At 72.0% G+C, this 55,330-nt stretch carries 50 protein-coding genes and 2 pseudogenes (2 of these 52 running past the window's edge); 27 read left to right on the top strand and 25 right to left on the bottom strand.

Translation table 11 applies throughout. The annotated features are described in order from the left end of the window. The 3 genes from ACIQK6_RS03395 to ACIQK6_RS03385 all read right to left on the bottom strand — a co-directional run. Positions 1-538, bottom strand: the 5' portion of a protein-coding gene (locus tag ACIQK6_RS03395; RefSeq protein ID WP_329105417.1) for a phosphatase PAP2 family protein. Its footprint begins 164 nt before the window's first position; 538 of the gene's 702 nt are visible here — the first part of the coding sequence; the start codon lies at positions 536-538; its stop codon lies beyond the left edge, outside the window. A 101-nt stretch (positions 539-639) separates the two neighbouring features. Further along, positions 640-1,227, bottom strand: a complete 588-nt coding sequence (locus ACIQK6_RS03390) for a helix-turn-helix domain-containing protein (RefSeq protein ID WP_329105419.1) — start codon at positions 1,225-1,227, stop codon at positions 640-642. Positions 1,228-1,354: 127 nt separating this feature from the next. After that, positions 1,355-2,023 (bottom strand): DedA family protein, encoded by a 669-nt coding sequence (locus ACIQK6_RS03385; protein ID WP_329108180.1) that lies wholly within the window; start codon positions 2,021-2,023, stop codon positions 1,355-1,357. 111 nt (positions 2,024-2,134) lie between these two features. On the opposite strand from ACIQK6_RS03385, the gene ACIQK6_RS03380 reads away from it, so the two are divergent. The 5 genes from ACIQK6_RS03380 (at position 2,135) to ACIQK6_RS03360 (ending at position 5,225) form a co-directional block, all read left to right on the top strand. Next, a complete protein-coding gene (locus tag ACIQK6_RS03380) occupies positions 2,135-2,518 on the top strand; it encodes a BlaI/MecI/CopY family transcriptional regulator (protein ID WP_329105421.1) in 384 nt (127 codons plus the stop codon). Continuing rightward, the gene (locus ACIQK6_RS03375; protein ID WP_329105423.1) at positions 2,515-3,072 is read left to right on the top strand and encodes a hypothetical protein; all 558 of its coding nucleotides are present in this window, start codon (positions 2,515-2,517) and stop codon (positions 3,070-3,072) included. Before ACIQK6_RS03380 ends, ACIQK6_RS03375 begins: the two co-directional genes overlap by 4 nt. Before the next feature lie 139 nt (positions 3,073-3,211). After that, on the top strand, positions 3,212-3,592 hold the full coding sequence (locus ACIQK6_RS03370) for a BlaI/MecI/CopY family transcriptional regulator (protein WP_329105425.1): 381 nt from the start codon (positions 3,212-3,214) through the stop codon (positions 3,590-3,592). Then, positions 3,589-4,548 carry a M56 family metallopeptidase gene (locus tag ACIQK6_RS03365; RefSeq protein WP_329105427.1) on the top strand — a complete coding sequence of 320 codons (960 nt, stop codon included), beginning with the start codon at positions 3,589-3,591 and terminating at the stop codon, positions 4,546-4,548. Before ACIQK6_RS03370 ends, ACIQK6_RS03365 begins: the two co-directional genes overlap by 4 nt. Positions 4,549-4,751: 203 nt before the next feature. Then, positions 4,752-5,225, top strand: coding sequence for a MarR family winged helix-turn-helix transcriptional regulator (locus tag ACIQK6_RS03360; protein WP_329105430.1), 474 nt, complete (start codon positions 4,752-4,754; stop codon positions 5,223-5,225). Here ACIQK6_RS03360 and ACIQK6_RS03355 read toward each other — a convergent pair. Beyond that, positions 5,222-5,893 (bottom strand): dipeptide/oligopeptide/nickel ABC transporter ATP-binding protein, encoded by a 672-nt coding sequence (locus ACIQK6_RS03355; protein WP_329105432.1) that lies wholly within the window; start codon positions 5,891-5,893, stop codon positions 5,222-5,224. The genes ACIQK6_RS03360 and ACIQK6_RS03355 overlap by 4 nt on opposite strands. On the opposite strand from ACIQK6_RS03355, the pseudogene ACIQK6_RS03350 reads away from it, so the two are divergent. Continuing rightward, positions 5,853-6,719: pseudogene (locus ACIQK6_RS03350) on the top strand (MATE family efflux transporter); the annotation flags it as partial. The gene ACIQK6_RS03355 and the pseudogene ACIQK6_RS03350 overlap by 41 nt on opposite strands. A gap of 123 nt (positions 6,720-6,842) precedes the next feature. Here the strand turns inward: ACIQK6_RS03350 and ACIQK6_RS03345 are convergent. From ACIQK6_RS03345 to ACIQK6_RS03330, 4 genes are all read right to left on the bottom strand, one after another. Continuing rightward, positions 6,843-8,057: an MFS transporter gene (locus ACIQK6_RS03345; protein WP_402694200.1), complete on the bottom strand. Its 1,215-nt coding sequence runs from the start codon at positions 8,055-8,057 to the stop codon at positions 6,843-6,845. 110 nt (positions 8,058-8,167) lie between these two features. Further along, on the bottom strand, positions 8,168-8,761 hold the full coding sequence (locus tag ACIQK6_RS03340; protein WP_329105436.1) for a helix-turn-helix domain-containing protein: 594 nt from the start codon (positions 8,759-8,761) through the stop codon (positions 8,168-8,170). A 177-nt stretch (positions 8,762-8,938) separates the two neighbouring features. Beyond that, positions 8,939-9,598 (bottom strand): MSMEG_1061 family FMN-dependent PPOX-type flavoprotein, encoded by a 660-nt coding sequence (locus tag ACIQK6_RS03335; RefSeq protein ID WP_402694199.1) that lies wholly within the window; start codon positions 9,596-9,598, stop codon positions 8,939-8,941. Positions 9,599-9,752: 154 nt separating this feature from the next. After that, positions 9,753-10,415, bottom strand: coding sequence for a CBS domain-containing protein (locus ACIQK6_RS03330; protein WP_402694198.1), 663 nt, complete (start codon positions 10,413-10,415; stop codon positions 9,753-9,755). 280 nt (positions 10,416-10,695) lie between these two features. Here ACIQK6_RS03330 and ACIQK6_RS03325 point away from each other — a divergent pair, with 280 nt between their 5' ends. The 4 genes from ACIQK6_RS03325 to ACIQK6_RS03310 all read left to right on the top strand — a co-directional run bounded on the left by ACIQK6_RS03325 (position 10,696) and on the right by ACIQK6_RS03310 (position 14,204). Then, positions 10,696-11,772 (top strand): alcohol dehydrogenase catalytic domain-containing protein, encoded by a 1,077-nt coding sequence (locus ACIQK6_RS03325; protein ID WP_402694197.1) that lies wholly within the window; start codon positions 10,696-10,698, stop codon positions 11,770-11,772. Beyond that, positions 11,773-12,585, top strand: a complete 813-nt coding sequence (locus tag ACIQK6_RS03320) for an HAD-IA family hydrolase (protein WP_402694196.1) — start codon at positions 11,773-11,775, stop codon at positions 12,583-12,585. A gap of 471 nt (positions 12,586-13,056) precedes the next feature. Next, entirely contained in the window at positions 13,057-13,656 is a 600-nt protein-coding gene (locus ACIQK6_RS03315) for a hypothetical protein (protein WP_329105445.1), read from the top strand. An 8-nt stretch (positions 13,657-13,664) separates the two neighbouring features. After that, the gene (locus tag ACIQK6_RS03310) at positions 13,665-14,204 is read left to right on the top strand and encodes a hypothetical protein (protein ID WP_402694195.1); all 540 of its coding nucleotides are present in this window, start codon (positions 13,665-13,667) and stop codon (positions 14,202-14,204) included. A 520-nt stretch (positions 14,205-14,724) separates the two neighbouring features. On the opposite strand, the gene ACIQK6_RS03305 is transcribed toward ACIQK6_RS03310, so the two are convergent. From ACIQK6_RS03305 to ACIQK6_RS03295, 3 genes are all read right to left on the bottom strand, one after another. Continuing rightward, positions 14,725-15,717: an Acg family FMN-binding oxidoreductase gene (locus tag ACIQK6_RS03305; RefSeq protein WP_329105450.1), complete on the bottom strand. Its 993-nt coding sequence runs from the start codon at positions 15,715-15,717 to the stop codon at positions 14,725-14,727. Positions 15,718-15,830: 113 nt separating this feature from the next. Next, complete coding sequence (locus ACIQK6_RS03300; RefSeq protein WP_402694194.1) at positions 15,831-16,058, bottom strand: CBS domain-containing protein; 228 nt, start codon at positions 16,056-16,058, stop codon at positions 15,831-15,833. A 33-nt stretch (positions 16,059-16,091) separates the two neighbouring features. Then, positions 16,092-16,772, bottom strand: a complete 681-nt coding sequence (locus ACIQK6_RS03295) for a CBS domain-containing protein (protein WP_402694193.1) — start codon at positions 16,770-16,772, stop codon at positions 16,092-16,094. Between the two features lie 251 nt (positions 16,773-17,023). Here ACIQK6_RS03295 and ACIQK6_RS03290 point away from each other — a divergent pair, with 251 nt between their 5' ends. From ACIQK6_RS03290 to ACIQK6_RS03280, 3 genes and pseudogenes are all read left to right on the top strand, one after another. Beyond that, positions 17,024-17,932 carry a universal stress protein gene (locus ACIQK6_RS03290; protein WP_329105456.1) on the top strand — a complete coding sequence of 303 codons (909 nt, stop codon included), beginning with the start codon at positions 17,024-17,026 and terminating at the stop codon, positions 17,930-17,932. Continuing rightward, complete coding sequence (locus ACIQK6_RS03285; RefSeq protein WP_402694192.1) at positions 17,929-18,192, top strand: hypothetical protein; 264 nt, start codon at positions 17,929-17,931, stop codon at positions 18,190-18,192. Before ACIQK6_RS03290 ends, ACIQK6_RS03285 begins: the two co-directional genes overlap by 4 nt. 114 nt (positions 18,193-18,306) lie before the next feature. After that, positions 18,307-20,033 (top strand): annotated as a pseudogene (locus ACIQK6_RS03280) (GAF domain-containing protein). Positions 20,034-20,064: 31 nt separating this feature from the next. On the opposite strand, the gene ACIQK6_RS03275 reads toward ACIQK6_RS03280, so the two are convergent. From ACIQK6_RS03275 to ACIQK6_RS03265, 3 genes are all read right to left on the bottom strand, one after another. Continuing rightward, positions 20,065-20,760, bottom strand: a complete 696-nt coding sequence (locus ACIQK6_RS03275; protein ID WP_402694191.1) for a response regulator — start codon at positions 20,758-20,760, stop codon at positions 20,065-20,067. A 91-nt stretch (positions 20,761-20,851) separates the two neighbouring features. Then, positions 20,852-21,526, bottom strand: a complete 675-nt coding sequence (locus tag ACIQK6_RS03270) for a CBS domain-containing protein (protein ID WP_329105460.1) — start codon at positions 21,524-21,526, stop codon at positions 20,852-20,854. Between the two features lie 42 nt (positions 21,527-21,568). After that, a complete protein-coding gene (locus tag ACIQK6_RS03265) occupies positions 21,569-21,832 on the bottom strand; it encodes a hypothetical protein (protein WP_329105462.1) in 264 nt (87 codons plus the stop codon). On the opposite strand from ACIQK6_RS03265, the gene ACIQK6_RS03260 reads away from it, so the two are divergent. Continuing rightward, the gene (locus tag ACIQK6_RS03260; RefSeq protein ID WP_402694190.1) at positions 21,831-23,765 is read left to right on the top strand and encodes a SulP family inorganic anion transporter; all 1,935 of its coding nucleotides are present in this window, start codon (positions 21,831-21,833) and stop codon (positions 23,763-23,765) included. The two genes, ACIQK6_RS03265 and ACIQK6_RS03260, sit on opposite strands and share 2 nt — an antisense overlap. A 6-nt stretch (positions 23,766-23,771) precedes the next feature. Here the strand turns inward: ACIQK6_RS03260 and ACIQK6_RS03255 are convergent, their stop codons facing one another. Both ACIQK6_RS03255 and ACIQK6_RS03250 read right to left on the bottom strand, forming a co-directional pair. Next, the gene (locus tag ACIQK6_RS03255) at positions 23,772-24,185 is read right to left on the bottom strand and encodes a VOC family protein (protein WP_329105467.1); all 414 of its coding nucleotides are present in this window, start codon (positions 24,183-24,185) and stop codon (positions 23,772-23,774) included. Then, positions 24,182-24,742, bottom strand: a complete 561-nt coding sequence (locus ACIQK6_RS03250) for a MepB family protein (protein WP_329105469.1) — start codon at positions 24,740-24,742, stop codon at positions 24,182-24,184. Before ACIQK6_RS03250 ends, ACIQK6_RS03255 begins: the two co-directional genes overlap by 4 nt. A gap of 242 nt (positions 24,743-24,984) precedes the next feature. On the opposite strand from ACIQK6_RS03250, the gene ACIQK6_RS03245 reads away from it, so the two are divergent. After that, positions 24,985-27,621 (top strand): M4 family metallopeptidase, encoded by a 2,637-nt coding sequence (locus ACIQK6_RS03245; protein ID WP_329105471.1) that lies wholly within the window; start codon positions 24,985-24,987, stop codon positions 27,619-27,621. Beyond that, positions 27,618-31,217, top strand: a complete 3,600-nt coding sequence (locus tag ACIQK6_RS03240; protein WP_402694189.1) for a S8 family serine peptidase — start codon at positions 27,618-27,620, stop codon at positions 31,215-31,217. The genes ACIQK6_RS03245 and ACIQK6_RS03240 overlap by 4 nt, the downstream gene beginning before the upstream one ends. Before the next feature lie 116 nt (positions 31,218-31,333). On the opposite strand, the gene ACIQK6_RS03235 is transcribed toward ACIQK6_RS03240, so the two are convergent. Then, the gene (locus ACIQK6_RS03235) at positions 31,334-31,726 is read right to left on the bottom strand and encodes a TOBE domain-containing protein (protein ID WP_329105475.1); all 393 of its coding nucleotides are present in this window, start codon (positions 31,724-31,726) and stop codon (positions 31,334-31,336) included. Positions 31,727-31,818: 92 nt separating this feature from the next. On the opposite strand from ACIQK6_RS03235, the gene ACIQK6_RS03230 reads away from it, so the two are divergent. The 4 genes from ACIQK6_RS03230 (at position 31,819) to ACIQK6_RS03215 (ending at position 37,100) form a co-directional block, all read left to right on the top strand. Next, positions 31,819-32,748 carry an oxygenase MpaB family protein gene (locus ACIQK6_RS03230; protein WP_402694188.1) on the top strand — a complete coding sequence of 310 codons (930 nt, stop codon included), beginning with the start codon at positions 31,819-31,821 and terminating at the stop codon, positions 32,746-32,748. Positions 32,749-32,774: 26 nt separating this feature from the next. Beyond that, positions 32,775-34,886, top strand: a complete 2,112-nt coding sequence (locus ACIQK6_RS03225; protein WP_402694187.1) for a tetratricopeptide repeat protein — start codon at positions 32,775-32,777, stop codon at positions 34,884-34,886. Then, positions 34,883-36,451: an NAD(P)/FAD-dependent oxidoreductase gene (locus ACIQK6_RS03220; RefSeq protein WP_329105482.1), complete on the top strand. Its 1,569-nt coding sequence runs from the start codon at positions 34,883-34,885 to the stop codon at positions 36,449-36,451. The genes ACIQK6_RS03225 and ACIQK6_RS03220 overlap by 4 nt, the downstream gene beginning before the upstream one ends. Before the next feature lie 241 nt (positions 36,452-36,692). After that, positions 36,693-37,100, top strand: a complete 408-nt coding sequence (locus ACIQK6_RS03215) for a PPOX class F420-dependent oxidoreductase (protein WP_329105484.1) — start codon at positions 36,693-36,695, stop codon at positions 37,098-37,100. Between the two features lie 47 nt (positions 37,101-37,147). Here ACIQK6_RS03215 and ACIQK6_RS03210 read toward each other — a convergent pair whose 3' ends face one another. Then, positions 37,148-37,597: a nitroreductase family deazaflavin-dependent oxidoreductase gene (locus ACIQK6_RS03210; RefSeq protein WP_329105487.1), complete on the bottom strand. Its 450-nt coding sequence runs from the start codon at positions 37,595-37,597 to the stop codon at positions 37,148-37,150. A gap of 613 nt (positions 37,598-38,210) precedes the next feature. On the opposite strand from ACIQK6_RS03210, the gene ACIQK6_RS03205 reads away from it, so the two are divergent. After that, positions 38,211-39,629: an alpha/beta hydrolase gene (locus ACIQK6_RS03205; protein ID WP_329105489.1), complete on the top strand. Its 1,419-nt coding sequence runs from the start codon at positions 38,211-38,213 to the stop codon at positions 39,627-39,629. 80 nt (positions 39,630-39,709) lie between these two features. Here ACIQK6_RS03205 and ACIQK6_RS03200 read toward each other — a convergent pair whose 3' ends face one another. Then, entirely contained in the window at positions 39,710-41,026 is a 1,317-nt protein-coding gene (locus ACIQK6_RS03200; RefSeq protein WP_329105491.1) for a GNAT family N-acetyltransferase, read from the bottom strand. 161 nt (positions 41,027-41,187) lie between these two features. Between ACIQK6_RS03200 and ACIQK6_RS03195 the strand changes: the two genes are divergently transcribed. Together ACIQK6_RS03195 and ACIQK6_RS03190 are read left to right on the top strand one after the other, a co-directional pair. Beyond that, complete coding sequence (locus ACIQK6_RS03195) at positions 41,188-41,712, top strand: hypothetical protein (protein WP_402694186.1); 525 nt, start codon at positions 41,188-41,190, stop codon at positions 41,710-41,712. A 14-nt stretch (positions 41,713-41,726) separates the two neighbouring features. Beyond that, positions 41,727-42,101, top strand: a complete 375-nt coding sequence (locus ACIQK6_RS03190; RefSeq protein ID WP_329105495.1) for a VOC family protein — start codon at positions 41,727-41,729, stop codon at positions 42,099-42,101. 22 nt (positions 42,102-42,123) lie between these two features. Here ACIQK6_RS03190 and ACIQK6_RS03185 read toward each other — a convergent pair whose 3' ends face one another. After that, positions 42,124-44,211, bottom strand: coding sequence for a serine hydrolase (locus ACIQK6_RS03185; RefSeq protein WP_402694185.1), 2,088 nt, complete (start codon positions 44,209-44,211; stop codon positions 42,124-42,126). Positions 44,212-44,548: 337 nt separating this feature from the next. Here ACIQK6_RS03185 and ACIQK6_RS03180 point away from each other — a divergent pair, with 337 nt between their 5' ends. From ACIQK6_RS03180 to ACIQK6_RS03170, 3 genes are all read left to right on the top strand, one after another. Beyond that, complete coding sequence (locus ACIQK6_RS03180) at positions 44,549-45,664, top strand: nitronate monooxygenase family protein (RefSeq protein WP_329105499.1); 1,116 nt, start codon at positions 44,549-44,551, stop codon at positions 45,662-45,664. A gap of 5 nt (positions 45,665-45,669) precedes the next feature. Beyond that, a complete protein-coding gene (locus tag ACIQK6_RS03175) occupies positions 45,670-47,253 on the top strand; it encodes an acyl-CoA synthetase (protein ID WP_402694184.1) in 1,584 nt (527 codons plus the stop codon). 619 nt (positions 47,254-47,872) lie between these two features. Further along, the gene (locus tag ACIQK6_RS03170; protein ID WP_329105503.1) at positions 47,873-48,976 is read left to right on the top strand and encodes an ionic transporter y4hA; all 1,104 of its coding nucleotides are present in this window, start codon (positions 47,873-47,875) and stop codon (positions 48,974-48,976) included. 48 nt (positions 48,977-49,024) lie between these two features. Here ACIQK6_RS03170 and ACIQK6_RS03165 read toward each other — a convergent pair whose 3' ends face one another. Beyond that, positions 49,025-49,597 carry a penicillin acylase family protein gene (locus ACIQK6_RS03165; protein WP_402694183.1) on the bottom strand — a complete coding sequence of 191 codons (573 nt, stop codon included), beginning with the start codon at positions 49,595-49,597 and terminating at the stop codon, positions 49,025-49,027. Between the two features lie 243 nt (positions 49,598-49,840). Next, positions 49,841-52,339 (bottom strand): NACHT domain-containing protein, encoded by a 2,499-nt coding sequence (locus ACIQK6_RS03160; RefSeq protein ID WP_402694182.1) that lies wholly within the window; start codon positions 52,337-52,339, stop codon positions 49,841-49,843. Between the two features lie 173 nt (positions 52,340-52,512). Here ACIQK6_RS03160 and ACIQK6_RS03155 point away from each other — a divergent pair, with 173 nt between their 5' ends. Continuing rightward, positions 52,513-52,776: a hypothetical protein gene (locus ACIQK6_RS03155; RefSeq protein ID WP_329105507.1), complete on the top strand. Its 264-nt coding sequence runs from the start codon at positions 52,513-52,515 to the stop codon at positions 52,774-52,776. A gap of 469 nt (positions 52,777-53,245) precedes the next feature. Here the strand turns inward: ACIQK6_RS03155 and ACIQK6_RS03150 are convergent, their stop codons facing one another. The 3 genes from ACIQK6_RS03150 to fxlM form a co-directional block, all read right to left on the bottom strand. Continuing rightward, positions 53,246-54,124 (bottom strand): hypothetical protein, encoded by an 879-nt coding sequence (locus ACIQK6_RS03150; RefSeq protein ID WP_402694181.1) that lies wholly within the window; start codon positions 54,122-54,124, stop codon positions 53,246-53,248. A gap of 80 nt (positions 54,125-54,204) precedes the next feature. Next, positions 54,205-54,684, bottom strand: coding sequence for a hypothetical protein (locus ACIQK6_RS03145; protein WP_329105511.1), 480 nt, complete (start codon positions 54,682-54,684; stop codon positions 54,205-54,207). Next, positions 54,681-55,330, bottom strand: partial view of a methyltransferase, FxLD system gene (gene fxlM, locus ACIQK6_RS03140; RefSeq protein ID WP_329105513.1) — the 3' portion only. It continues 1,687 nt past the right edge of the window; only the last 650 of its 2,337 coding nucleotides appear in the window; its start codon lies beyond the right edge, outside the window; the stop codon is at positions 54,681-54,683. The genes ACIQK6_RS03145 and fxlM overlap by 4 nt, the downstream gene beginning before the upstream one ends.

The following is a 55,330-nucleotide window of genomic DNA, read 5'->3' as shown; positions in this document are numbered from 1 at the left end:
CCGCCGCCCACAGCGCCGGTATCACGAGGAGCGTCCGGCGCGCCGGGCCCCGCACCACTCGGTGCACCCCGGCGGTGAGGAGGACCGCCACGGCAACGGAGGTGGTGGTGTGACCCGAGGGCATGGCGTAACCGTCGGCCGACCACGCCCACTCGGCGACCGGCGGTCGGGGCCTGGCGAGCCATGACGCCAAGGCGATGCGCGGCAGTTGCACCGACCCCAGAGCAAGTGCCCCCACCAGCGCCCCGCGCCAACGGTGGGCTCTGACGGTCATGGCCCCGGCGAGCATCGCCAGCAGGTAGGCGGGCACGCCGCTCCCCGTCACGGTGACCGCCACGGCCCATTCGACCGCCCGGCGCGGGCGGTGTTCCAGCACCCAGCGGTGCAGGGCTTCGTCCACTCCGAACGGAGCGCCGTGGGCCGCGCCGGCGGACGCGACCAGCGCCGCCAGCAGCATCGAGCACACCAGCACCGGTACGGCGGGCCACTGCCACGGCTTGCCGGCGGGGCGGGGTGCGGCCGCGGGTAGAGGGAGCATCTGCCGTCCTGTCTGAACAGACCGCCACGGCGGCGCGGCGGCACGGCGGCACGGCGGCACGGTGGGGAGGGCGTGGGGCGGGGAAGGCGCACTGCCTTCGGTCAGGGCGGGGCGAGGGCGCCCCACAGGAGCAGCGACACCAGCTCTTCGGTCGGCAGGGTTTCCGCAAGGCCGGGCGGAGCGTCGGACAAGACCATCGACTGGAACACCCGGGCCAGATGCTCCGGGGGCGTTCTGAGGAGCTCGCGCTCCGGTTCGAACAGAGCCGTCAGCGCTTCTCGGAGGGACGCGAGCTCTCCTTCGTATCGGGCGTGCCCGTCGAAGTTCTCCGTGGGCCCGGCGGGCCGGGTGGGCCGGGTGGGCCGGGGCCGGTCCAGGAGCATGGAATCGGCGAGTAGGAGCAGGCGGGTTGCGTACCTGCGCAGATGTACGGCGGCCGAGGCCAGTCGGGCTTCGAGCGGCACGGTCAGGTTGATCGCGTTGATGGCCGTCACCACTTCGTCCGCCCTGAGGGCTTCGGCCGCACAGGCGTCGAGCAGGGCGGTCTTGTCGGGGAACGCGGTGAAGACGGCCGCTGTCGGAACTCCCGCGGCCCGGGCGACCATCGAGGTGGTGACCGAGGTGCCGTGCCTCACGACCAGGGGCAGCGCTGCGGCGACGATCGCCGCGTGACCGGGGTGCTGGGTCATCTCCCGTCCTGAGGAGTCGGGGGCCAGGGCGAGCCGGCCGGCGAGTGGGGGTGGCGGGTTCCGGTGAACGCCGCCGCCGGCAGGAGCCGCGGCGCCTCTTCGGCCGGCCCGTCCAGGGCGAACGGGCTCACCGCGCACCACCGTCCGGAGTGCGGGGGCCCTGCCTGCGGACCATTTCGACAACCACCGGCGTGAGGGAGACGAGGACGACGAGGGCCACGATCGGCAGGAGGTAACGGTCGACGTCGGGCACGGAGGAGCCGAGGGCGTATCCGGCGAGGACGAGGCCCACGGTCCAGAGGAGCCCGCCCACGACCTGCCACAGGGAGAAGACGCGGGCGGGCACGCCGAGGGCTCCGGCCAGGGGGTTGAGCACGGTGCGCACCACCGGTACGAAGCGGGCCAGCACCACGGCCTTGGCATGCCCGTAGCGGTGGAGGAGTTCCTCGGCGCGCTCGGCTCCGTCGTGGAGCTTTCGGCTCCGGCTACGGGCGAGCAGAGCGCGGCCCCCGCGTCGGCCGATCAGGTAGCCCGCGTGCGCTCCCAGGAGCGCGCCGATGATGGCGAAGGCCAGTACCTGGGGCAGCGAGAGGTGGACGGGGCGGTCCCCGCCCGGCACGCAGAGCAGGCCCGCGGTGAACAGGAGGGAATCGCCGGGCAGGAAGAAGCCGATCAGGAGGCCGGTCTCGGCGAAGAGGACGACGGCGATGCCGAGCGCGCCGAATGCGGACAACAGGGATCCGGCGTCGAGCAGGTTCACGGCCTGTGGCACTGCCGTGAGGGCGGATGGGGCCATGGCGGACGGCTCTCCCTGAGGTGAGTGGACCGGGGCGGTGACGACATCGTCGACTACAGTCACGTAGACGGTCTACGTCACTGTAGACGATTGTTGTGTGAGGAGATTCCCGTGGGGGATGCGCATGCGGAGCGGCGGCCCGCCGGTGAGCTGGGGGCGAGCGTCCTGGCGGTGCTGTGGGCGGCCGGAACCCCGCTGACGCCGGGGCAGGTTCAGGAGGCGCTCGGCTCCTCCCGTGCCCGTACGACGGTGACGACGATCCTGTCCCGTCTGTACGAGAAGGGCGTGGTCAGTCGTACCCGGTCCGGCCGCGGGTTCGCCTACGTGCCGACCGAGGACGCGTCTGGGCTGACCGCACGCCGCATGCACGCGGAGCTGGCCGGGACCGAGGACCGCGGGACGGTGCTGAGCCGCTTCGTCTCGCAACTGAGCGACGAGGACGAGGCGCTGCTGCGCGCCCTGCTGGATGGCGACGGCGCCGGGGGCACCGCGTGAGCCGGCTGGTGTCGTTGCCGCTCCTCCTGCCACTCCTGCTGCCCTTCCTCGCCGGTCCGGTGTGCCGCGTGCTGGTCGTGGGCCTCCCGCCGAGGCGGGCCGTCCGGCTGCTGGTCTGTTCGGCAGTCGGGCTCGCGACGGGCAGGATCGCCACCCTTGCCCTGCTGGCCGCCCACTGCCATCCGGGGCTGCGCGCCGTGCGCGAGCTCCTCCGCTACGCACTGGAGCGCACCGCGGACGAATGCGCCGCGCAGACGGTGGGCGACCGCCGCCTCACGGCCCGGGCCATCGGCAGGGCCGCTCTGGCCGCCCGTACGTCCCCCGCTCGGTGCCGGCCCGGCTTCGCGCTGGCCGCCACAACGGGCCCGGTGCCCCTGCGGGTGGCGGCCCTGCTCGTGCATCCGGCACGGACGCGTGTCCCTGGAGCCCCGCCCCGCCTGGCGGCGCTGGTGCTGCTGGCCTGTCTGGCCGTGTCGACCGGCGCGTCCTTCCAGGCGGTCGACGACCTGCACGCCGGCATCGAGATCGCACAGGGCGAGACCGGCGAGGAGTGACGCGGTCCGATCCGGGCGGGCGGCGTCCGCCGGCGTATGTATGCGGGGCTCGATTCAGGCCCCGTACAGTGAGATAAGGCAAACCTATTCTTCGATGACCGGGCATGCGAGTCCGGGGCGGCAGCGGGGCGGGAGCAGGATGGTGGAGGACGGCGGGGACGCGAGGCGCCCGCACGGTGAACTCGTCGCGGACGTGCTGGCGGTCCTGTGGGCGGCCGAGGGACCGTTGACCCCGCAGCAGATCAACGCCGCGCTCGGTCGGGACCTGGCCAGGACGACGGTGACGACGATCCTCACCCGCCTCTACGAGAAGGGGACGGTCGTGCGCACCCGCGAGGGCAGGGGCTTCACCTACGCCGCGGCTGATGACGCCGCCGGGCTGGCGGCCGGGCGCATGCGCCGCGAGCTGGAGCGCGAGCCGCAACGCGACCTGGTACTGAAGCGGTTCGTTTTTTCGCTGTCCGGGGACGACGAGGAAGTGCTGAGGCGTCTGCTCCTGGATTCCGGGGAAGGCGAATGACCCTGGTTCTGGCCGTGGTCGCGCTGACTCTGCTGCTTCCCTGGGCAGCGGTGCCGGCCACGCGCCGGCTGGCCGGTCTCATGCCGCCGAGGGAAGCGTGCGCGGCGCTGACCGGAGCCGCCCTTCTGCTGGCCGGCGGCACCGTGGCAGCGCTCATCGGCCTGTTCCACGTGCCGTTCCTCGCCGCTTTGGAGCAGATTCCGCTGTCGCAGGCGGCTGCTGAGTGGCCGGCCACCGTACCGGTGGCCGCGGTCGCCGGTGGGGTGCTGGCCTTCCAGGCGGTGCTGCTGGTCCGCCGTTGGTACGAGCGCCGCTCGCTGCTCGCCCGCAGTTGGGCGTCCACCAGCGGCGCAGTGCCTGATGGCGATCTCCTGGTCGTACCGGATGCCGAGCCGCAGGCGTTCGCGCTGCCCGGGTGGCGCGGGCGCGGCGGCCGGGTCGTGGTGACGACGGGCATGCTCAAGACCCTCGGTCCGGCGGAGCGCGAGGTGCTGCTCGGACACGAGCGGGCCCATCTGACGGGCCGCCACCACCTGTGGTCGGTCACCGCCTACCTGGCGGCCGCGGTGCACCCCGCCCTACGGTCCCTGCGCCCGGCGCTGGACTTCCACCTGGAGCGGTGGGCGGACGAGTCGGCGGCCTCGTCGGTGGGCGACCGGCGGCTGGCCGCGACCGCGATCGCACGCGCGGCGCTGGCCGTCGCGTCCGCCGAGAAGGCGGGCAAGGGCCGCGGCCCCTTGCTGTCGGTGAGCACCGGGCCGGTTCCGCAGCGGGTCGAAGCCCTGCTGCGGCCGGTACCGGTCCGGCCACAGGCGCGCAGGACGCAGGCGGCCGCGGCCGGACTGGTGACAGCGGTGACGGCCTCCGCCCTGCTGGGTCTGGTTCTGGCGTACGGACTCCACGAGTACGTGGAATTCGTGGCCCGGGACCTTCTGGATGACCGGGCCGCCGAGTGACGACGTCGATGTAGACCAATCGGCCGGGTGTAAGTAAGCTGAGCCTGGGTTTACTCCACCAGTCCCTCCAGGCCCGGCGTGCCGGGTGATTCCGGAGCCGACGTGCTCCGTGCCCAGCGCCCGGCGCCCGGCGCGTCGTGGGCGATATCGTCCGCGTGTCCTGGGTGGAGGTGACATCCCCCTCCCCGGCGATTGGATGCGACGTGTACGACAGGGGGAGCGGGTCGTCGAGTCCCTCCGAGCAGACCGTGCACCTCCTGGCTGCGGCGGGCAGGGCCGCGGACGCGCTGATGACCGAGCGCGTGAGCGCGGGCGGGCCGAGTCCCTTGCACCGGTCGGTCCTCAGGACACTGGCCGAACTGGGGCCACACGCTCGGCGCGATCTCGCCGAGCAGATGGGCGTTCCACCGGTAGACGTCACGCGGGCGATCCGTGACCTCCTCGCGCAGGGCCTGGTACAGGACATGGTCGTCAACATCGGCGGTCGCCACGAGGTGGTGACCCTCACCCCGACCGGTGCGACGGCACTGACGACCGTGCAGGACGACATGAACGCGGTGCAGGACGTCCTGCTGGCGTCCCTCACGAAGGGTGAGCGCACCCAGCTCCACTACCTGCTCCGGCGGGTGTGCGCCACGGCCGCCCGTGCCGGCGCGGTGCGCTCGGCTTCGACCTAGGTCGAAGCCGCCTGGTGTTCGGCCGGTACGGCGGTGTCCTGCCCGCCGAGGGTGAGTACCTCGTCGGCGTGGCGCAGCACCAGGGGAAGGTCGTGGCTGACGAGCACGACGGCCAGGCCCCGGCGCGTGCGCAGGTCGTGGAGGAGCGCCATGACGTCGGATGCGGTATCCGCGTCGAGGGCGGACGTGACCTCGTCGCACAGCAGGACGTCCGGTTCGGCGGCCAGAGCGCGTGCGATGGACACCCGTTGGCGCTGCCCGCCTGACAGTTCGTGGGGGTAGCGGGAGGCGAAGTCCTCCGGTAGGCCGACGGCCGTCAGGAGTTCCGCGACCCGGGTCTCTCGCTGGTCGGAGGGCAGCGCGAGGTGGAGCTTGAGGGGGCGGACGAGGGTGGCGCCGACCGTACGGGCGGGGTTCAGGGCGCCGAGCGGGTTCTGAGGGACGAGCTGGATCCGGCGCAACTGGTCACGGCTGCGCCGGCGATGGGTGCCTGCGAGCGGTGTGCCGTGGAGGGCGAGTGCGCCGCCTCCGGCCGGGTGCAGCCCCGCGAGGGTGCGCACCAAGGTGGTCTTGCCGCAACCGGACGGGCCGACGACCGCGGTCAGGGCACCGGGGCGTACGTCGAGGTCGAGCCTGAACTGGGTCCTCGTCCACGGCACCTTCGGCATGCCCCGACTCGGTCTCACCGGCGTCGGCGTCGCCACCTCCACCGTCTACCTGCTGTCCTTCCTCGCCCTCTACCTCTCCGCGAAGAAGGACGAGGAGCTGGCACCGCTCCTCACCCCGGACATCACCAAGGCCGACGCGGCCACCGTCAAGCGCCTCGTCGGCCTCGGTGTCCCGATCGCCGCGACCTACGGCTCCGAGGCCGGTTTCTTCTCGATCACCGCCCTGATGGCGGGCTCCTTCGGGCCTGACGCGCTCGCCGCACACACGGCCGTCAACCAGCTGGTCTACATCGTCTTCCAGGTCGCCGTCGGCCTCTCCCACGCCGCCTCCATCAACGTCAGCCGCGAACTCGCCCTCGGCAACCACGACGACGCCCGCCGCCTCAAGAACACCGCCCTGGCCTGCGCCGCCGCCGTCATGGCCGTCGTCGGACTGCTCTACCTCACGATCCCCGAGCTGATCCTCGCGCCCTTCCTGAACTCCGGCTCCGCCCAGGCGCTCACCATCGCCACCCATCTCCTGATCGTGACCACCTTCCTCCAGTTCTTCGACTGCGCCCAGAACATCGGCGTCGGACTCCTGCGCGGCCTCGACGACACCAAGAGCGGCTTCCACATCACCCTCATCGGCTACTGGGCCGTCGGCCTCCCCGCCTCCTGGCTCCTCGCCTATGCCCTGGACCTCGATGCCCTCGGCATCTGGCTCGGCCTCCTCACCGGCCTCGCCACCACTGCCGTCCTCCTCCTGCGCCGCTACTCCCACTCCCTCACCCGCCACGAGCAGGCTCACGCCACCCCCGCCGTCGCGCAGCCGCTCCCCGAGTGAATTGGCTTTCAGCCCGGGGCACTACGGGCCGCCCCCACACCGACGCACCCTGCTCGACCCGTCGTCCGCCGTCGGTCCTGCCCGGGGTGATGTGAGGCGAGGGCAGTCGTGGACTCCGGCGGCTCAGTTGGGTAGTTCGGCGTGGCGGACGTCTGTCGAGAAGAGACAGGTCACTGCGCCGAGGCCGGCGATTGCCCCGAACACGGTGAAGGCCGCGGCCGTTCCGAAGCCTGCCGCCGCAGCGCCGAAGACCGGTAGGGCCAGGGGCCCGACACCAAAGCTCGCAAGGCTCAACAAGGACATCACCCGGCCCAGATAGCCGGGATGGCAAGCGGATTGCACGAGGGCGTAGGAGATGCCGCCGTTCAGTCCGAGGGCCAGGCCCCCGACGGCTCCGAGGGCAGCCGCGATCAGGGGGCTCGGGGCCAGGGCGAGCGAGGCGATCGAGGCCGAACCGGCAGCGAGCGACGCGATGTAGAAGGCACCGGGGCGCGGCAGCCGGCCCCAGGTCGTGAGCAGCAGCGCGCTCACAGCGGCTCCGATGCTGAACGTGCCGAGGGTCCAGCCGGCACCGGACGCACCCCAGTCCCGGTCACGCGCCAGCAGCACCACTCCGATGCTCAAGGGGGCGACGCAGCCGAGTTCGACGACGACCAGGGCAAGGACGAGCATGCGGACGAGTGGCTGTCTGCGCACGTACTGCAGCCCACTGGTCATCTCCTGCCACATTCCGGCAGCTTTGCCCCCTCGTGCCCCCTCCGCCTCCCCCTCTGCCGCCGTTTCCGGGTCGGGCTTCTGTACGGGCAGAGCGCGTATGCGCACGGTGAAGAGCAAGGTCAACGACAGTGCGAAGAGACCGCCGGCGACGGCGAACGCGGCGGCGGGTCCGCTCAGGGCCATCACCAGGCCGGCGAGCGGCGCCCCCAGACTGTTGCCCAACCTGACCGCCAGGGACCGCATGCCCTGGACTCGCAGGACCTGTTCGGCGTCGGCGAGCCGGGCCGGCAGCGCGCCCACCGCGGGAAGGAACAGGGCGTCGGCCACCCCGAAGACAAGAGCGACCGCGACGAGCAGCCAAAGACCCGGAGACGCCAGGGCGAGCGCTGCCGCTGCGGCGAGGATCACCGCGCAGCGCACCATGTCGCTGCCGATGATCACATAGTGGGGGCTGAAACGGTCCGCGATCACTCCGCCGCCCAGCATGAGCACGGCACGGGGAACGGCGCCGACCGCCATGACGACACTGACTTCCGCTGGTGCGGCAGTCCGGCTCGCCGCCCAGCCGAGAGCCAGGAAGAAGCAGCCGTTGCCCACGACCGAGGCGGTATAGGCAACCACCCAACGCCATACGTTGGGATCGCGGTGCGCCGGCTTCGCTAACTCGCCCCGCGCCGGGGTTTTGGTCGCTGGCATGCGGTCACTCCGGGTTCAGCGAGTTCATGCGACTGTCATGTGGTCGTCCTGCGGTTGCGGAACGCGATGCGCAGCACGGTCACCGGTGCCGCGTCGTCCGGTCGCAGGCAGGGGTCGTCGAGCCGCTCACCGTAGGAGCCGAGGATCTCCGAGAAGCGCTCGCCCACTTCGGTGAGTTCGGCGGCAGTCAGGTAGACGACGTCGTCGCCGAACCACTCCGCCCGGCGCCACTCGCCCGGTAGTTGGTGCCGGGTGTCGATCGCGTGCGTCATGTGCTCGAAGTAGCGCTGGGCCATGGCCGTGCTGAGTGCCTCGGCCGCCTCGCCTTCGGCGTTCTGCCAGTTGGTGTAGTGGGCCGTGGCGCGCCAGGGCTTCTCCCGGCCCTGACCGCCCTCGGCGTGTTCGACCAGACCGTACTTCGCGAGCGTCCGCAGGTGATAGGAGCAGCTCGCGACGGACTCGCCGGTGAGCTGCGCGGCGCGGGTCGCCGTGAAGGGCCCTTCGACCCGCAGCAGTGCGACCAGCTTCATGCGGGTCGGGTGGGCGTAGGCGCGCAGAGCGCGGGGGTCCGTGAGATGGACGGACCGCCGCAACCCCCCGGCTTCGTCGCCGGGCGTGATCTCAGCCATGCTTCTAAACATATCTTGCTAAAGAACCCTTTACAAGCGCCGCGGAGCCCCCCGAAAGGCCGCTGAGGTACGCCCGGTCCGGGCCGGTCCGGGCCGGGATGGCGTGGCGTCGCCGATCAGCCGGTGCCCGCTGATCCGGGGCGCCGCGCACCCGCAGAACGGCCCGCACGTCGGCCGTTACTCGTACCGGTGCTTCAGTGAATCCGCCTCCGCCTCCTCGATGTCGGCGATCGTCAGCTCCGGCATCCGCAGCTGGGCCAACATCACCTCGGCCGAGGTCGGCTGGGCGTCGGCCGGCAACCACCGTTCCGGCTTCCAGGCCCCGCTGCGCAGGAGCGACTTGGGGCAGTGCGGGTAGACCTCTTCGATCCCCAACACCAGGGCACTGGCCGGCGGTTTGCCCACGGCGGTCAGCTGCGACAGCAGTTCCGGGCGGGTGGAGACGCAGGCCCGGCCGTTCACCCTCAGCGTCGTGGTGCGGCCCGGGATGACGAACAGCAGCCCGGCCCGTCCGGTGGCGACGACGTTCCGCAGGGTGTCCAGACGCTTGTTGCCGGTCGCGTCTGGTACTGCCACCGTCCGTGAGTCCAAGACGGCGACGAATCCGGCGGGTCCGCCGCGCGGGGAAACGTCACAGTTGCCCTCGGCGTCCGCGCTGGCGACCAGGACCAGTGCGGAGCATTCGATCAACCGCCGTGTCTGTTCGGTGAGTTCGGTCATCTGCTTGCGTAAGGCCGTGTCCTTGGGTAGTTCGTAGACCCGGCGCAACGCCTCCTGGTCGGAAAGGGCGTCGAGGCGGAGCGAGTCGAAGGCACTGCTTGCATGGGGCTGTGTCATGCCCCGACCCTAAGAGGCGGACCTGGGACCGATCTCGGCAGGTGAATGCACCACACGAGCGACGTGAGGGCGAGCGCCGGTGGCTCCCTCTGTGGACCGGGCCCGCCGATGAGGTGTTGCGCGTGATCTCCGTCGGCGTGCCATGAGCGCAGCGTCAGGAACCGCTGGCTTCGGCCGGATGGTTGAGCCGGCAGCGGACGTCGACGATGCCCTCGACGGAGCCGGTGAGGCGTTCGGCCAGGGGGATCAGGTCGGGGTCCGCCACCCCGCCGGTCAGGGTGGCGATCCCTTGGACCACGGTGACCTCGACGGCTTCACGGGAGAGGGGGAAGAGGCGGTCCACGACGGTGTCGCGGATCTCGGTGGCGAGATCCTCGTCGGTGCGGAGGAAGACCTTGAGGAGGTCGGCCCGGCTGACGATGCCCTTGAGGGTGCCGTCGGCGTCGACGACCGGGAGGCGCTTGATGTGCCGGTCGGCCATGAGCCGGGCGGCCCGGGGCAAGGTCGCGTCGGGGCGGATCGTGACCGCCGGGGTGGTCATCAGGTCCTCGGCGCGGGTGGAGCCCGCCTTGGCGGTGTCGCCGAGACGGCGCATCTGCTCGATCAGGCCCGGGCGGTGCTCGTGGAACTCCTCCTTGGGCAGGAGGTCGGCCTCGGAGACCACGCCGACGACGCGGCCCTCGCCCTCGATGACGGGGAGGGCGGTCACCTTCCACCGCTCCATCGCGGCGGCGATGTCCTTGAAGCCGGTCGAGGGGGTGACGGCGACGACCTTGCCGGTCATGACGTCGGCGACGGTGTACGGGGTGGAGGTCATGGCAGGGTCCTCAGTGTCGGTACGGGGGAGCAGGCGAGCGGGACGCCCGCTGTCGTGCGGGGCGGGGTGGGAGTGGGGGCCAGCAGGCCGGCAGGGGCATGGCAGCAGCCCTCCTTTCGGAACGGATGCCGCCTCCACCGTCGCACCGGAGCGCCCCCTCTACCGGGGACCGACCGGTCCCCGGTAGGGGCCGACCGGCCCAAGCGGGACGGAGGGCCACGGGCACAGCCTGGCGGTGACCCCCCCTCCCGCACGGCAGACACAGAGAGAAGGCCGCGCCATGAAGGCTCTCGTCTTCCAGGGGCCCGGGCAGACCTCCTGGCATGACGTACCGGACCCTTCCATCAAGGACGCCGCCGACGCGATCGTCCGGGTCGACGCCGTCACCATCTGCGGCACCGACCTGCACATCGTCAAGGGCGACGTCCCCGACGTCACGCCCGGACGGATCCTGGGCCACGAGGCCGTCGGAACCGTCGTCGAGACGGGCGGCGACGTCCGCAGCGTCCGCCCCGGCGACCGCGTCCTGATCTCCTGCATCTCGGCTTGCGGCCGCTGCCGCTTCTGCCGGGAAGGGCACTACGACCAGTGCCGCGGAGGCGGCGGCTGGGTCCTCGGCCACACCATCGACGGCACCCAGGCCGAGTACGTGCGCGTCCCCTTCGCAGACCTCTCCGTCCACCCGCTGCCCAGCGCCCTGGCCGGCCACGATGCCGTGCTGCTCGCTGACGTCTTCCCGACCTCCTACGAGGTCGGCGTGCTCAACGGCAACGTGCGCCCGGGCGACACCGTCGTCGTGGTCGGTGTCGGACCCGTCGGCCTGGCCGCCGTCGCCACGGCCCGGCTCTACAGCCCCGGGCGGATCATTGCCGTCGACCTCGCCGCCGCCCGGCTCGCGGCCGCGCGCGACCTGGGCGCCGATGCGACCGCGAGTGCGGACGAGGAGCCCGAGCGGCTGGTGGAGGACCTCACCGACGGGCTCGGGGCGGACGTGGTCATCGAGGCCGTCGGCGTGCCCGAGGCCTTCGAGATGTGCACCCGCATGGTCCGCCCGGGTGGGCGGGTCGCCAACATCGGGGTTCACGGCAAGCCCGCCGTCCTCCACCTCGAAGACCTGTGGATCAAGGACGTCACCATCACCACCGGCCTCGTCGACACCCGCTCCACCCCCGTGCTGCTGCGCATGATGGCCGCCGGCCGCCTGCCCGGGGCCGCGATGGTCACCCACCGGTTCGAGCTGGACCAGATGGAAAAGGCGTACGACGTCTTCTCCCGCGCCGGCGAAACCGGCGCCCTCAAAGTCGTGCTCGGCGGACCGCAGCACGACGCGGTCGCCGTACCGCCGCAGGAGCAGTGAGTGCATGTTCTGCACGTTCGGCACGCGGCGATCCTGCGGACTGAAGGAGTCCGCACCTTCGACGACGTGCGGCCCGCACTCCGGGCGCTGCGGGAGAAGGCGATCCGGTGCGCAGCCGTCCCGGCTTCCCGGAACGCCCGTTCCCTTCTGGAAGCCGCAGGACTCATCGGCTACTTCGACGCCCTGGTCGACGGACAGGACGCGGCCGCACTCGCCCTTCCGGGCAAACCCGACCCCGCCCCCTTCCTCGAAGCTGCCGGCCGGCTCGACGTGAATCCCGCACGCACCGTCGTCGTGGAGGACGCGCTCGCAGGCGTCGACGCGGGGCGCCGAGGCCGCTTCCGCCTGGTGGTGGGGCTCGACCGCGAGGGCGACCCGCGGATGCGGGACGCCCTGCACAGGTTCGGCGCCCAGCTCGTCCTCCCCGACCTCGGCGGACTGCCCGCCCCCCCTCGAAGGGGGCCGCCGCCCGCGAACACCCCCTGGCGCTGGGGGTACCACCGCTACGACCCCAAGACCGGGCGGCTGGTCGATTCTCTGTGCACCCTGGGGAACGGCCGCTTCGCCACCCGCGGTTCGGCCCCCGAAAGCGTCGCCGACGGCATCCACTACCCCGGCACCTACCTCGCGGGCTGCCGGACGGCGCTCCCGGCCCTGGTAGCGTCGAAGAGAAGTTTCTGCCGCAGCGGTGCGGGCAGGGCCGCGGTCGGACGGCTGACGCAGACGGTCAACGGGGAGAGGTTGGAGATGGGGTCGAGCAGGACTGGAGTCAGGCGCGGTCCACCGAGGCAGGCCAGGCCACGATGCGGTTGAACTCGGGTCCTCCACCAGGCCCGTTGTTCCCCGGCGGGAACCAGGACCTCGCCTCGACGCCCGCGGAGAAGAAGGCCGCGGAGTACAGCGGGGAGCGGACCGGCTGGTTCGCCAACGACCCGATGGACGGGCTGCTCGGCGTGATGAGCCGCGACCCGGAGGCGTCCGCGTCCTACCTCAAGGACGAGGACCGCATGAAGCACCTCATGGAGCGCAACTGGGAGGTGGTGCTGGAGGCCAACGAGCACGGCAACTCCACCCAACTACTCCGCCGCGCTCGACAAGGACGACCGGGCGGGCTTCGCCGCGGCCCTGCAGGCCGGTGCCACCGGCATCGACCCGTCCGCGGAGAACCCGAAGTTCGTCGAGCACAGCGCCGACAACAAGGCCGTCTTCAAGAACGCGATCGAGCACTTTGCGAAGGCCGGCGACGACCTTCCCGAGTCGCTGCGCGAGCCGATGGCGAACGTCATGGTCAACCACGCCGGCACGGTGCACGAGGTCACCAGCGCCGTGGACATGCGCAACCTGCCGGTGCCGCAGAACGACATGTACGAGGTCATCAAGCAGGTCTCCAAGGACCAGGAGGCCTATGGGTCCCTGAACTACGGGATCAATCAGGCCATGGTCGCCGACATCCACGAGGCGGGCCAGAAGCACCCGGAGGAGTCGCTGCTGCAGGCCGGGCGCACGGTGGGCTTCCTGGAGCAGGCCCGCACCGAGGCGGTCGGACCTGCCGAGACGGCCGCCTGGGACGAGAAGTGGATGTTCGACACGGCGATCGGCTACCTGCCCGCCTACGACGCGGAGGTCCAGGCCGGCTTCGACTTCGTGGTCGACAAGTGGCTGGCGGACGAGCAGAAGCAGATCGACCAGGAGTACTCGGACAAGCGCTACGAGGCGTACGAGAAGCGCAACGGCCAGCTGATGGCGCTGACCGACGAGTGGATGAAGCAGCACGACAAGGACGGCGGCCAATACGAGTACCAGACCAAGGTCGACGAGGCTGCGGGGGCCGGTGCTGAGCGCGCCAAGGGCGTCACCACCCCGCCGAGCGGGGCTGCCGAATGAGGCGGACCGTGGCCGCCGGAGCCGGCGCGCTCACGGCGGTCACGGTCCTCGCGGCCTCGCTCGCCGGGTGCGGCGGCGGTTCGGAGGAGGACCGGGCGGTCCCGGAGAAGCTCTGCGGCACACCCGTCCCGGCGGGCCTGTCGAAGCCGCTGCTCGAACCCTACGGAAAGATCACCGAGTCCAGCCGGGTGGACCGGCAGAAGCCGCAGACGGCGCCGTGCGTGGTGGCGGTGGACGGCGAGCGGGCGCTCGCGTTCCGGTTCGCCTGGCATCCGGGAGCGCCGGAGGACCTGCTGGCGACGGCCCGGCAGAGCAGTGTGGTGGGGCTGACGGATCCGGCACGGGTGAACCTCGGGTTCGAGGACTCCGTCCTCGGCAACGAGGGCGCGACCGCCACCACGGCTTGCCGGACGCAGGCCGGAGACCACTTCACCCTCACGGTGATCGTGTCCCGGGCCGCCAAGGACAAGGCCGACCTGCGGCCCGCCGTGGAGAGGTTCATGCGCACGTACATGGCGGAGACCGTGAAGACCCTGAACTGCGCCTGAGCCGCCCGGAAGACGGAATGGTCCGATGAGCGCTACGCGCTCGACACCAGCCGGGCCGAGTGGGAGGGCCCGCCCGGGACCAGCCCCGACGAGGAGCGCATGGGGATCGCGAAGCTGCCGGGCGGTGTCGTATACCTGAGAGTGATGCTCTGGGGGTCCCGTGGTGGCGCCGGGGCCCGACAGCGTCCTACCCGAAGTACGTGACATGGAGGGCAGGGCTGCGGTGGCGAAGCGCTGGGTCCGGTACGTGATGCGGGTGATGCGGGTGATGGGGCATGAAACCGGCCACCTCGCGTAATCGGCTGTCGCGTATTCCTCAGTTGCTGAGGGCTTGTGGTCACCGTGAGTGGTCGCCGGGGGCGTAGTGGCGCCAGGTTCCTCCGGCCTCTTCGGCGAGGCGGGTCGTGGTGTCGTCGTTGTAGCCGAGCATCCGGGCGACCACGCCTGCCCGTGGCCCTCGCCGCAGTCCATGCAGCCCGGCCCGGGGCGATCTGCGCCCTGCAGCTCGACGACAACGTTCCTACTCCCGGATTTCCAGTACCTCGGTCACCGGGCGGCGCGGCGTGGCGGGCCCCGCGGGTCCGTAGCCGAGGCGGAGGACCATCTGTACGTGTCCCATGGCCGCGACCGGGTCGCGGACCGTCCACCGCAGCTCCGGCCATTCCAGGGGCTGGGAAGTCATCGAGGTGGCAAGGCCGTCGGCAGTGGCCTGGAGAAGGACGCGCTCCATCGCCTGGCCGGCGTGCAGCCAGTCGACCCTCGTGTCCCCCGCGGTGCCGAGCAGGGCCAACTGCGGCCGCTTCTCGAACACGGCCCGGCCACGATCCGGCATCGGCCCGGCCCGACCGAAGTCGCGTACGGGGGCGGGGCCTGCGGAACTCTTCGGTCCGAACGCGGTGGCGGGAACGCCGTCGCGGCGCCCGCCCGTGGCGCCCGGCACGGGGGAGACCCAGGTCGCGGTCTCCGCCCGGACGAGCGGATCGATCTCCTCGCGGTGCTCTGCGTCCCGGACCAGCCCGAGCACGGTGTCCAGGTGCCACGCGTCCGGGACGGTCAGTCGGCAGCCCTCCAAGCGGGCCGCGGCCACCAGGCCGTCCAGCAGTGCGGTGGGCACCGGCTCGTCGTCAAAGGGGTACCGGCTGGTGCGGCGACGCCGGACGGCGCCGTGCAAGGAGGCCAACTGGTGCTCCTCACCAGCGGTTCCGTCGACGGCCACCGTGGCGAGCAGCCACGGTTCGGAGTCGTCCGGCAAGAGTCGTACGCGTACGGGGAGGCCGTTCCAGGCCGCGGACACCCGCAGGTTGAACAGCGCCGCGGCGCAACCGAGCTGGAGGGCACGGTGATCCGGGTCGGTCCGCGTCATGGCGCGGTCCGGATCGCCGTACAGGGCCAGGGTTCCGCTGCCCGCACGGAACACGAACTTCCACGGCTGGGCATTGTGCATGGACGGGGCGGTGACGGCGTCGTCGACGAGTCGGGCCACGGCGGCGGGATCGAGAGGTGCGACGGTCATGGGACTGGTCCTGTCTGTACGGCCTCATTCGTGCTGTTCGGCATCGGCATCCGCATCGGCATCCGCGCGGGGTGCGGCACGGTGCTACCGGGGGTCACCGGGCGGGCATCTCCTCATGCGGGTACCGGGGTGGTGAAGTCCGCCTTGACGTCCACAAGGCGCTTGAGGTGTCTGCGGGCCATCGAGCGCGCGCCGGCCACCTTTCCGTCCTGGTCCAGGACGGGGAGCGCGCTGACGTTCCACATCCGCAGCGCTGCCACGACGTCCTTGAACGCGGTGTCCCGCTCGACGGAGATCGCGGCGCGCGTCATGACGTCCTCGACGGTGCGCAGGTGCTTCATGGCGTGACTTCTTTCGTGCGGTCCGGGGCCGCCTCACCACGGCATCGCGTGGCGGGCGCGGTCGGCGTGAGCGGTTGCCGTGTCGTCGGTGCGGGCGGTCACCCGGGACGCCACCGCGACGACCCCGTCGAGGCGCTCGACGAGGCCGAGGAGTGCAGCGAGCTGACTCCGCAGCTCGACACGGCCGTCCAGGGTGACGATGCCGTCGACCACGTGGACCTCGACGTCATCGGCCGGCAGGCCCAGGACCTCCACGAGGACCTCGTCGGTGACGCGTCGGCGTATCTCGGAGTCCGGGCGCAGGAACGTGCGGAGCAGGTCACGGCGGGTGACGATGCCGACGAGCCGGTCCTCCACGTCCACGACGGGGAGACGTTCGATGCTCCGGCGGGTCATCAGCCGCGCGGCGTCAGCCACCGTCTCTTCGGCGTGGACGGTGACCGCGGGCGCGGACATGACGTCGCCCGCGGTGGGCGGTCCCGTCCCCGAGTCGTCCTGCCGGGAGCCGCGGGGGCCCGTTGTACGGGGGTCCGCCGTGTGGGCCAGCAGGTCCGTTCGGGAAACGACACCCACCACGCGGTCCTCGTCGTCCAGGACGGGGACTCCCGAGATGTCGTACTGGGCGAGGAGCTTCGCGACGTCCTTGAAAGCGGTGACCGGGGCCACGGAGACGACCTCGTCGGTCATCAGGTCCGCCACTTTGATGCGCTTCATGAGGCCCTCCTGCTCCGCCGCGTCACGCGAGGCCGGTCCCCGGTGTTGGACGTGCCCCCACCATCCACCGACCCCCGCCCGGTGATCGAGGGCCGAACGGTCCCGTCCCGGACCGAAAGGGACCCGGAAGACACGGGGGACGATGGGGCCCTTCGGCCCCCCCTCGGCTGTCCCGGGCGGCCCTCTGCCCGGAGCGCCGACGGTGGCAGCGTGAGGGGTGTCCTTCATCGGATCCTCGGTTGGGAGGAATCGTGGAAAGTACCTTCCGTGCTCCGGACACCAGCTCGGTCATCGTCGGCGTGGACGGCTCGGAGTCGGCGCGCAGCGCCGCCCTGTGGGCTGCCGAGGAGGCGGTGCGCCGTGACCGTCCCCTCCACGTCGTGTACGGGGCCGACACCGACGGCAGGGGCCTGTACCTGTCGGCGGAAACCGTGGAGATGGTCCGCTTCCGCGGTCGGGAGTTGCTGGACGACACGGCGAAGGCCGTGGCGGCCGAGTACCCCGACCTGAACGTGACCACCGAGTTCAGCCGGGCTGACGCCGTCACCGCCCTGCACCGGGCCGCCGGCCGCCACGGCACGGTCGTGGTGGGCCACCGGGGCCTGGGCGGATTCAACTCCCTCCTGCTCGGATCGGTGGGGCTGGGCACCGCGGCCGTCGCCATGACCCCCGTCATCGTCGTACGAGGCACCCACGGGGCCGAGGAGACCGGCACGGTCCTCGCCGCCGTGCGCGACGAGCACGACGTCCAGATCGCCCGGTACGCCGCCCGGGAAGCCGAGTTGCGGGGGGCCTCCCTGCGGCTGCTGCACGTGTGGAACATCCTCCAGTCCGTCGGCGAGGTGGTCAGCATGCTCGACGGCGTCGTCGAGATCGCGAGCGGCCACGAAGAGACCCTGCGGGCCGCCACGGACGCGATCCGCGGTGAATTCCCCGACCTGGAGATCCAGACCGACGCGGAGAAGAGCATCTCCGTCGCCGGAGTCCTGGTCGAGGCCTCCCGCCACGCCGACCTGCTCGTCATGGGCGGCCGCCGGGCCCCCGGACCCCTCGGACTCGCCCCCAACCTGGGCAGGGCCACGCACAGCCTGCTGCACCACGCGCACTGCCCCGTCCTCCTCGTCCCCCGGACCGGCGCCGATTCCGGGAGCCGGGCGTGAACGGCCACCAGCCGGGAAGACACGGCATCGTCGTGGGCATCGACCCGGATCGGGAACGACACCTTCCGCTGGCCTGGGCCGCCGACGAAGCCCACCGGCGCCGGCTCCCGCTGCGCCTGGTCCTCGCGGTACCACCCCGGCACGACGCCCTCACGTCGACGACGCTCCCGGCCGGAACGACACCCCCGAGGCGAGCGTCACCGGTGGGCCCGGTGATCACCGGGCCCACCGACCGACCCGGGCCGAGGGCCGACCGCTGACCGCCGACCGTCGACCGGCCCGTTAGGGCCGCTACGAGTGGGAAGGCCCTCCGGCCCGGGGATACGGTGGAGGCGACGGCCCCCGTCGCCCTCGTTGCCGGCCGGAGGTGGGGCATGAGCGCATGCGACCAGCCCGCCCGCAGCGGTGTGCCACGCCTGCGGCTCGACGAGCTGCTGGACGAACTCAAGGTGCGGATCGACGAGGTCAGGGGAACCGCGACCGGTTGAACGGCCTGCTCGAAGCCGTCATGTCGGTGGGCCGGGAACTCGACCTTCCCCAGGTGCTCCGCGGCATCGTCGAGGCCGCCGTGCTGCTCGTGGACGCCGAGTACGGGGCCCTCGGCGTCGTCGGGGACGACAAGAAGCTGGCCGAGTTCCTGCCCGTCGGCGTCAGCGACGGCCTCCGCACCCAGATCGGGGCCCTGCCGTCCGGCCACGGCATCCTCGGTGAGCTGATCCGCCACCCCGAGCCGCTCCGGCTGTCGGAGCTGTCCGAGCACCCGGCCTCGTACGGCTTCCCGGCCACCCCGCCGATGCACTCCTTCCTCGGAGTCCCGATCCGGGTCCGCGAGGAGGTCTTCGGCAACCTTTATCTGACCGAGAAGCGCGGCGGAGCCGAGTTCGACGCCGAGGACGAGGCGGTGTTGTCCACCCTCGCCGTCGCAGCCGGCATCGCCATCGAGAACGCCCGGCTCTTCGAAGAAGTCCGACTGCGCGAGCGCTGGCTGGAGGCCGGCTCCGACATCACCAGCGCCCTGCTCTCCGGAGCACCCGAGGACGAGGTCCTCCAGGGCATGCTGGAGCGCGTCAACAACATCACCGGCGCTGACATGGGCGTCTTCTACCTGCTCGGCGCCGCCGGCGAGCTGAGGGGCTCGCTCGCCCTCGGGGAGGCGGCCGAGGCGCACCGCGGGATCGTCTTGCCCCGCACCCGGGGCACCCTCGCCGAGGCCGCACTGGCCCGCGACGGCCTCATCACGGTTCCCGACGTGGCCACCGACGGGCGCGTGACCGTGCAACCGGAGAGGTGGGCGGGCTTCGGCCCGGCGGTCGCCGTCACCGTCGGCACCAAGGAACGGCTCAGCGGCGTCCTGATTCTGGCCCGCCGGCACGGTCGCCCCCTGTTCGCCGCCGCCGAAGTCGCCGCGCTGCCGGGGTTCGCGGGTCAGGCCGCCCTCGCGCTGGAGCTCGCCGACCGGCGCCGCGACGCCGAGCAGCTGAGCCTGCTGGAGGATCACGACCGCATCGCCCGCGACCTGCACGACCTGGCCATCCAGCGCCTCTTCGCCACCGGCATGACCCTCCAGAGCGCACAGCGCTTCGTCGACCACCCCCAGGCGTCCGAACGCCTCGCACGCGCCGTGGACGACCTGGACGCCACCATCAAGATCATCCGTTCCACCATCTTCGGACTCCGCGAGCACCGGGCCCCCGGTGAGGCGGCCGCGCTGCGCACCCGCCTGGTCCGGGCCCTGGACGAGGCCGCCGCGGCCCTGGGCTTCGCCCCGGCCCTACGGACGGAGGGACTGATCGACACCGACGTACCGTCGGCCGTCGCGGACGAGGCCCTCGCCGTGGTGGGGGAAGCCCTCACCAACGTCGCCCGCCATGCCCGGGCCACACGGGCAGAGGTCTCGATCACCGCGGCCGAGGGGAACCTGACCGTCACCGTGACCGACAACGGCGTCGGCCTGTCCGCGGGCGGCCGGCGCAGCGGACTGCGGAACCTGACCGAGCGTGCCGAAGGACTGGGTGGCCGGATGGAGGTCGCGGGACGGGACGACGGGGAGCGGGGCACCTGCCTGGAGTGGAAGGTGCCACTGGTTCCGCCGACGGGGTGACCCTACGAGGTGACCGTCGTCAGTGCTCCTCCTACTTCGCCGTCCCGGCGTTGTGCTCGTGCACTTGGGCGGCGATGACGGCGGCCTGGACCCGCCGCTCGACGCCGAGTTTGCCCAGCAGCCATGAGATGTGGTTCTTGACCGTCTTTTCGGACAAGTAGAGCTGCTTGGCGATCTGCCGGTTGGTGAGGCCGTCGCCGATGAGTTCGAGGACGGCCCGCTCCCGTTCGGACAGGGCCGCCAGGCGGGCGTCTTCCGGTGGCTTCGCCGCTTCAGGGGCGCGCAGGGAGCGCATCAGACGGGCGGTGGTCGCGGGGTCCAGCATCGACTGGCCCGTGGCCACCGTGCGCACGGCCGAGACCAGGTCGGAGCCCTTGATCTGCTTCAGCACGTAGCCGGCGGCACCCGCCATGATCGCGTCCAGCAGGGCGTCCTCGTCGTCGAACGAGGTCAGCATCAGACAGGCCAGGCCCGGCATGCGCGAGCGGAGCTCGCGGCAGACGGTGATGCCGTCGCCGTCGGGCAGCCGCACGTCGAGTACGGCGACGTCCGGACGGAGCGCCAGCCCGCGGACCAGTGCCTGCTCGGCGGTGCCGGCTTCGCCCACGACGACGATGTCCGGCTCTGCGTCCAGGAGGTCTCGCAGCCCGCGCCGGACCACCTCGTGGTCGTCGAGGAGGAACACCTTGACCGGCGCTTCGGAGGAGGCGTTCGGATCATCGGACATGATCGCCCCTGGTTCGGTCCGTTCCATGCGTTTCCAACGGAATTGTCTCAGGAAGGTGGGCGACGCACCTGGCGGCCGGCAGCAAGGCACGCTAGCCACGCCGGGCAGAGATGACGGTGTCCGTGCCGTCCGTGCTCGCCTTGCTGTCCAGCTCCATCCGGACGTCCACGACGCCCTCGACCGCGCGCACGGCCCGGGCGAGCAGGGGGATCAGGGCCCGGTCCCGCAGTGGGCCGCGCAAGGTGACCACGCCGTCCTGCACGGCGCATGCCAAGGCCACCTCGGGCGCCAGGTCGGCGAGCACGCTCTGGCGGATCTCCTCCTCCACCTCCTCGTCGGGCCGCAGGAACACCTTCAGCAGGTCGCTGCGACTGACCACGCCCTCCAGCGCGCCGAGCGCGTCCACCACGGGCAGGCGCTTGACGTGCTTGCGGGCCATGATCCGGGCGGCTTCGGCGACGGGCGCGTCGGGGTGCACGGTGATCGCCGGACTCGACATGAGCTCCTCGGCCAGAACCGCGCCGGCCTTCGAAGCCTCCTCCAACTGCTCGGGCAGCGCGGGTTCCGTACGCCGGAACTCCTCCTTCGGCAGCAGGTCCGCCTCGGAGACCACGCCGACGACGCGGCCCTCGCCCTCCAGGACGGGGACCGCGCTGACGTTCCACTGGTGCATCAGCTCGACGATCTCCTTGTACGACGCCTCGCGGCCGATGGCGATGGCGGTGTGCGTCATGACGTCACTGACGGTGTAGCGGGATGCGGGCATGACCGGCTCCTTCGCCGTGCGGACGATCGGGCGATCGGACCATCAGAGGGAATTGCCGCTGCCGTGAGGTGCGTACAGATCGAGGAGGCGCACGCGGGCGGCCTGCAGTCGGTGGGCGAGGACCTGCCCGACCCAATGGCCGAGGGCAGAGCCGAAAGCGGTGTCGGCGTCCATCAGCATCCGCACGCGCGCCGCGTAGAGACGCGTCCCCTCGGCGAAGTTGACCTCTCTGGCCAGCTCCAGCAGACGGGAACGGCAGTCGGCGGGCAGCGCCGCGGAGAAGCGGGCGGGTGACGGGGTGCTCATGAGCGGCCTCCTGTTCGAGTCCGTCTTCAGTCTCGTCGTTCCCGCCGGTCCCGGGCATGGGCCCACCGGTCCCGGCTGCGGGCCGACCGGTCCATGCCGGGGGCCGGCGCAGCCGGAGATCCTGGCAGCGGACGGCCGGCGGCCGGCGCGCTCGCGCGCTTCACCTGCGTGCAGTCCTCCGCCCGGCACGATGGTGAGCCGCAGCCCCGCACGGAGTCCCGGAGGTGCCATGCCCCAGCACGGACGGATCGCGGCGGTCCCGCCCGCCTTCCGTGGCTACGGGAGGAACTGGCTACGGGGCGACGCCCTGGCCGGGATCACGGTCGCCGCCTACCTGGTTCCCCAGGTCATGGCGTACGCGGGGGTGGCAGGTCTGCCCCCGGTCGTCGGCCTGTGGGCCGTGCTGCCCGCCATGGCCCTCTACGCCCTGAGCGGTACCTCGCGCCTGCTGTCCGTCGGACCGGAGTCGACCACCGCCCTCATGACCGCCGTGGCCGTCGGACCGTTGGCAGCGGGCGACCCCGCGCGTTACGCGGTGCTCGCGGCAGCCCTGGCGCTCGTCGTCGGCCTGCTCGCTCTGGTCGCACGGGCCGTCCGGCTCGGCTTCCTGGCCGATCTCCTCTCCAGGCCCGTGCTCGTCGGCTACCTGGCCGGAGTCGCCTTCATCATGATCGTGGACCAGCTGCCCCGCCTCACCGGCACCAGCGGTAGCGGATCGGGATTCTTCCCCCAGCTCTCGTCGTTCCTCCGCCACATCGGCGACCTCCACGGGCCCACGACGCTGATGGCCGCGGGCTGTCTGCTCCTGCTGTTCACCCTGCCCCTGCTACGGCGGCCCCTGCCCGGACCGCTCGTCGTCCTCGTCCTGTCCACGGTGGTGGTGGCCGTCTTCGCGCTGGACGCGGACCAGGGGATCGACGTCATCGGCACGGTCCCGACCGGCCTGCCCTCCTTCGCCCTGCCCCGGCCGGCCGACCTCGCCGACCTGGTGCTGCCGGCCCTCGGCGTGCTCCTGGTCGGCTACACCGACGTCGTCCTCACCGCACGCGCCTTCGCCCGGCACGACGACCCACAGCCCTTGGACGCCAACCGGGAGCTGCTGGCCCTCGGCGCGGCGAACCTCGGCGCCGGACTCCTCCAGGGCTTCCCGGTCAGCAGCAGTGCCAGCCGCACCGCCCTCGCGGACTCTTCGGGAGCCCGCACCCAGGCGTACTCCCTCGTGGGCGCCGCCTGCGTGGCCGCCGTCCTCCTCTTCCTCGCCCCGCTGCTCAGCCACACCCCCTCCGCCGCACTCGGCGCCATCGTCGTCTATGCCGCCGTACGCCTGGTCGAAGTGAGCGAGTTCCGCAGGCTCGCGGCCTTCCGCCGCCGCGAGTTCCTGCTCGCCCTCGGCTGCGGTCTCGGCGTCCTCACCTTCGGCATCCTGTACGGCGTGCTCCTCGCCGTGGCGCTGTCCGTCGCCGAACTCCTCACCCGGGTCGCCCGCCCCCACGACGCGGTCGAGGGGATGGTGCTCGGTCTGGCCGGCATGCACGACATCGACGACTATCCGTCCGCGCGCACCGTGCCCGGTCTCCTCATCTACCGCTACGACTCACCGCTGTTCTTCGCCAACGCCGAGGACTTCCGCCGCCGGGCGCTGGCCTCGGTCGCTGCCCAGGAAGACCCCGTCCACTGGTTCGTCCTGAACACCGAGGCCAACGTCGAGGTCGACATCACCGCCCTCGACGCCGTCGAGGCCCTGCGCTCGGAACTCGCCCGCCGGGACATCGTGTTCGCACTCGCCCGCGTCAAACAGGACCTGCGCCGCCCCCTCGACGCCTACGGCCTGACGTCCGCCGTCGGCCCGGAGCGCATCTTCCCCACGCTCCCCACCGCCGTCGCCGCCTACCAGGACTGGCGACGCGCCACGGGACACGACCCGGCCCTTTGACGGGGATCAGCCGGGGGCGGGGGCCGCGACGAGTTCGACCTCGAAGCCGTCGTCGTTCTCCAGGTAGGCGGCGTAGTGCTGGGGGCCGCCGGCGTGCGGATGGCGGTCCGGGAACATCAGGTGCCAGCCGTGCCCGGTCGACTCCTCGGCCAGGCGCTCGACCGCGGCGGGATCCTCGACGTGGAAGGCCAGGTGGTTCAGGCCCGGCCGGCAGCGGTCGTGCCGGTCCGCGGTGAGGGCCGGGGACTCCTCGACGACCAGGTAGGTCGGTCCGAGCCGCCAGCTGTGGCCGTTCTCCCAGTGCTGGAAGGGGGAGTGGCCCAGTGTCTCCAGGAGCCAGCCGAGCGAGGCGATCGCGCGGTCGAGATCCGGCACCCAGAGTTCGACGTGGTGCAGGGTGCCGCTGACCGGCCGGCTCATCCGTAGAGCTCGCGGGCGCGGGCGAGGTCCACCGGCCCGTCCTCGGGCAGGTGCAGGAAATGGTCGAGCTGCCACTCCTGGGCCCTGCCCGCCTGGCGGTTGGTGGTGGTCACCCACGGTGGGTAGACGCGGAAGGCGCGCTTCCCGCCGGAGCCGTCCGTCGACACCACGCCGTGCCGGCGCAGCGCCTCCGTCGGGAGCACGAACTGGCCGAAGTGGTCACCGTCGCGGGTGCTGATGACGAAGAGGTCCACGGGGTCCGCGGCGTCGAAGGGCTGGATGGGACCGCCCGGGGACCGCTTCCAGACGGTGACGAACTGCCCGACCTTGGTGGGCGTGGTCCGTGCCGCGCGGAACCGGACGGAGCGGCCGTCCAGGGTGAAGGTGTGGGCGGCGTAGTCCGCGCTCTCCGCTTCGGGGACCGGCTGCGAACAGGTGAATCCGCAGGGGTCGTAGACGAGCGCCTTCGCCGCGGCGAGGTCCGCGTGGGACGTGACGGTGTCCGACCACGGTACGGGGCTGGGCGGGGGAGATGGCGCGGGGTGCTTCGTCGTCATTGCCCCACCCTGTCACGCCCCGGACGGGCGCCCGTGACCGGGCCCCCGCGCCGTCCGGCGGCGCGCCCTCACGATTTTCGTTACTGGCGGTAACTCTATTCAAAAATAGGTGAGTTGACTCCGCTTCGAGTGACGGAAATCCAATTGCGTGACTCCTGATGCGTACATACATTCGGGGCGCTCGAAAAGCAGACCGTCCCCTGTGTGACTCCGTGAACTTCCGACCTGGTGAAGGGTCTTTCATGTTCAGTCGCTCGTACGCGGCACGTCTCTCCCTCGTGGTCCTACGGGCCGTGGCGCCCGTTGCCGCGAGCTCCTTCCTCCTGTTGTGGGCACTGCTGGAAGCGGCGCAGGCCGCCGGCGGCCGGGTGGGTGCCCTCGCCGCCCTGCCCGGCGCATCCGTCCAGGCGGCCGGCGTGACCCTCGGCGCCGCCCTCGGCGCACCCGTGGAATGGAGCCTCGCCGGCGGCGCCGGCGGGCAGGTCCACCTCGCCTCCTACGTCGAACGGTGGCCGTGGCTGCTCGTCGGCGCCCTGCTGCCCGTGGCCGTCCTCACCCTGCTCGGCCGCCGGGCCGCCGCCTGGGCGGACCGCCTCTCGATCTCCCGCCACGTGGCCGCCGCTTCCTCGGCGTCGGCGTTCGCCGCGCTCGCCGGCGGCCTGTGGGTGCTGCTCGCACGCTCGGCCTCCGAAGGACTCGTCCGCGTCTGGACGCCGCCGCTCGCCGCGACCGTGGTCCTGCTCGCCTGGGCCCTGCCCGTCGCCTTGACCGCGGCCCTCACCCGGCGCTCCGCCGCGCCCGCCGGCCTCCCGGCCGGGACCCGGGCCGCCCGGGTCCGTACCGCGCGCCGCCGCCGTGCCGTCGTCGCCGGGACGCTCTTCGCCTCCCTCCTGCCGCTGCCCGCCGCCGTCGCCGCCCCCGGCGACCCGTTGCCCGCGGGCCGTCCCACCGGCGACGACTGGAAGACCCGTAGCGACCGTTCGGACCGGGCCCTCGGCCGTCTGCGCGGCGAGAACCCGAAGTCCAAGGTGGTCTCCACGCGGGACACCAAGCGCGGTACCCCCACCTCGGTCGTCCTCGACGCCCCCGTCTCCGGCAGCGCCCCCCAGTGGCTCGACCGCAACGCGGGACTCCTTGGCGCGAACAGACCGTCCGCCGCCCTCCGGGCGATCCGGACCGAGCCGCAGCCCGGAGTGAGCGCGGCCACCGCATCGCGGCACCAGTGGTACCAGCAGACCGTCGACGGGGTCCCCGTGCGCGACGCCCGCGTCGGCGTGCACCTCGACCCGAGCGGCAGCCGGGTCCGGATGCTCAGCAACGGCTTCCGGCCCGACCTCACCGTGGCCTCCACCCGGCCCGGGGTGACGGCGAAGACCGCCGAGGCCCAGGCCCGCGCCGCGCTGCCCGGCGCCACCGCCACCGCCGCGCCCACCCTGATGCTGTACCCGGGCGAGCCCGTCAAGGGCCGCTCCGTGCCGGCCGACCTGGTGTGGGAGGTCCGGCTCGCCAACAGCTCCGGATCCATCGCCAACAGCTACTTCGTCGACGCCGTCGGCGGCACCGGAATCCTCCACGTGCAGAGCAACATCCACGACGCCCTGAACCGCACGGTCTACGACATGGCCGGCTCCAAGACCATGCCCGCCCAGCCGATGATGACCGAGAGCAACCCGGACTACCAGGGCGTGGAGGACGCCCGCCGGGCCTGGTTCGCCATGGGCCACACGTACACGTACTACAAGGAGCGCTTCAACCGCGACAGTTACGACGGCCAGGGCGCCCCGCTGAAGATCATCGTGCGGAACGGGAACATCAACAAGAACGCCTACTGGAGCCCCGACCGCAAGGAGATGCTCTTCGCCGAGGACATGGTCGACCTCAGCGTCTCCGCCCACGAACTGACCCACGCGGTGGACTCGGCCTCCGCCAACCTCGTCTACCAGTACCAGTCCGGCGCGCTCAACGAGAGCTTCTCCGACATCTTCGGCAAGAGCGTCGACCGCTGGCAGGGCGGCAACAACTGGGAGATCGGCAGCAGCGAGATCGCCACGGGCGTCATCCGCGACATGGCCAACCCCGGCAAGTTCGGCCAGCCGGCCCACATGCGCGACTTCGAGGTCAAGTGCGGTGACGCCGGCGGGGTCCACCACAACTCCGGCATCCCGAACCGGGCCTACGTCACCGCGTACGAGAAGCTCGGCGTCAAGGCCGAATACATCTTCTACGAAGCGTTGACCAACTACCTCTTCCCCACGGCCACGTTCGCCGACGCCGTGAACGCCACCCAAGCGGCCGCCTGGGACCGGTACGGCAAGGAGAGCCCCGAGGCCGCGGCCGTCATCGAGGCCTGGAACTCCGTCGGCGTCACCAGCGAGACCGACGACCCGCGCGGCGCCAACTGCGTCTGCTCCGCCGGCTCCTCGCTGCGCACCGCCAAGCTGTCCGCCGACGGCCCGCAGGCCGCGCAGATCCGCGCCGCCCTCTACCTCGCCCAGGACCTGCTGCCCGAGGCCTCCCCGGCGGTCCGCTACTACGTCGACCTCTACAACCAGGACAACGGCCTGATCCAGCCCCTGATGGCGGAACACCCCGCCCTCAACGGCGAGTTCGCCATGGTGCTCCAGACCCTCACCCCGCTCCTGCTGGACGCCGCGAACGTCGACGGAGCCCCACAGGCGACCGTCACCGCCGAGCACATCGCCGCGGTGGACCGGCTCATGGACAACGTGATCGTCGCCGACCAGGGCCGCCCGGGCGGCGGAGCGCTCACCCACTCCATCGCGACGCAGTGGCGCGCCTCCGACTACCGCTCGATCGGCGGGCTCTCGGCCGACGACGCGATGGCCGCCATGGACGCCTCCGTCAAGGACCGGCTGTGACGGCCCGCTTCCCCTTCCTGCGGCTGCTGCTCACCGGATCGCTCCTGGTCCTGCTCGGCGCGCTGCCCACGACCACGGGCGGCGCCCCCGCCCGGGCCGCGGTCCCGCCCGCCGCAGGGGCCAAGGTCGCACCCGAGCTCGCCCGGAAGGTCGCGGGCGGCGGCCGCGCCGACTTCGTGGTGTTCCTGTCGGCCCGCGCCGATCTCGCGCGGGCCCGCGGGACCACCGACCACGGAGCACGCGTCGCCGCCGGCACGGAGGCCCTCAAGGGCGCCGCGCAGGACAGCCAGAAGGGCCCCTCCGCCGTGCTCCGCCGGGCCGGGATCCAGCACCAGGGGTTCTGGCTGGTCAATGTGATCGTGGTGGAGAGCGGGGACGAGAAGACCGTACGCACGCTCGCCGAGCAGCCCGAGGTACGGGAGATCCGCCAGGTGGCGCCCGTCCGGCTGCCCGAACCCCCGTCGGGGGCGAAGGCCACCGCCGACACCCCGGCCGCGCCGCCCGCCGGGTGGAACATCCCCGCCACGGGCGCCCCGCAGGCCTGGGAGCGCTTCGGAACCCGCGGCGAAGGCGTGGTCATCGCCTCCATCGACACCGGGGTCCAGTTCGACCACCCCGCCCTCGCGGCCTCGTACCGGGGCAACGCGGGCGGCGGCACCTACAACCACGACTACAACTGGTACGACCCGACCAAACTCTGCGGCAAGCCGATGCTGACCCCCTGCGACAACAACGGCCACGGCACCCACACCATGGGTACGGCGGCCGGCGGCAACGGGCCGGACGGAGCGCCGATCGGGATGGCCCCGGGCGCGCGCTGGATCGCCGCCAAGGGGTGCGAGGGCGGCAGCTGCTCCGTCGACAGCCTGCTGCGCGCCGGTGAGTGGCTCGCCGCACCCACCGATCTGCGCGGCGAGAACCCGCGGCCGGACCTCGCACCCCACGTGGTCAACAACTCCTGGGGAATGTTCGGCAACGACCCCTTCTACACCGAGATGGTGCAGGGGTGGCGGGACCTCGGGATCTTCCCCGTCTTCGCGGCGGGCAACAGCGGACCGGAGTGCGACACCACCGGTTCGCCCGGCGACTACCCGACCACCTACTCGGTCGCCGCCTACAGCCCGTCCGGGGAGATCGCGAAGTTCTCCAGCCGCGGGCACCCCGGCCGTCCCGGCAAACCCGACATCACCGCACCGGGCGAGACCATCCTCTCCAGCATGCCCGGCGGCAAGTACCAGGTGATGAGCGGGACATCGATGGCCGCGCCCCACGTGGCCGGGGCCGTCGCCCTGCTGTGGTCCGCGTCCCCCCGGCTCATCGGCGACTTCGCCGCGACTGCCGCACTGCTCGGCTCCACCGCGGTCGACGTCGCCGACGTGACCTGCGGCGGAACCGCGGCGCGCAACGGCGTCTGGGGCGAAGGCCGGATGGACGTCCTCGCCGCCATGGCGGCCGCCCCGAAGGGCGACATGGGAGCCGTGTCCGTGCGCCTGACCGACGTGGACGACGGGCAGCCCGTTGCGGGCGCGCTCGCCAAGGTCACCGGGCAGGGCATGGAACGGGTCGGCGCCACCGCGCCCGACGGCACCCTGCGGCTGGTCCTGCCGACCGGCCAGTACACCGTTGCCGTCTCGGCCTTCGCCCACCTGCCCGCGTCGAAGACCTTCACGGTCACGGCCGGTCAGACCGCCTCGGTGGCGCTCGCCCTGCCGGACGCGCCCACCGTGGACCTGACCGGCCCACTGCACGACATCGTCGGCCAGCCGGTCAAGGGGGCGCAGGTCCGCCTGGAGCGGACCCCGCTGCCGGCCGTCACGAGCGACGCGACGGGCACGTACCGGATCGGCGGAGTGCCTCCCGGTACCTACTGGCTGACGGTCTCCGACGCCGGTTGCGGACTGGGCAGCCGGCGGGAGGTCACGGTCACCGCCGGAGCGCAGCCCGCACTCGTGATGGGCGTCCGCGACGACGCGGCGGGACACACCTGCCACGGAGTGCCCTACACCCCGCTCGCCGCGCCCGATCCGGTCGCGCTGACCGGCGACGACGCCTTCGTATCGGTACCGCTGCCCTTCCCCGTCGCCCACTACGGGCAGACGTACGGCACGGCCTGGGTGAGCACCAACGGCTTCCTCAGTTTCCTGGCCGGCACGAAGATGGCGGCCAACTCGGCCCTGCCGCACGGCGGTCCGCCGAACGCCTCGGTCATCCCCTTCTGGGACGACCTGGTCGTCGACGCCTCCGCCTCCGTGCGCAAGGGAGTCTCGGGAGCCGCGCCGCAGCGCCGGTTCGTCATCGAATGGCGCAACGTCCTGATCTACGGGACGACCCAGCGCATCACCTTCCAGGCGGTCCTGGAGGAACAGGGGGGCAGCACGCTCCAGTACGTCGACATCCCGGAGGCGGACCGGGCGCAGGGCTCCTCGGCGACCGTCGGCATCGACAACGCCGACGGCTCGATCGCCGTGCCGTTCTCCCACAACCGCCCGATCCTCAGTGCGCAGCGGGCGTACCGCTTCGCGGTCCCGGGCGTGCTCCAGGGCGAGATCCGCGACCTCGACACGGGAGCCCTCCTCGACCAGGCGCTCGTGAAGGTCACCACCCCGAACGGGACGGCCTTCGAGGCCCGCACCGATGCCACCGGGCGCTACGCGCTGCGGCTGCCGTACGGCGACCACCAGGTCGCGGCTAGCACACCGCTGCACGCGCCCACCGTCGCACCCGTGACGGTGACCCCGGCCAAGTCGGTGCTGGCGCACGACTTCCGGCTCGACGCCAACGGCGTACGGGGGGTGGTGCGCACCGAGGACGGAGCCGCACTACCCGGAGTGAGCGTCACCCTGGACGACGTCACGCCCCCCGTGGTCACCGGGCCGTCGGGGGAGTACCGGTTCGTGGCGGTGCCGGCCGGACAGCACCGGGTGACGGCCGTACTGGACGGCTGCCGCGTCACGGGGCAGGCCGTCCTGGACATCGAGTCCATGGAGACGCACGACTTCGTCCTGTCCCGCAAGCGGGACGCCTTCGGGCACCTCTGCACGCGCGCGAGCCAGAGCGTCGCTCCGGTGAACGGCACACCTTTGGCCCTCACCGGGGACGATGCGGAGGTCGCGGTCGACCTGCCGTTCGCCCTACCGATCTACGGGAAGAGCTACAACCGGGCCTACGTCAGCACCAACGGCGTGCTGTCCTTCAACCGACCACACTACTTGTGGAACCCGGGGGAAATTCCCACGCGGAACGGGACGAACGCTGCACTCTATCCCTTCTGGGACGACCTGAGCATGGACCAGGAGTCTTCGGTGCACACGGCGGCGACCGGCACGGCACCACACCGCAGCTTCACCGTGGAATGGCGCAAGATGCGCTTCCGGGCGGACGGAACGCGCATCACCTTCCAGGCCACGGTGGAGGAGGGCGGCACGGTCCGGTTCTCCTACCTCGACATCCCCGAGGGGAACGAGCAGGCGGCGGGCTCCCACGCCACCATCGGCATGGAGAACGACGCGGGTACGGACGCGCTCTCCTACTCCTACCGCCGGCGGTCCGTGCGCTCCGGTGAGGTGGTGACGATCACCGGTCCCGCCTCGCCGTAGGCGGACGGAGGTCCCGGACGGAGGTCCCGGACACAGGCCCCCACCCCACCGGCCGTCCGGCCGGACCGCGCACACCCCGCGCGGTCCGGCCCGGGCGGCCGTGCCGCTTCGGGCGGTCAGTCCAGGTCGATGTGGACGCTGGTGGACTTCACCCGGGCGACGGCCCGTACGCCGACCGCGAGCCCGAGTTCCTCGACCGCCTCACGGGTCAGCAGGGAGACCACCCGGTGCGGGCCGGACTGGATCTCGACCTGGGCGGCGACCTCGCCGAGCCGCACCGCCGTCACGATCCCGGGCAGTGCGTTGCGGACCGAGGTGGCGGACTCGCCCTCGCCGTCGGCGGCCTCCTGGGCGAGCGCCACGCAGAAGGCGGCCAGATGCACCCCCTCGACCATCCGCCGGTTGCCGTCCCGCAGGGTCGGGAAGCGGCCCGCGTCCGCCCAGCGGCGGGCGGTGTCGGTGCTGACGCGGAGGAGTTGAGCGGCCTCGCCGATCGTGTACAGGTGCACGCCGCAACTCTATGCCCGACGCGGCGGCCCCCGGATCGGTAGGCTGGAGCCGCCGGGCGCCCGCCACGTAGCGGCACGCAGTGGAGGTACGGATGGGGAGCACCACGACCGGACCGAGCGAGTCGACCGGACGGACCGCGGGCGGCGGCGCCGACCCGGGACTGTACGGCCCGTCCTCCGTCACCTGGCAGTGCCACGGCGACCCGATGATGTGGATCGCCGGACTCCGGGCGCTCTACCTCCAGGCCCTCCACCCGCGCGCCGTCCGCGGAGTCGTGGAGAACTCCGACTTCCGGTCGGACGCCTGGGGACGGCTGCTGCGCACCGCCGACTTCGTCGGCACCCTCACCTACGGCACCACCGAGGCCGCCGAGCGCGCCGGCCTCCGCGTCCGCACGATCCACCGCAAACTGTCCGCCACCGATCCGGACACCGGCGAACGCTTCCCCGTCGACGACCCCGAGCTGCTGCTGTGGATCCACTGCGCGCAGATCGACAGCTTCCTGCACGTCCTGCGCCGCTCCGGCGTCCCCCTCACCGCCGCCCAGGCCGACCGCTACGTCGACGAGAACCGCGTGAACGCCCGTCTCGTGGGACTCGACCCGGCCGGGGTCCCCGCCGACACCGCCGGGCTCGCCGCGTACTTCGAGCGGATCCGCCCCGAACTCGCCGCCGGCCCCGACGCCCTCGCCGTGGACGACTTCCTGCGCGGCCCGCCCGTCCCCTCCCTGCTCGTACGTGGCCGAAACCTGCTGTGGCCGCCCGTAGCCGGCCTGGCGTACGGTTCCCTCCCGGGCTGGGCACACCAGCTGTACGGGCGGTCCGCACCGGCACCGCGCAGCGTCACCCGGCGCCTGCGCCTCACCGGGCGCGTACTGCGCAGCATTCCCGCAGGTCTACGCTGGCAGCTGCCTCCAGGTCACATCTTGAAAGCGATGCGCCGCATGGGCCCCGGGAGTCGCCCCTCGCCGTACACACTGCGTACATCAGCGGCCATACTGGACCGGCCGGGGAGGGCGTAGCACGAAATCGGGGGCGGCTTTAAGACATGGCGGAGTCCAGACTGATCCAGGGCCGTTACCGGTCGCTCGATCTGATCGGGCGCGGCGGCATGGGCGAGGTGTGGCGCGCCCGGGACGAGTCGCTGGGCCGGCAGGTCGCCGTGAAGTGCCTCAAGCCGATCGGCGCCGAGCAGGACGCCCACTTCACCCAGGTGCTCCGCGAGCGGTTCCGGCGCGAGGCGCGCGTGGCCGCGTCCCTCCAGCACCGCGGGGTCACCGTCGTCCACGACTTCGGCGACGACAGCGCCGCCGGCGGCCCGCTCTACCTCGTCATGGAACTCCTCGAGGGCCGCAACCTCAGCCAGCTCCTGGAGGACAACGACGCGCGCCCGCTCCCCGTGGACGTGGTCGTCGACATCGCGGAGCAGATGGCCGCCGCCCTCGGCTACACCCATGACCAGGGCGTCGTCCACCGGGACCTGAAGCCCGCCAACATCATGCGGCTCACCGACGGCACCGTGAAGATCTGCGACTTCGGCATCGCCCGCCTCGCCCACGACATCGGCTTCACCGCCAAGCTCACCGGCGGCAGCATGGCCATGGGAACCCCGCACTACATGTCGCCCGAACAGATCGCGGGCGGCGAGGTCGACCACCGCAGCGACCTCTACTCCTTCGGCTGCGTCCTGTACGAGATCGCCACCGGCGCCCCGCCCTTCGACCTGGGCGACTCCTGGTCGGTGCTGGTCGGCCACCGCGACAACGCCCCCGTACCGCTGCGCGAGCACCGCCCCGAGCTGCCCGGATACTTCGACGAAGTGGTCCTGGACCTGCTCGCCAAGCGCCCGGAGGACCGGCCGGGCGACGCCCGCCACGTGCACCACCGGCTGGTCGAGGCACGGCTGGGACCGGGCGGGTTGCCCGGCGCCCAGGCCCCGCTCCCGCCCTGGGCCCGCGGCATGACCGCCGGCCGCAAGGCCGGGATCGACGCCCGGCCGGCGAGCGGCGAGTGGGCCGTGCTCACCGGAGCCTGGACGGCCGCGCGCCCCGCGGGCCGGCAGCCGGTGCCGCGCCCGCGCGGCGCGTACCCCCCGGTCCACCCCGGCACCACCACCATCATCCGTCCCGCGGCCGAAGAGGACCCGCGGCTCACCGCCGCGTACGGGTTCCCGCGCCCCGCCGGCCCGCGGGGCAACGGCCCCGACGCGCTCGCCGCCGGCCACGCGCGCGCGTACGCCCTCAGCCGCGCCGGCCGGCCCGACGAGGCCCTCGCCGGGTACACGGCCGTGGCCGAGGGGCGCACGCGGGTACTCGGCGCGGACCACGCCGACACCCTCGCGGCGCGCCAGGAGACCGCCTACGAGCTGGGTCGGCTCGGGCGCCACCAGGAGGCGCACGACGTCTACCGCGCGGTGCTCGTCGCCCGCGAGCGGACCATGGGCCCGCTCCACCCCGACACCCTGCGCTGCCGGCACAACCTGGCCTGCGCGCTCGGTGCGCTGGGCCGGTACGCGGACGCTCACGCCACCGCGGCCGGGGTCGCCGCCGACCGGGCCGCCGTCCTGGGCGCCGAGCACGCGGACACCTTGCTGACCCGCTACGAGGCGGCGTACGCGCTCGGTCGCCTGGAGCGCTGGCAGGAGGCCCTGGTCGCCTTCCACGAGGTCGGCGTCGTACGGGAGCGGGTGCTCGGCCCCGACCACCCCGACACCCTGGCCGCCCGCTACGAGGTCGGCATCGCGCTCGGCCGCACCGGCCGCACGCAACAGGCCCTCGACCTGTTCCGGGGCCTGGTCCGCGACCGCACCCGCGCCTACGGGGTCACCGACCCCGAGACGCTGCGCGCCCGGCACGTCCTCGGGGTCAACCTGGGCCGGCTGGAGCGCTGGGCGGAAGCGGTGGCCGAGGCGCGCCAGGTGGGCGCCCTGCGCGCCGAGGTGCTCGGGCCCGAGCACCCGGACACCCTGGTCAGCCGCCGGGAACTGGCCGGAGGGCTGGGCAGGCTGGGCCGCTGGGACGAGGCGCTGCCCATCTACCGGGACCTCTCCGGCATCCGCGAGCGGTCCCTCGGCGACGAACATCCCGACACGGTCCTGGCCCACGCCGACGAGGCCCACTGTCTGGAGCGGCTCGGCCAGGTGTGCTACCAAGAGCCATGACGACCTTCGGGCGGGACGTGTACGACGACGTGATCGTGGGCGGTGGGCACAACGGCCTGGTGGCCGCCGCGTACCTGGCGCGGGCGGGCCGCTCGGTGCTGGTCCTGGAGCGGCTCGGCAACACGGGCGGGGCGGCGATCTCCAGCCGCCCCTTCGTGGGCGTCGACGCCAGGCTCTCGCGCTACTCGTACCTCGTCTCCCTGCTCCCGTCGAAGATCGTGCGCGACCTGGACCTGCGGTTCGAGGTACGCCGCCGCACGATCTCCTCGTACACGCCCACCGAGCGGGGCGGGCGCCCCGGCGGACTGCTCGTCGGCGGCGGAGAACAGCGCACCCGGGAGTCCTTCGCGCGGCTGACCGGCTCGGACCGGGAGTACGAGAGCTGGCGCGCCTTCTACGGCACCACCGGGCGGGTCGCCGAGAAGGTGTTCCCGACCCTGACCGAGCCCCTGCCCACGCGGGCGGAGCTGCGCGCCCGGATCGACGACGAGGCCGCCTGGCGGATGCTCTTCGAGGAGCCCCTCGGGCAGGCCGTGGAGCGGAACTTCGCCGACGACCTGGTCCGCGGGGTGGTCCTGACGGACGGGTTGATCGGCACCTTCGCGGACGCGCACGACCCCTCCCTCGCGCAGAACCGCTGCTTCCTCTACCACGTCATCGGCGGCGGGACCGGTGACTGGGACGTGCCCGTGGGCGGCATGGGCGCGCTGACGGACGCCCTCGCGGCGGCGGCCCGGGCGGCCGGCGCCGAGATCGCGACCGGCCACGAGGTGCTGCGGATCGACACGGACGGGGTCGCCCCGGCCGAGGTGGTGTTCCGCACGGCGACCGGGGAGGGCCGGGTCGTCGGCCGCACGGTCCTGGTGAACGCCTCGCCGCGGGCCCTGGCCGAACTCCTCGGCGAAGCCCCGCCGGAGGGCGCGGCGCCGGCCCCCGAGGGCGCCCAGCTCAAGGTCAACATGCTGCTGCGCCGACTGCCCCGGCTGCGGGACACCTCGGTCGACCCGGGCGAGGCCTTCGGCGGCACCTTCCACATCGCCGAGGGCTATGCCGAGCTGGCCCGGGCCTACGCGGAGGCCGCCTCCGGCGAACTGCCCTCCGTACCGCCCTCGGAGATCTACTGCCACTCCCTGACCGACCCGACGATCCTCGGCCCGGAACTGGTGGAGCAGGGCTACCAGACCCTCACCCTCTTCGGCCTGCACGCTCCGGCCCGGCTGTTCGAGCACGACAACCAGCAGGCCCGCGAGGTCCTGCTGACGGCCACCCTCGCGCAGCTCGATGCGCACCTGGCCGAACCGCTCACCGACTGCCTCGCCTTCGACGCGGACGGACGCCCGTGCATCGAGGCGAAGACCCCGCAGGACCTGGAGCGCGAACTGCGGCTGCCCGGCGGCCACATCTTCCACCGGGACCTGTCCTGGCCCTACGCCGATCCGGGCGGCCGGTGGGGCGTGGAGACCGCGCACCGCAACGTCCTGCTGTGCGGGGCGGGCGCGGTCCGCGGCGGCGGAGTCAGCGGGGTCCCCGGACACAACGCGGCAATGGCGGTACTCGGGCACTAGGCCGGACCAGGCCGGACTAGGCCGGACGGGTGGATCATGGGGGCCCCGCCCGGTCGGCGGGCCGGGTGCGCGGCCCGGTCACGACCCGGAATCGGGGGTGTCCGGGGCCACGGCGCGCGGTGCGGCACGGGGCGACGGAACTTGCCCGGGACGGTGGCGGTTTTGCAGGCTGTCCGTTGCTGGTCCCCTTCGAGGCCAATCGGCCCGGGGACGGCAGTCAGCCGAGGGAAGGAACCGCTCCGTGTCCGCCGAACTCTCCGACGACCTGAAGAAGCTCATCGACGACAGCCCGGTCTTCGCCACCGTGGCCACGATCCAGCCGGACGGCAGCCCGCAGCTGTCGGTCACCTGGCTCACCCGGGACGGCGACGACCTGCTCGTCTCCACGACGGTCGGCCGCCGCAAGGAGAAGAACCTGCGCGCGGACCCGCGGGTCACGGTCATGATCAACCCGGCGGACGCGCCCTACACCTACGCCGAGGTCCGCGGCACCGCCGAACTGACCACCGAGGGCGGGCAGGAGCTGATCAACGAGCTGTCGCGCAAGTACACGGGCCAGGACTACGCGGACTTCAACCCGGCGTCGAAGGACGACGCCGAACGCGTCGTCGTCCGTGTCAGCCCGCGCAAGGTGGTCGGCTCGATCTGACGAAGGCCGGACCGGCCGGCGGGAGGCGGGCTCCCGCCGGCCCGTCGTCATCCGGTGGGTTCGATGACGACGATCGGGATCTCGCGATCCGTCTTGGCCTGGTACTCGTCGTACGCGGGCCAGTGCCCGACCATCACCGGCCAGTACGCGGCGCGTTCCTCGGAGGTGGCGGTGCGGGCCGTGCCCTGCATGGTCTTCGGGCCGACCTGGATGCGGACCGCGGGGTGCTCGGAGAGGTTCCGGTACCACAGCGGGTGCGCGGGGTCGCCGCCCTTGGAGGCGACGACCAGGTAGGCGCCTTCGGCCTCGCCGTAGATGAGCGGGGTCCGCACGGGCTTGCCGGACACCCGGCCCAGGGTGGTGAGCAGCAGGGTCTGGGTGCCGTTCCAGTACTGGCCTTCGGAGCCGCCCGAGCCCACGTACAGCTTGACGTGGTCCAGCTGCCAGGATCCCTCCCTGGGGTCGGTCGGGTGGTCCCAGTCGATGTCGGTCGTCATGTGACTCCGCCTGCCTCTGCGTCGGAACGGTCAGCGAACCTCACCAACGAGCGGCAACGCCCGCAGGCACGGTGTCCATTCCGTGGGCCAGCGCGAATCCCTCGAACAGCGCCATCCCGGCCCGGTGTGCGACCCGGTTCGGGGGCCGGGGGCGGCGAGGAGACGGCCGAGGACCGCGCCGTCACCGTGGTGGGCACCTGCGCAGTGGGGGAGGGGCAGGTGCCCACGGGGGGCGGCCGCGGGCCGCTCGCCGGTTCGGCCGCCGCTCTCCAGCGTAGGACGTTCCGGGCCGGGAGGGGATGGCGAGCTCGGCACCGGGGCCTGATCGGGAACTTCCCGTGGTGGTTGACCGTTCATCCATGTGTGGGTCCGGGCAGGGGCTGATGCCCCCGCCCGGTACGCCCCGGTCGGCCTCCCCCCCGGCCGGTCGGGGCCCACGTCCCCCGACCGGCGCAAGCCGGGCGGTGTCCGGAAGCCCGCGCCGACAGGCCGGGGCGGGGGCCCGCGACCTGCCGGTTCCCGGCCGGCCTGGAACCGGGCCGGGTGCCCGGCGCCGTCCGCTCCGGACGGGATCGGAGGCCGCCGCTCCGGATCGGGGCTACGTTCCGATGGCATGAACCACATATCCGGTGATCGCCGCCCCGGCCCCACCCGTCGTGCCCTGCTCACCGCAGGGGCGGGCGCCGCCCTCGCGGCGGGTTGCACCCGCGGCGGCGCCCCGGGCGCTCCGGCGGCAGCGTCCAGCGGCTCGGCCCCGCCCACCGCAGCCGCGACCACAGCGGCCGCGGGCGGCCTCACCCCGGGCGCGATGACGCTCTTCAAGGACCCGGCGTACAACTTCAACGGACTCCTCGCGCTCGGTGGCTCGGGCGCCGGCGCAGCCGAAGTCGGCGAGGTCCTCACGGCCGTGAACACGATTAACGACGCCGGGCTGACCGCGCAGACGTACGTGCAGACCTTCCGCGCACTCGGCGACCAGCTCCTGGAGGCACCCCCGGGTGCCCCGGCCGACGGCCAGACCAAGCGGTTCCGGGCGCTGCGCGCCGCCCAGTACTACGGGCAGGCGCTGTTCTTCGTCCTCGGCTCGGACGACCCAGCCAGCGAGGAGGCGCTGTACAAGGCGGGGCGCGGGGCCTGGGACACCTTCTGCGGCCTGTGCGAGCCCGCCCCGGTGAAGGCGAACGTGCCCTACGGCGCCACGCCGCTGCCGGTGTGGTTCTTCCGCCCCGACACCTCCGGCACCCCGCGCCCGACGGTGATCCTGACCAACGGCAGCGACGGCCAGAACGTGGACATGTGGACCTACGGGGTCCCCGCCGCGCTCGACCGGGGCTGGAACGCGCTCGTCTACGACGGGCCGGGCCAGGGGCAGCTGCTCTTCGTGGACCAGGTCGTCTTCACGCCCACCTGGGAGAAGGTCGTCACGCCCCTCGTCGACTGGCTGACCGCCCGCTCCGACGTGGACCCGGACAAGATCGCCCTCACGGGTCTGAGCATGGCGGGGGACCTCGCCCCGAGGGCGGCGGCCTTCGAGACCCGGATCGCCGCGCTGGTGGCCATGCCGGGCTGCGTGGAGCCGTGGCTGGGCTTCCCGCCGGAGATCCGGAAGATCCTCACTCCGGACAAGCAGGAGACGAACGACATCTGGAACAAGGAGGTGGTCCCCGAACTGCCTCCGGACGCGGCCGACGTGATGAAGAAGCGCTTCGAGCCGTTCTCCATCCCCGCGATGCTCGAAGCCCGCAGGGGAAAGCTGTTCACCGACTTCTACACCCCCGCCACCCGGATCCAGGCGCTGTCGATCACCGATGTCGTCGGCCGCATCAAGGCCCCCACCCTGGTGCTGGACTACGAGGGCGAGCAGTTCTACCCCGGCCAGCCGCGCCGCATGTACGACGCCCTCACCTCGCCGAAGGACTACCTGAAACTGACGGCGGCCCAGGGCGCCCAGCTGCACTGTTCCCCCATGGCCCCGCAGCTGCACTGCGAGGTCGTCTTCGACTGGCTCCAGAAGACGCTCCTGAACCGCTGACGGCCGGCCCGCACTCCGGGCCGGCCGTGAGTGCGGGCCGGCCGGGACGGCGGAGCCGGCACCCGACGCGCACCATCTCGTCAGAAGCCGAAGGAGTTGTGCGGTTCCGGGTCGGTCCAGAACATCCGGGCCAGCTGCCCGATCGCACCGTCGGTGTGCGCAGTGATGTGGCCCGCATACGCCAGGTGGTGCGCCGACATGCCCCCGAAGTAAAGCGAGCTGAGCGCTGCGAGGGTGATGGTCAGGTCCGCCGCCTCGTCGGTGGGAACGCACGTCGCCACGGGGCCGTCCGCTTTCAGGTGCCACGTTCCGTTGTTCGCCCGGCACATCCGGTCGTCGCCGATCGTGAACCTCAGCTCGCCGGGCGTCGGGTACGAGCGTTGCGTCAGGGCGCGGGGGACGTCGAGGAGGCGCGCCCAGAGGTTTTCGCTCTGGCGGGTGATGCGCATCGCCCGCGGGTTCCTGAGCATCCACCGCAGGGGTTCGTCGCGCGGACGGGCGGCCGCCACGACGGTCTTGGTGAGGTCGAAGTCGATCAGTAGTCCCCACAGGGCACGGTAGGCCACCGGGTTCGTCGCCTCCAGGGCTTCCACCACGAGGCTTCCGGCGTGGTCCGTGGTCCGTGACCACGGCAGTCGGAAGTTGGCGATGCCGTCCACCTCGCCGTGCTGGTCGCGGTGGGTGAGGTAGCGCAGTGGCCCGTTCGTGCCGTCCGCTTCGTCGGACAGCCCGTCCCACTGTCCGGGGAGAGGCCCGAGTTCTCCGACGCGGTGGGCCCGCACCTGCGCGTGCACCCGGGGCCAGGCCTCCTTCGCCCGTGCGGCTTCGACCAGCTCCAGCGATCCGGGATCTGGCTCCGCCGGAAGGAGGGCGGCTTCGTGACGGGCCAGCTCCCACCGGGTGCGGTAGGTCGCGGGCGAGAAGCCGAACCGCCCGTAGATGCCGCCCTCGCTCGCGCTGAGCATCGCGAGCGGCTCGCCCCGCTCCAGGGCCGCGTCGAACATGGCCTGCATCATCTGCCGCAGGTACCCGCGCCGGCGGTGCGTTGCGATCACCCCGGTGGAAGTGACGCCGGCCATGCGTGTCCTTCCGCCACCGGGAACCGTCACCTCGAAGGAGATGGCGCCGGACGCGCCGACGCACCGGCCGTCGACGAACGTCGCGATCGGGTGGAAGGACCCGTCCTCGATGTCGGCCGCGGCGTACTTCTCGAGCTGGTCCGCGCTCGCAGGCGCGTTCTGCGGGGGCCAGGGCTCCGGGCCGCCGTGCCACGCGGCATCCGCGGGTTCCCAGCTCGGCAATCCGTTCGTGAACGGTAGTGCCCGGTAGTACGGCGTCATCTCATCGTGTCGCGGCGGGCGGATCTCGGTCACCATGCCCGACATTGCATCCGTCACCTTCTCGATCTTGCAACGGAATATCCGCTCCGGGCTCGCGCGTCCGTTCGAATGCCTCCCGAGGGCCCGTTCCGCGGCCGGGGCCGTCCCGACCCCGCATGATGGGGGCGTCGCCGCTCGGCGGCCTCGACGACGGTCCTTCGATGTGGAGCAGGGGTGCCATGGCGACCATTGCGGTGACCGGCCACGCGAACCTCACCGGGGCGAGCCTCCCCCTGATCGCAGGGGCGCTGGCCCCGCTGCACGCCCGCTACCCGGCCGCGGAGCTCACCGGAATCTCGTGCCTGGCCGCCGGCGCGGACACGGTCTTCGCGGACGCCGTCCTCGCGCGGGGCGGGCGGCTGGTGGCGGTGCTCCCCTCGGCCGACTACCGCGCACGCGTGCCGGACGGACCGCAGGCCGCCGCATTCGACCGCCTCCTGCGAGCAGCCGCCGAGGTCAAGGTCATGCCGTACCGAAGGGCGGGTGCTGTTGCCTACGCCGCCGCCAACCGACTGCTGCTCGGCCGGGCCGAGCTCCTGGTCGCGGTCTGGGACGGCGCTCCGGGCGGCCGGCAGGGCGGGACGGGCGACGCCGTGGCGACGGCCCGCGCACAGGGGACGCCGGTGGAGGTCGTCTGGCCGGCCGGTGCCGCTCGGCGGCCCCTGATCCGTCCCGATCGACGAGGCGCCCCGCTGCGGCCGTGACCTAGGATCCGGCCATGATCGCCGAACTGCAATGCGTGGTCCTCGACTGTCCCGAGCCGCAGTCGCTCGCCGAGTTCTACCGGTCCCTGCTGGGCGGGAACGTCAACCAGCCGGACCGTCGCTGGGCGCTCGACGAGAGCTGGGCGACGCTCCACACTCCCTCGGGCCCGGTCCTCGCCTTCCAGCAGGCCCTGGACCACGTGCCGCCGCGCTGGCCCGACCCCACCCGCCCCCAGCAGTTCCACCTGGACCTCGGCGTCCCGGACCTGGACCGGGCACAGGAGGAGGTGCTGGCGGCCGGTGGGACGCTGCTCGACGGCTCGGACGGGCGCGGCTGGCGGATCTACGCGGACCCGGCGGGGCATCCCTTCTGCCTCGTACGGGACTGAGCCGCGGCGGCGGTGGGCGAGGTCAGTCCGCCGACCGGGTCCAGCCGATGGCCTCGATGCGGTCGGCGTCGGCGGGGCGGTCCTCCGCGAAGAGCAGGCGGCCCGGTTCCGCCACGCGGACCACGTCCACGTAGGCCCCGCGCCCCACGTAGCGGCCGGTCGCGGTGTGGCGCAAGCGCAGCCGTACCTCGCGCCCGGCCCAGGCGGCCGTGAGGGGGGCTTCGAGACGGTGCCACACGCGGCCCGACCAGCCGCTCACGGCGCCCCGCGGCCACTGCTCGGGTGTGCCACCGGTGGACCGCAGCGTGCTGAAGGGCAGCGCCTCCCAGTGTTCCCCGTCGGCGGAGGCCTCCAGGTGCAGGGCGCCCTCGCCGGGCACGGTGTCCCACCACACGGCGCAGCGCAGCCGGGCGGCGGCCGTGGCCGGGCGGAGCGGCGGCAACGTGAGGGTGCCCGAGGCGCCCGCCCGGACGCCGGAGAACCAGGCCGCGCCGCCGTGCCGGGTGCGGACCGGAACGGCGCGGGCGAAGCGGTTGCCGACCGCGACCCGGGGCGCGCTACCGGCCCGCCAGGTCCGCACGGGGTGGACGGAGTTGCCGAGCAGGACGAGGAACGAGTCGGTGGAGGGGTCCAGGACCAGGGAGGTGCCGGTGAAGCCGGTGTGACCGGCGGAGTGCGGGGTGGCCATGGCGCCCATGTACCAGTGCTGGTAGAGCTCGAAGCCGAGACCGTGGTCGTCGCCGGGGAAGGCCGTGTTGTAGTCGGTGAAGAGCAGCTCGACCGAGGCGGGGCGCAGGATGCGCTTGCCCGCGTAGACCCCGCCGTCGAGGAGGGCGCGGGCGAGGACGGCCAGGTCCCAGGCGGTGCCGAAGACCCCGGCGTGGCCCGCGACGCCGCCGAGCGCGTACGCGTTCTCGTCGTGCACCTCCCCCCACACCAGCCCGCGGTCCAGGCCGGACCAGGGCGGGCGCTGCACCTCGGTGGCGGCGATGACCCGGCGCCAGGAGCGCGGCGGGTTGTACCGCGTGCGGTGCATCCCGAGCGGAGCGGTGACCTCGTCGCGGAGCAGGGCGTCCAGGGCGCGACCGGTGATGCGTTCCAGGAGCAGTTGCAGCGCGATGAGGTTGAGGTCGGAGTACCGGTAGACGGTGCCGGGGGTCTCCTGCGGCCTGACCGACCACAGGAGCCTCAGCCGCCCCTCCCGCGTGGCTTCTTGGTAGAAGGGCGCCCAGGAGCGCAAGCCCGAGGTGTGCGTCAGCAGCTGACGGACCGTGATGATCTCCTTGCCGCCCCCGGTGAACTCCGGCAGGTACCGGCACACCGGCGCCTCCAGTTCCAGGCGCCCGCGCTCCATCTGCTGGACCGCCAGGACGGAGGTGAACAGCTTGGTCAGCGAGGCCAGGTCGAAGACCGTGTCCTCGGTCATCGCGATCCGTTCGGCTGCCGGGAACTCCCTGACCCGGTCGGTCCGTCCGTCGTAGTCCGCGTACCGGACGGCGTACCCCATGGCGCGGTGCAGGGCGATGGTGCGGCCCCGGCCGGCGAGGACCACCGCTCCCGCGTAGTAGGGGTGTTCGGGGGAGGGGCCCAGGAAGCGCCGGGCTTCGTCCGCCACCCCCTCCAGGTGCTTCTCCAGCAACCCGGCCTGGCGGGCGGATCCGTACCGCAGCCGCAGGCCCTGGAGCGCGCGCCGCTCGGCCGGGCCGCCCGCGGCACCCGCGGAGCCGGGGAGCGCGGCGTGCAGGACGAGCACCCCGCCCAGGGCGAGCAGTCGCGCCCCGAGCCGTCGCCGCGTCAACGCGCGGCCCGGTTCGTCCACGCCCGCGTGCCCCTGCCCGGGTGCCCGCTCCGGCTGCCGCCCGCGGTCCTGTTGGTGCGGGACCTCCGATGCGTCCCCGTTCGCGTGCCCCGTACCGGGCGGCTGCTCGCGCTCCGGCTCCGGCTCCGGCTCCGGCCCGCGGCCGTGCCGGGGCCCGACCGCCGGTCCGCCGCTGCCGCCACCTGCGCGGTCCCGCCCGTGCTGCGGCTCGCGCGGCTGTTCACGGCCGGGGCCGTCCGGCCGTGCCGTGCCGATGTCCGCCGCCGCCCCGGCCCCCGTGTCCGCTGCCATGTCCGGCCCTCCTAGTCCACAACCAGAACCCCGCTGCCCGCACCTGCCGTCCGCGCCCGCCGTCCGTACCCGCCGTCCGCACCCGCGTCTGTCGCCGACGGTGTGCCGTCCTGCCGCGTGCCGTGCCGAGCCGCGCCGCGGTCGGGGCCGCGGTTCCGGAGCGCCCGCCGCCCGGGCCGGAGCCCGGAATCCGCCGAGCGCGCCGCAGGCGATCCGCACGGTAGTGGGTATCTGCCCGCCCACCGGGCACCCTCCGCACCGACCGACCCGTAAAGAATCTGACACTGCATCAGAAAATCTCTTCCCTCGACCGCCGGGCTGCGGCATCCTGCCGCCCATGGAGACGGAGCTGAGCAAGAAACTGGGAGTCGAGCACGCCATCTTCGGCTTCACGCCCTTCCCGGCCGTCGCTGCCGCCATCACCCGCGCGGGCGGTTTCGGGGTGCTCGGCGCGGTCCGCTACACGGCCCCCGACGACCTGAAGCGCGACCTCGACTGGATGCAGGCGCACACCGACGGCAAGCCCTACGGCCTCGACGTCGTCATGCCCGCCAAGAAGGCCGTCGACGGCATCGGCGAAGCCGACATCGAGGCGATGATTCCGGCCGCGCACCGCGCCTTCGTCCGTGACACCCTCGCCAAGCACCACGTGCCCGAGCTCAGCGAGGGCGAGGCCTCCGGCTGGCGGATCACCGGCTGGATGGAGCAGGTCGCCCGGAGCCAGCTCGACGTCGCCTTCGACTACCCCATCAAACTCCTGGCGAACGCCCTCGGTTCCCCGCCCGCCGACGTCATCGCGCGCGCCCACGAACACGGTGTCCTCGTCGCCGCCCTCGCCGGCAGCGCCAAGCACGCCCGCCGCCACGCCGAAGCCGGCATCGACATCGTCGTCGCCCAGGGCTACGAGGCCGGCGGCCACACCGGTGACATCGCCACCATGGTCCTGGTACCCGAGATCGTCGATGCCGTCGCCCCCCTCCCGGTCCTCGCCGCCGGCGGCATCGGCAGCGGCGAGCAGATCGCCGCCGGCCTCGCCCTCGGTGCGCAGGGCGCCTGGCTCGGCTCGCTCTGGCTCACCACCACCGAAGCCGACCTCCACTCGCGCGCCCTCACCGAGAAGCTGCTCGCCGCCGGCTCCGGCGACACCGTCCGCTCGCGCGCCCTCACCGGCAAGCCCGCCCGCCAGTTGCGCACCGAATGGACCGACGCCTGGGACGACCCGGCGGGCCCGGGTGCGCTCCCCATGCCGCTCCAGGGCCTGCTCGTCGCCGAAGCCGTCTCCCGGATCCAGAAGTACGAGGTCCGGCCCCTGCTCGGCACCCCCGTCGGTCAGATCGTCGGGCGGATGACCGAGGAACGCAGCGTCCGGGCCGTCTTCGACGACCTCACCAGTGGGTTCGAGAGGGCGATCGACCGCATCAACCGCATCGCCGGCCGAGTCCGAGAGGCGTGACCGACATGACCGCGACGACGTCCACGACCCCCACCGCCGACCAGCAGCCGCCCAACGGCTTCTGGGCCCAGGCCGCCGCCGACCCCGGGCGCGCCGTCCTTGTGACCCCCGAGGGCGAGGAATGGAGCGCCGGCCGGCTGCACGCCGATGTCAACCGCCTCGTCCACGGCCTGCGCGCCGCCGGCCTGGAGGAGGGCGACGTCTTCGCCGTCGTCCTCCCCAACGGCGTCGAGTTCCTCACCGCCTACCTGGCCGCCTCCCAAGCGGGCTTCTACCTCGTCCCCGTCAACCACCACCTCGTCGGCCCCGAGATCGCCTGGATCGTCTCCGACTCCGGAGCCAAGGTCCTCATCGCCCACGAGCGCTTCGCCGACGCCGCGACCGCCGCGGCCGACGAGGCCGCCCTGCCCGCGAGCCACCGCTACGCCGTCGGATCGGTCGCGGGCTTCCGGCCGTACGCGCAGCTCCTCGAAGGGCAGCCCGCGACCACCCCCGAGGGACGCACGCTCGGCTGGGTCATGAACTACACCTCCGGCACCACCGGCCGTCCGCGCGGCATCCGCCGCCCGCTGCCCGGCAAGCTCCCGGAAGAGACGTACCTGGGCGGCTTCCTCGGCATCTTCGGCATCCGGCCCTTCGACGGCAACGTCCACCTGGTCTGTTCGCCGCTCTACCACACCGCCGTCCTCCAATTCGCGGGCGCCGCCCTGCACATCGGGCACCCGCTGGTCCTGATGGACAAGTGGACGCCGCAGGAGATGCTCCGCCTGATCGACGCCCGCGCCTGTACGCACACCCACATGGTGCCGACCCAGTTCCACCGCCTCCTCGCGCTCCCGCAGGAGACGAAGGATGCGTACGACGTCTCCTCGATGCGGCACGCCATACACGGCGCCGCGCCCTGCCCCGACCACGTCAAGCGGGCGATGATCGACTGGTGGGGCGGCTGCGTGGAGGAGTACTACGCGGCCAGCGAGGGCGGGGGCGCCTTCGCGACCGCCGAGGACTGGCTGAAGAAGCCGGGAACCGTCGGCAAGGCCTGGCCGATCAGCGAACTCGCCATCTTCGACGACGACGGCAACCGGCTGCCCCCCGGGGAACTGGGCACCGTCTACCTCAAGATGAACACCGGCGGCTTCAGCTACCACAAGGACGAGGGCAAGACGAGGAAGAACCGGATCGGCGACTTCTTCACGGTCGGCGACCTCGGGCTGATGGACGAGGAGGGCTACCTCTTCCTCCGCGACCGCAAGATCAACATGATCATCTCGGGCGGGGTCAACATCTACCCGGCCGAGATCGAATCGGCCCTGCTCACCCACCCGGCCGTGGCGGACGCCGCCGCCTTCGGCATCCCGCACGCCGACTGGGGCGAGCAGGTCAAGGCGGTGGTCGAACCGGCCGAGGGCTTCGTCGCGGGCGACGCCCTGGCCGCGGAGATCCTGCACCACTGCGAGGGGCAGCTCGCCAGCTACAAGCGCCCCAAGACGGTCGACTTCATAGAGACGATGCCGCGCGACCCGAACGGCAAGCTCTACAAGCGGCGGCTGCGCGATCCGTACTGGGAGGGTCACGAGCGCGCGATGTGAGCAGCTCGTGCTGCGGTCCGGACTCCGGGGGCACGGAGCACGGGCTCCATACGGAGACGGCGACGTGCAGCGCGCTGCTGCGGTCGTACGCGGGATCCTCCCCGAAGCGCACGGCTTCGGCGCCGGCGTCGGCGACGGGGAGGCCCGGCCCGTCCCGGAAGGCCGGCTCCGGTCCCGGCCCGGCGGCGAGCCGCCGCAGCCCCCCTCGAACGCCGGACACGGGACCTCGGCGCGTACGCATCGACCAGGGGCAGGTCGTAGGCGACCGACGTGTCCAGATCGCGGCCGTCCCGCAGGACCACACGGGTGAGCCCCGGCCGGGCGGTTGCAGCACCCCGCGCACCGGCCGTCCCGCGCCCGGCCGCCCGCCCCCCGAGGGGCGGGGGAGACGCGGCGCGGCAACGCCCACGGCACGGCGCGGTGCAGGTCGGTCAGTTCGTCCTCGGTCCAGTTCGACCGCGCGTCCGCCGAGGTCGCGCCCCGTCCTCGGGCTCCCCATCATCCGGCCCGGGCGATCGGAACCCGCCACGCCAGGAGAATCCGCGAGAAAAGCCACGTCAGGGCCCCGGAGGCGCGCCTTGCCACGCACTTGGGGGACGCATCTGGCAAGTTGGAATATATGGGTACGACTAAGCGCAGATCCTTCCTGACCGACTGGACCGTCGTGGTCCCCGTGGTGGCGCTGGTCGCGCTCGTCTTCAGCTGGGGGCGGGACCTGCCCGGTTTCCTGGTGGCGCTCGTCGCCCTCTGCCTGGCCGGCGCGGTCCTCGCCGCGGTGCACCATGCCGAGGTCGTCGCCCACCGGGTCGGCGAACCCTTCGGCTCCCTCGTCCTCGCCGTGGCGGTCACCGTCATCGAAGTGGCGCTCATCGTCACCCTGATGGTCGACGGCGGCGACAAGACCGCCTCGCTCGCCCGGGACACGGTCTTCGCCGCCGTCATGATCACGTGCAACGGGATCGTCGGCCTGTCGCTGCTCGTCGGTGCCCTGCGCAACCGGATCGCCGTCTTCAACCCCGAAGGGTCCGGCGCCGCCCTCGCCACCGTCGCAACGCTCGCCACCCTCAGCCTGGTCCTGCCGACCTTCACCACCAGCAAGCCCGGCCCCGAGTTCTCGGCCGCACAGCTCATCTTCGCCGCCGTCGCCTCGCTCGCCCTGTACGGACTCTTCGTCGCCGTCCAGACGGTCCGCCACCGCAGCTACTTCCTGCCCGTGGACACCGGATCGGGTTCCGGCGATGCCGACGGTCACGCCGAGCCGCCCACCCTCCGCACCGCCCTCATCAGCCTCGGCCTCCTACTGGTCGCGCTGGTCGCGGTCGTCGGCGACGCCAAGGCCGTCTCCCCGACCATCGAGCGGGCCGTCGCGGCCGCCGGCCTGCCGCAGGCGGTCGTCGGTGTGATCATCGCTCTTCTCGTCCTGCTGCCCGAGACCCTCGCCGCCGTTCGCGCCGCCCGCCGCGACCGCGTGCAGACCAGCCTCAACCTCGCCTACGGATCCGCCATCGCCAGCATCGGCCTGACCATCCCGGCCATCGCACTCGCCTCGATCTGGCTCTCCGGCCCGCTCCTGCTCGGCCTCGGCCCGATCCACATGGTGCTGCTCGCGCTGACCGTCGTGGTCAGCGCCCTCACCATCGTCCCCGGGCGCGCCACGCTCCTCCAGGGCGGCGTACACATCGTGCTGTTGGCCGCGTACCTCTTCCTGGCCGTCAGCCCATGAGGGGACCGGGACCGGGACCGGGCCGGGGGGAGGAACGCGGGCCGCGCATCACCGCCGTTCGCTGGCCAGGAGCACCTTCAGCTTCGGCGACGCGAGGACGTCCCGCTCGCAGAAGCGTGCCGTGTCCCAGCGCTCCTCGGAGTACATCCGGGTTCGGTCGGCGCAGTAGGGCGAGGGCGGGTCCGAGGACCGGCTGTACGTCAGCAGGGTGCGGGCCACGGGACAGCGGCCGCCGTCCCAGCCGACCGCCTGGATGCGGCTGGACCCGTGCGTGACTTCCGGGTGGCCGCAGGCCGCCGCGCTCCACGGCGCCTCGATCCAGTTCCGGACGCCGAGCGCCTTTGTACCGTCGCCCACCGGGAGCTCGTGTTCGCCCCGGACCACGAACTGGTGCTCGCCCAGCGGGGCGTCCGGCGCGATCCCGGCCGCCTTCAACTCCGCCACCGCGTCCGCGAGTGCCCGCCCGATGCCGGGCGCCGTCCGGTTGAGGGTACGGGGGGTGCGTACGGGGTCGGCCGCTGCCAGATCACCGGCCGGCACCTGGTTCCCGAACTGCTGCTCTTGCAGGCCGCCCGCGGCGAGTCCCCCACCCGCTACCTCGGCGACATCGCCTGACGCCATGGGGAGTATCGACGGCCGCGTCCCCGAAGGCGCCACCCCACCCGGCGCGGCTACCTCCACGACCGCCTGAACCTCTACACGGCCCCAGCACCCATCTCGCTGCCCCCGCAGCAGCCCTCCGCCGAGACCTCGACCGAGTGAACCTCAATACTGAACCACGGCTGCTCCACCACGACCTCCAGCCCGGACACTTCGTCCCGCACCGCTCGTGTTGGGTGGCACAAGAAGAACCGCCGACCCGGTCTATTCGCCCGGCTGGCTCCAGTACTTCCGCGTCAGTGCAGCCAGCATGGCCGCGTCCCACCCTTTTTCCGGCAAGTGAACATTCGAGGCTTCAGTGAGTGGATTGCGCGCGCCCTCCCCCCGGTCTACTGCTTGCTGTGAATCTATCGGTGCAAAGACCTGATTCGCCGGCGCTTCGACTAAACCGCTTACGGGAACATTGAGCCGGCTCTCCGTGGTGGCCTGGGTTAGCTTGGCTACCCTTTGGGCAATCGAGGATGCGAACTCTTGGGCGTCATGCCGCGCTTTCCCGGACTGGGATATTCGCTGTAGGAGTTCGAATGTAACATCGGGATCCAGATGCCCGAGAGCTTGGATTGCTGTCGTGAACTCTACAGGGGTGTACTTCGCGGTCGACGCCATTTCGGAGAAGGCTTCCAGCATTCTGACGGCGACACCTCGCAGCTCGTCCACGTTGGCCAGCGCTTCCATGGCCTGGACTCGTGCACCGAACTCGGCCTTGCGGTCTGTGGCCAGGTGGTACAGCGCCACCGTGCCGTCAGGGGTGCCCAGTCGGACCAGGGCGCGGGCTGCGGTCAGACGCTCGCCATCATCAAGCGAACGATCTCTGACGCGGCCGTTCAGATGTTGGATCTGCTCGCGATCCTGCGCTTCGTTGAGTAGCCACTGTTGGAGCGCCCGGTGCCGAAACTGGTAGGTGCGTCCTGTCGTGCGCAGCAGCCCTGCGCGATGGGCCCAAGCAAGGAAGTGAGCCAGGCGGAGGGGCACCATGCCCCGATGAACGCCTACAGCAATGGATGCCAAGTACCGCATCCATGCCCGGCCGACAACGTACGGCAGTACCGCCAGGGCCAAAATCCAGGCGACTTCGACCCAGAGCAGCGCACACGAGCCGACAACGCTGATGATCAGCACGCTGACGAGCGCGTCCTGCCGCAGTGGGGCGCTCGGCCTCAGTACCGGCTCCGTGTCAGCCTCGACGATGGGGGTCGGAATGAACTGAATTGCCACCGCGGAGGCCGCCACCAACAGGTAGCCGACCAGGATGAGCGCGTTCATTCCCGGACTGACCAATGCTGCTTGGCCCCAGCTGCGGGACGGGAACAGCAATTTGTGGAGCAACGTAGCGCCAACCAGAATGGCAAGCGCTCCCCATCCGACCCAGGGCAGGATCTGTCGACTTAATGAACCCTTCAGCTGGAACTTCCAACCCTCCCGATCGACTCGATGCATGACATCCCAGAAGGGTTCGCCTGCGTGGTGTTTTCTTGGCCTCAGGCGGATGAGTCGGATCGGCTCGCTGGAATGCCCTATGCCCGCAAGCGCGAGTCCCAGGATCCAGGCCAGGCGGGAGAAATCTTCGGGTGACGTGAGGGGGAGCAGCCCGCTGAAAACCAGAAAAAATACGACCCCGTGAAGCGCCACCACGCGCTTACGCCCGACGACGGACTCAAGCCGATGCAGCATGATGTCTACGGCGGGGCCGCTGCGGTCATTGTTGTTCGGGTGCGCTGCGTGGACGGCGAACGAAGTGAGCCACCGTTTCGTCCGGACGGCATCGTAGCGCGGGTGCGGTGAGGTACCGACGGCGACGGGTATGAGCCTCTCCAGGAGGAGGCGGTCGATGTCTCCCGGAGCAGTGAGAGTCAGCAAGTCTCGTGGGTCTCGCCCTCCGGAATAGACGGTCGTGGCCAAATAGAGCTGCCACGGAGTGCACAGGGCCCCGGCAGGGAGCTGGTGCAGATTGTCGATGACCTCAGCCCACGCGCGTCTTTCACCCTCGGAGCGTGCGGCGAGGGCCTGCTCGAGGTAACAGCGGACCTGCTCGGTGTCGAGTTCTTCGACTTTGGCCACGGCTGCTGAGGCAAGTCCTCCGTGATCGCGGCTTAGCCGCTCGTATGTCGTGGGGCGGCAGGTCACCACGAGTGGCGCAACGCCTCGCGGACCGTGGTAGCGGTTGATCTGATCCAGGCCGCGCGCCGCTCGCATGGAGGAGCCGGCCTCGCCATCCATCTCATCGAGGCCGTCGAGGACGGGCAGAATCAGACGTTGGGCCACCAACGCCTCTGCCAGGCGCGGGCGGACGCTGTACGTGTCGCTGATCTGCCGCACCAGCCAGTGTTCCAGCGGTGTGTCAGGGTCCCACTCGGCGAGGGAGAGCCGAACGGGGACCGGTTGTTCAGGGCGTCGCCGCTCAAGTAGCAACAGCACGAGTTCGAGTGCCAGTACGGTCTTTCCTGCGCCAGCGGCCCCTGTGATGACCAGCCGTCCCTCAGGCAGGGCCGCATAAGCGTTGACCAGTTCGTTCAGCGTTCCTGTCACCGGATCGCCAGGACCTCGAAGGAGAGTCACCCTGACGGTAAACGGAACGTCCGCTGCGGTCGCTGCAGGTCCCAGCAAGCTGCTGCGCGCGGTGCGTTCCACCACCACGACCTTCTGGGAGAGCCGGGTCGCTTGCCTCATCAGCGCCACTGCTGCCGGCTCGGCGTAGTAAGCCACGCTGGCGGCCTGGCCGACAGCAAGCCCACCGTGAGTGGCAGTGATGGCAGTGCGGGAATGGATGTGAGGGGCGTGGGTGTCGCCGGACGCGCTCAGCCCTGATGCGGGCCCGGCAACGGAGGGTTACCCAGAGTCACATCCCTCATCTGTAACGCCGCCACTCCATGGTCGACATGGATACTCACATCGCCGCCAACAGCAAGGCCGCCGTCTCCCGCAGATACCGTGCGGGGAGCGTCTCGTGCATTCAGGATGGCCCGCAGAGCACGGGCTGCCACCTCCCGCTCCTGGTCATCAAGGCTCTCAAGTGCCGTTTCGAACCGTGCTTGCCAAACAGCCTGCTCACCGAGCCGGACCCGCGCGATGTCTTCGTCACCTGCGGCATCGAGCGCTGCCGCGCTCTGCCCCAGGCGTTCCAGCACGGCGCGTTCTCGTGACTCTTGCCCGCGGCCGAACCAGCGAGCGACTTCCTGCTGAAGGCCCTGCCACAAGCTGCTTCCCGCAGCTTGCACCACGGCGGTTCCGCCGGCCGCTGCCAACGCCGTAAGTGCTTCTCCCAGCATTCACTGCCCCGTTCGTCAGACGCGTGACAGTCGTGACCGTAGCGCTACACGCTGTTCACCGACAGCGCTTCCACCAGAAGTGCCATCAGGCGAGTGCGCCTACCATGCACTCCACCAGCCGCGATCAGACTCGCAACAGCTGCGCACATGAGCACGAGCTGAGGAGACGCGTCACCTGAGCCCGAGTCAGAGGCGAGCCGATCAATCATCTTCGGAGGCCAGCACTCCGAGACTGGTGAGCTTCCCGCCGGGAGGGGGGACCGCGCGAGGGCGGGGCGCAGCGCGCACGATTGCGGGGCGGAGCCGTTGCACACCGAAGCCTGGTTTGCGCAATCACTGCGCATCATTCGCAGACATGGCGCATCGATCCGCAGGTCCTAGATCGGGCCAGCTGTCGAATGAGGTGCTGGGCCCGCAGTTCTAGGTCGCTCCTCAGCTCGGGATGGTGGCCGCGGGCGGCGACTTGGAGCAACTGCGCGAGCGCGACGAGTTCACCGATCCGGCCGTGGGGGGTGTCGAGGACGTGAGCGAACTCCTTCCGGATCCGTGCGGCCGTGCGTGGTGCGGCCAGGCCGTAGGCGTGGAGGAGCCCTTCGTCGTAGCCGCGGGGAACGGCGCCCCAGGACTCCCAGTCGAAGATCACCAGGTGGTCGGCGGACAGGTTTGCCCAGTGGAGGTCCGCGTGGCCGGTCACCCATGCGGTGATCCGGACGGGGGGAATGCCGAGGTAGGTGGGGAAGTTCCGGTCGATCCAGTCCTGGCGGACCGCGACGCGGTGGGTGGAGACACCTGCCAGGGCGGTCAGGGCGCCTCGCAGCTCGGCCCACCACACGTCGGGGAGGCCGGCTTCGTGTTCCAGGACGGGGCCGCCGTGCTGGAGGACCGGCCAGGGGACGAGTTCGGACACCTCGGCCCGGTAGCGGTGTTCGCCCGCATTCCAGTCCATCACGTCCACAAGTCGCGGGCGGGGGATCGCCCGTGGGAGGGCCGCGTCGGCGGCCGCCGCGCCGTCCCACAACCTGCTGACGGGTTTGGCCGAGGGCTGGGAGACCACGCGCAGCCACCGGTTGCCGACGCGGCGGCCGAGGGTGCGTCCCTGCCACCCCCAGGACTCGGGCCCTTGGGCTGCGGGCAGCAGGAGCGCCCGCGCGGCGGCCTGGTGCGCCTGCCTCATCCGCTGCTGCTCCACCGGCGTGCGGGGCGGCGAGAAGAGTTGATCCATCACCTTCTCCATCGGGAAAGAGGGAAAGCAAGTAGGGGCGGAGCCCGGAGGAACGCATCCCTCGCCTGCTCGTACGCGGCCTATTCGGGGCCGCCGGCGGGGTCGAGGACCTCGGAGGCCCGGTCGGTGAAGCCGAGGCGTTGTGGGCCCGCGAGCGCCGCGATCATCACGTCGGCCCCGAGCTCGCCCGCGTCCAGACGGACGAGGCGGGAGTCGGCGTTCCCGCGGATCGGCACCGGCGTCAGCTTCGGGTACAGGGCGCGCAGGAGTGCCGTACGGCGGGGTGCGCCGGTGCCGACCCTGGTGCCGGGCGGCAGGTCGGTGAGGGTGGCGGGCGGATGGCCGGCCGGTAGGACGAGGACGTCGCGGGCGTCCTCGCGGGGCAGGACGGCGCCGACGGTGATGCCCGGTGCCCGGTCGTGCGCGCCGGGCAGGTCCTTGGCGCAGGCGATGGTCGCTGAGACGCGGCCGACGAGGAGGGCGAGAGCGGCCTGGAAGGTCTGACCGGGGTCAGGGTCGACTTTCCCGGCCCCGAACGGGCCGTTGATCCAGATGATCACCGCGGCTCCTCGAGCACGGAGGCGATCACCGGCGGGCGGACGGTTTCGTGTCCGGGCCAGGCGAAGACCAGCCTCGCCGAGGGCTTGTCGAGTACGGCACCGTCCGGCAGGAGATCGTCAGGGGTGCCGGCCGGGTGGACGGTCATCGACGGGTAGCCGCTCTCACGGACCTCGGTGTCCCACGTGCGCACGCAGTCGGCGAACCGCCCGGCGAGTTCGTCGGCGGACGGCCCGTAGGCGTGGATGAAGAACTCGCTGCGACGGTCGGCGGCCGTCGGGGCGTCCTTGACGGTGCGGTAGGTCAGGTAGGCCAGGGACCTGTCCGCCACGATCGCGGCCGCGTCCGGCTGCGTGACCAGGGCGGATCCCCTCCGTGCGGACAGACGGCAGAATCCGGTCAGCACGGTCGCGGCGTAGATCTGCAGGGTCTCGAAGTTGAAGTTCCCCCGGACGACGAGGCCGGTGGGCCGCTCGTGCCGGGGGCCGCGCAGGGCCTCGTCGAGGCCGTCGGCGTCGCCGGGTCCGCCGTCCTCCCACCGAACGGTGACCTCGCCGTCGGCCAGAGCGATGCGCGGGGTGGTGCGGCCGGCGGCCCCGCGGTCCCGGACGAAACCGCAATGCGTCCAGTGCTCGCAGTGCAGGACGT

Source organism: Streptomyces sp. NPDC091682, assembly GCF_044756625.1.
In the GTDB taxonomy this organism is placed as follows: Bacteria; Actinomycetota; Actinomycetes; order Streptomycetales; family Streptomycetaceae; genus Streptomyces.
The sequence above is the reverse complement of the archived record's forward strand: the minus strand, read 5'-3'. Positions and strand labels throughout refer to the sequence as shown.

What these genes read in the sequence shown, in the direction of transcription:
- ACIQK6_RS03300 (WP_402694194.1), bottom strand. Translation starts at nt 16,058, where the DNA reads ATGAAGCACCTGCGCACCGTCGAGGACGTCATGACGCGCGCCGCGATC.
- ACIQK6_RS03305 (WP_329105450.1), bottom strand. Translation starts at nt 15,717, where the DNA reads ATGACCGTCGCACCTCTCGATCCCGCCGCCGTGGCCCGACTCGTCGAC.
- ACIQK6_RS03315 (WP_329105445.1), top strand. Translation starts at nt 13,057, where the DNA reads ATGGTCAACCACGCCGGCACGGTGCACGAGGTCACCAGCGCCGTGGAC.
- ACIQK6_RS03175 (WP_402694184.1), top strand. Translation starts at nt 45,670, where the DNA reads ATGACCGCGACGACGTCCACGACCCCCACCGCCGACCAGCAGCCGCCC.
- ACIQK6_RS03335 (WP_402694199.1), bottom strand. Translation starts at nt 9,598, where the DNA reads ATGACACAGCCCCATGCAAGCAGTGCCTTCGACTCGCTCCGCCTCGAC.
- ACIQK6_RS03190 (WP_329105495.1), top strand. Translation starts at nt 41,727, where the DNA reads ATGATCGCCGAACTGCAATGCGTGGTCCTCGACTGTCCCGAGCCGCAG.
- ACIQK6_RS03150 (WP_402694181.1), bottom strand. Translation starts at nt 54,124, where the DNA reads ATGGATCAACTCTTCTCGCCGCCCCGCACGCCGGTGGAGCAGCAGCGG.
- ACIQK6_RS03370 (WP_329105425.1), top strand. Translation starts at nt 3,212, where the DNA reads ATGGTGGAGGACGGCGGGGACGCGAGGCGCCCGCACGGTGAACTCGTC.
- ACIQK6_RS03185 (WP_402694185.1), bottom strand. Translation starts at nt 44,211, where the DNA reads ATGGCAGCGGACACGGGGGCCGGGGCGGCGGCGGACATCGGCACGGCA.
- ACIQK6_RS03265 (WP_329105462.1), bottom strand. Translation starts at nt 21,832, where the DNA reads ATGAGCACCCCGTCACCCGCCCGCTTCTCCGCGGCGCTGCCCGCCGAC.
- ACIQK6_RS03180 (WP_329105499.1), top strand. Translation starts at nt 44,549, where the DNA reads ATGGAGACGGAGCTGAGCAAGAAACTGGGAGTCGAGCACGCCATCTTC.
- ACIQK6_RS03270 (WP_329105460.1), bottom strand. Translation starts at nt 21,526, where the DNA reads ATGCCCGCATCCCGCTACACCGTCAGTGACGTCATGACGCACACCGCC.
- ACIQK6_RS03275 (WP_402694191.1), bottom strand. Translation starts at nt 20,760, where the DNA reads ATGTCCGATGATCCGAACGCCTCCTCCGAAGCGCCGGTCAAGGTGTTC.
- ACIQK6_RS03245 (WP_329105471.1), top strand. Translation starts at nt 24,985, where the DNA reads ATGTTCAGTCGCTCGTACGCGGCACGTCTCTCCCTCGTGGTCCTACGG.
- ACIQK6_RS03390 (WP_329105419.1), bottom strand. Translation starts at nt 1,227, where the DNA reads ATGACCCAGCACCCCGGTCACGCGGCGATCGTCGCCGCAGCGCTGCCC.
- ACIQK6_RS03155 (WP_329105507.1), top strand. Translation starts at nt 52,513, where the DNA reads ATGGATACTCACATCGCCGCCAACAGCAAGGCCGCCGTCTCCCGCAGA.
- ACIQK6_RS03250 (WP_329105469.1), bottom strand. Translation starts at nt 24,742, where the DNA reads ATGACGACGAAGCACCCCGCGCCATCTCCCCCGCCCAGCCCCGTACCG.
- ACIQK6_RS03295 (WP_402694193.1), bottom strand. Translation starts at nt 16,772, where the DNA reads ATGAAGCGCATCAAAGTGGCGGACCTGATGACCGACGAGGTCGTCTCC.
- ACIQK6_RS03325 (WP_402694197.1), top strand. Translation starts at nt 10,696, where the DNA reads ATGAAGGCTCTCGTCTTCCAGGGGCCCGGGCAGACCTCCTGGCATGAC.
- ACIQK6_RS03170 (WP_329105503.1), top strand. Translation starts at nt 47,873, where the DNA reads ATGGGTACGACTAAGCGCAGATCCTTCCTGACCGACTGGACCGTCGTG.
- ACIQK6_RS03340 (WP_329105436.1), bottom strand. Translation starts at nt 8,761, where the DNA reads ATGGCTGAGATCACGCCCGGCGACGAAGCCGGGGGGTTGCGGCGGTCC.
- ACIQK6_RS03210 (WP_329105487.1), bottom strand. Translation starts at nt 37,597, where the DNA reads ATGACGACCGACATCGACTGGGACCACCCGACCGACCCCAGGGAGGGA.
- ACIQK6_RS03260 (WP_402694190.1), top strand. Translation starts at nt 21,831, where the DNA reads ATGAGCGGCCTCCTGTTCGAGTCCGTCTTCAGTCTCGTCGTTCCCGCC.
- ACIQK6_RS03230 (WP_402694188.1), top strand. Translation starts at nt 31,819, where the DNA reads ATGGGGAGCACCACGACCGGACCGAGCGAGTCGACCGGACGGACCGCG.
- ACIQK6_RS03195 (WP_402694186.1), top strand. Translation starts at nt 41,188, where the DNA reads ATGGCGACCATTGCGGTGACCGGCCACGCGAACCTCACCGGGGCGAGC.
- ACIQK6_RS03255 (WP_329105467.1), bottom strand. Translation starts at nt 24,185, where the DNA reads ATGAGCCGGCCGGTCAGCGGCACCCTGCACCACGTCGAACTCTGGGTG.
- ACIQK6_RS03355 (WP_329105432.1), bottom strand. Translation starts at nt 5,893, where the DNA reads ATGCCGAAGGTGCCGTGGACGAGGACCCAGTTCAGGCTCGACCTCGAC.
- ACIQK6_RS03365 (WP_329105427.1), top strand. Translation starts at nt 3,589, where the DNA reads ATGACCCTGGTTCTGGCCGTGGTCGCGCTGACTCTGCTGCTTCCCTGG.
- ACIQK6_RS03165 (WP_402694183.1), bottom strand. Translation starts at nt 49,597, where the DNA reads ATGGCGTCAGGCGATGTCGCCGAGGTAGCGGGTGGGGGACTCGCCGCG.
- ACIQK6_RS03385 (WP_329108180.1), bottom strand. Translation starts at nt 2,023, where the DNA reads ATGGCCCCATCCGCCCTCACGGCAGTGCCACAGGCCGTGAACCTGCTC.
- ACIQK6_RS03330 (WP_402694198.1), bottom strand. Translation starts at nt 10,415, where the DNA reads ATGACCTCCACCCCGTACACCGTCGCCGACGTCATGACCGGCAAGGTC.
- ACIQK6_RS03225 (WP_402694187.1), top strand. Translation starts at nt 32,775, where the DNA reads ATGGCGGAGTCCAGACTGATCCAGGGCCGTTACCGGTCGCTCGATCTG.
- ACIQK6_RS03220 (WP_329105482.1), top strand. Translation starts at nt 34,883, where the DNA reads ATGACGACCTTCGGGCGGGACGTGTACGACGACGTGATCGTGGGCGGT.
- ACIQK6_RS03205 (WP_329105489.1), top strand. Translation starts at nt 38,211, where the DNA reads ATGAACCACATATCCGGTGATCGCCGCCCCGGCCCCACCCGTCGTGCC.